The following is a 42,699-nucleotide window of genomic DNA, read 5'->3' on the forward strand; positions in this document are numbered from 1 at the left end:
AAAGTCCTTATTCGGTACGACGCTTTTCCATATCAACGATTTGGTATTTACTCAGGTGCAGTTGCCAATATTGGAAAAACAATATTACTTCCTTCAGAAGTATCGACACCGGTTAACCAGACAGAAGCATTTTATAAAGTTAAGGTTAAACTCGATAAGCAGTTTGTCACAGCTTATGCCAAAGAACTTAATTTGCAAAGTGGCATGTTACTCGATGCAGCGATTATCCTCGAAAATAGAAGCTTTATTGAGTGGTTGCTAGAGCCCATATTTAGTCTTAAGGGGCACCTATGAACGCATTCAATCGGGTGACACAAAAACTAAAATTTGTTGGCTCAACGACACTTTCAATGGTCTATCAATCTGAAGCAGCAGAGTGTGGATTGGCTTGTTTGGTGATGGTCGCAAATTATCAAGGGCATGATATCGACTTACATCATTTGAGACAAAAGTACTCAATTTCATTAAAGGGTGTCAACTTAAACCAATTAATACGAATATCTGAATCATTGGGATTTTCCACCAGAGCCTTAAGACTCGATCTAGACGAACTCAAAGACTTAAATACACCTTGCATTTTACACTGGGATCTCAATCACTTTGTCGTACTTAAAAGTGTTAAAGGTCATGATATATACATTCATGACCCTGCATGTGGAGAAAGAAAATATAAGCTTAGTGAAGTATCAGACAGATTTACCGGTATTGCATTAGAGCTCATTAAAACGAAAGACTTTAGCCAACTCAAAGAAAAATCAAACTTAAAACTGAGTGAGTTCTGGACATGCATCTCCAATTTAAAAAGTGTTCTAGTACAAATTTTTATCTTGTCATTGGTCATTCAGCTATTTTCAATCGCCTCTCCTTTTTATATGCAAATTGCAATTGATAAAGTGACGATAAATAGCGACAGTCAGTTGTTAATGATATTAGCTATTGGATTTTTTGGGCTACTCCTTCTCAATGTGGCCACCAATACGCTACGCAGTTTCATTTTAATACGAATGGGGAATCAACTCAATTTGCAAATAGGTAGTGGCTTGTTTAAGCACTTAACCAGCCTGCCAATTGATTTTTTCGAAAAACGACACCTGGGAGATATTGTTTCTAGATACGCTTCTAGCAATACAATTTATAGTTTTTTAACTGGAGGCGTCATTGAAGTTATTCTTGATGGCATATTAATGGTTTGTATGTTGGCGTTAATGCTGATTTACAGTCCTAAATTAACATTTATTGTAATAACATTCTTGATAGTTTATGGCTTGGTTCGGTTGGTTTCATACAACTTACTCAAGCAAAAAATCGAAGATTCAATTGTAAAAGGCGCCGAAGAATCTTCTCTATTTATGGAAAGCATTCGAGGCGTACAAGCCATCAAGTTATTTGGTAAAGAAGAACAAAGACAAAGATTTTGGCAAAACAAATTTGTTAGCGCACTCAACAGTGACATTGCTGTGAGCAGGTTAAACATCTGGTTCTCCTCTATTAACACGTTAATCTTTGGTCTAGAAAATATTCTTGTTGTTTACTTTGCAATCACGCTAAATATTCAAGGCCTTATTTCGATAGGGATGATATTCGCTTTTATGGCCTACAAAGTAAACTTCACCAGTCGTGTGGGCAGTTTGATTGAAAAATTTATCGAGTATAAATTACTTAACATTCACATTAATCGTTTATCCGACATTATTTTGACTCAGCCTGAATTAAATGAAAGTCAACAAATCAAAAAGAAAGTCAAGGGTGAGGTTGAACTGGTTAATGTGGGATTTAAATATTCTGAAACAGATGACTTTGTATTCCGTAATATCAGCCTAAAAATAGAACAAGGAGAGTCTGTTGCCATCGTGGGTGATTCAGGTTGTGGTAAAACAACCTTGTTAAAAATTATATTAGGCTTAATTAAGCCCACAGAGGGAGAAATCTTTATCGACGGCATCAATATAAAAAAATGGGATAAAAAATCACTCAGAAAGCAATTTGGCACGGTCATGCAGGAAGACTGCTTATTTGCCGGTTCAATAAAGGAAAACATTTCTTTCTTTGATGAAAAAGTTAATTTCAGAAATGTTCAGATAGCGGCGTTTAAGGCTTGCATTTTAAAAGATATTAATGAAATGCCTATGGGGTTTGAGTCGCTTGTTGGAGAAATGGGTAGCACGCTATCTGGCGGACAAAAGCAAAGAATCTATCTTGCCCGCGCACTCTATAAAAAGCCCTCAATGCTTATTATGGATGAAGCGACTTCCCATTTAGATAGTAAAAATGAAAGACTCATTAACAAACAACTAAAAAATCTAAACTTAACCAAAATATTTATTGCGCACCGTAGTGAAACGATTAATAGCGCCAATAAAATTTATTGTATGAACACAAAAAAACAAAGCGTTCTAATTTAAGAACATTAACATAAACCTAAATAAGGAGTTAACTATGAGAACTTTAAACTTAAATGAACTAAATCATGTTGCAGGTGGTAGTATTGGTTCAAACGATGTAACCAACTTAAGTATTAACGGTAACATTGATACGTTTGCGGAATCAGTTTGCGACTCTGGCAGAGTCGACCAGTACAGTCTTTCGGTAGAAGCTAAACTTGATACCAAGTTTTTAAAAGGAGAAATTAAAGGCGAAGTACAAATCAAGTGTAATACCAGTAACACTAAGGATACAAATACAAATACAAACCCAACCTCAACAGACGGCGGGAAGAAAACGGATCAAAAGAAAGGTTAATCGTTTTCGACGTATCGCTTATAAAAAGAGTGACTAGCTCACTCTTTTTCCCCCATTTAAAAAGAGAAATAAAATGAAAATACTTAATAGCAGTGAATGCCAGCTTATTAGTGGCGGCAGTATTAACAGTAAAGATATTACCGATCTAAGCATCGATCAAGAAAGACTCGATTACGCCGAAAAGGTTTGCGACTCGGGGTTAGTTGAATCATACTCTGCGACAATGACTGAAACAACCAGTATATTAGGCTGGGAATTCAAAAGTGGAGATACCTTAAAAGTTGATTGCAATACTAAAAAGGTCTCCAAAGAATCTAAAAAAGAATCTAAACCTCAAGAAGGTAAATAGGTGCTGAGTTATCAGCACCCACTTAAAGATATACTACAATGAAAAAAATACACAATGAAAAAAATACGATGATGATTAGAAATATCATGATCAAATCGCTTAAGCTTGGATTGTTAATCAATTTTTTAAATCAACCAATTCTCGCTGATGGTGCAAAACATGACGCTTCATGCCAACAGGCCATCAAAACTTTTCAGAAAACACTAGACAACCAGTTTATTCAGGCCAACAAAGCAACAGGTCATACTCACTTTAAATCGGGTATTTACTTAAAATACTATATCGAGAATGAAAAGAAAGCCTTTATTTGCTCCAATTTTTCAATAACAGAAAGTGGTAACTATCAATTAAAGCATAATAAAGATTTTGTTATCCTTTACCTAAATGGTGACCAAATTACGCTGACTAGATGATAAAAACACAACCTCTCCTGTTTATACTTCGCAGCTTCGAGTCTATCAATCAATTCAAATTGGCAAAATTTTAACTTTCTTTTCTCACGTTATTAATGTTAGAGTAATATTTATATCTCTAACATTAATAAAAAATTAAAACGATTTAATTGATTTAGGTAATTTAGCTAATAATTATGAAACTTTATCCTTATAGAAATATAAAAACTGAAAATTTAAAAACACTACTTATCGTTACGAGAGCACTAGGAATCTTGGGATATCTTTTAGTGCTAATTTCGGTTGGATTACTTCTCGCCAGTTTTTTTATGGGAGAAGAAACTATCACAAAAGATATTGGTAGCGGTATAAGATTTACTACTAAAACGACTGATTACTCGGGACTTGCAATTATTAGTAGTATTTGGAGTATTGCCAGCGCACTTGGAATCATAGCTATCAGTGGACTATGTGCAGCCGTAGTATCTTGTGAATATCAATATACAAGCACAAATAAAATTTAATACCTAATACTAAGAAACGTAAGTAACATTAGCTTGTCCCATAACCTAACGTAGTGGCTGCATAAAAGTTTAGGTTTTTTCTGCTGTTCCTATGTTTTATTTATTTCTTAAAGCATTCTTTAAAATACTAAGAACGTTAATTGCAGGAAATAATAGCGCTTTCAATTTGTCTTTTTTATCAAGCTTACCAACAGGTACGACCGACATTTTGGCTTTAGTACGTAATCTGTTATTCACCGACATTGCGTCAAGCCAAACTTTGCTTTGTTTAGTCCTAAAAATAATTGACATCGAAATAGAGACATCTTCAGGACCATTTTTAATATAATGTCCCGCTATAAATGGGATATGAAGCGCCTCCCCGGGGCTGAATTGGAATTTATGAGCGCGGTTATCGATACTTTCACTCCAACCAGGTCTTAGCGGACCATAGTCTGCAAAACTTTCTCTAGTTTCAGCAGGAACAACCCCGTCATCAAATTGATCAAACACCGCGACTTGTTTACTTCCTCTAATTTGAAAAAGAAATGTTGAGTATCTATCGATATGAAAGGGAGTAAATGCATTAGGTGAAGCAATAAATAAAAATAACATGGGTTCTATGGCTTTATTGCCTACACCTTTTTCATTCATCACAATTTCAACATCGTGAATAAGATCCTGATAGAGTTCTTTAAATGACGGGTCAACTTCAGGACTTCTCACCATAATGTAGGAATCCGACGTGCGTATATTTTCTATAGTTTCCTCAATTGTCAGGCCATTTTTTTGGTCGATATGAGCACGGTCAAAGTTTGCATTTAAATCATCTAGGCCTTTAGAGTACATCACTTGGCCTTTGGGTAAATTAACCAGCACTTTTGATAAGTTTTCTAATGATAGTGCTGGATGATTTCTCAGCTTGTGGGAAAATTTGAAAGGCTTTTTATCTAGATTTTGAGGGTCTAGATCAGACTCAATAAACTTGTACACAGCTACTCTTCTTGCTCTTTTTATTCGTTATTGTATTCAGATTATATATTATATTGTAATTCCAAACTAGCGATAGAAAATACATTATTAAACTCCCCCAATAGGAGAGAAGCTAGATTATTTGCTATTGATTTTCATAGTTTTTCTTCCATTTGCATGTGAGTTGAGCATATAAATGTGACAATTTGCCACATTCTTTACTCGTGATCGATTCATTAGAATTGCCACCATCCTCATACTACATAGTATGTAATGAACTTATCATCCACAAAATAGATTTATTTCCGTTACCTTAAAATAGTTAACTATTGGAGATTGTATGTATTTACGATGTTTATATACACTGTGTATTTCTTTATTTGTTCTGCAAGGCTGTGGTGGCAATAGCAGTAGTAGCAGCGATAATAATTCAATAGACGATCTAATTGACACGCCCGTAACATTGTCATTTGCTGCTCGAAGCAATCATTTAGATATTAATTGTAATGATGTTTACACGGGTTTTGGACCTGATGAAGAAGCATTTATAGGTATTGGAGATTTACGTTTTTTTGTCAGTAATATTCGTGCATACAATGCCAGCGACGATCTGGTTGCCGTAACTTGGGATAATAATGAATTTCAATATAACCACGAGTCTGGCTCAGTTGCTTTAATCGACTTTTTAGGTGCTGGTTCAAATTTTTGTGAAACTGTTGCTGAAGCAACAGGCAGAACAAATACCGTTATTACCGGTATCAGCAATGGAGAAGTTATTTCTAAAGTGACGTTTGATATTGGTGTACCTCAAGCTTTAATGAAGGCTGTGATTGCTGCTGGCCCGGTTGAAGATGCTCCCTCTCCATTAAATGAATTGAATTGGTCCTGGGCTGGTGGTTATCGTCATTTTGTTATTAATTTTACAATGATGAATAGCAGTAATTCCGCAATTATAAATAACAGCTCAATACATATTGGAAGTACTGATTGTGGTGGTGATTTTTCTGCGGGTATTAATGCACTAACCGATCGCGACGAATGTGGATACTTAAATACCGCACAGGTATCGCTAGAACAGTTTAACCCAGAATCAAATATCATCGTGTTTGATGTGGCGTCAGCGTTGAGTAATATTCGAGCAACTGATCTGGTTAGCGATGTATGGCAAGCACATAACGGTGATGAGACTCTTTGTATCGATGAACGGCGCGATGGAGAGTGGTGTGTTACCGGTCAGAACTTTGGTTTACAGTGCCATTCAGGATTAGCAACCGAAGCCTGTCAGTCCATATTCCCTAACTTTGGCATCGAACTCACTACCGGCGAGTCATCTAGTCAGACAAACTCGGTTTTCTATGCTGAATAATTACTTTTTGACAGTATCAATGTTGGAAAAATACCAGAAAAAATTTTGCTTAAACCAAATGCAAAATATTCTTAGTATTATAGTACTTTGCTCGGTGAGCTACTTAACGGCATGTGATAGCTCATCGGAAACAACGGTTGTCACAAGCAATGAAGAAATCGATTTACGACAGTTGCTAAAAGTACCAGAGCACTTTGCCATTCCACCTATACCTGATTTCAATGTTCCAACACGTGAAAAAATTGAATTAGGTCGACGATTATTTTATGACACGAAACTGTCCGCCAATCAAACACAATCTTGCGCATCCTGTCATAAACAATCGCTAGCTTTTAGTGATGGCAAGGTGACGCCAAAAGGTTCAACAGGTGAGCAGCTCGTGCGCAATAGTCAAGGATTAGCCAATTCAGCTTATCACCCAACACTAACCTGGGCCAATAAAGTTTTTCTTGAAATAGAAGATCAATTACAAGTACCGATAAGAGCAGATGATCCGGTTGAACTTGGTGTGACACCCATTTATGTCGATGAGGTACTAGCAAGATTTAATAACGATAATGTGTATATTGGACTGTTTGCGAATGCCTTTCCTGAAAGTTCAACTGGTGCAACACTTAATAAAATTATTCAGGCACTAGCCACATTTTGTCGCACATTAATCTCTGGTGATAGTCCTTATGATCGTTATTACCAAGGCGATAAAACCGCACTGACCCAGCAGCAGTTACTAGGCTTTCAGCTTTTCAATGGTGAAAAATTTGAATGTTTTCATTGTCACGGTGGCATTAACTTTAGTACTTCCTATCGCGATAATAATAGTAATCTAGGTACGCAAACTTATCCCTTTTTTAACAATGGTTTATACAATCTAAATGGTGACGGTAGTTACCCAACAGACGATCAAGGTCTTTTTGATCAAACATTTAACCCTAACCACCGTGGTTTTTTTCGACCACCTAGCTTGCGTAATGTCGCACTCACTGCACCATATATGCACGATGGCAGCATAGCAACATTGCGCGAAGTGATAGATCATTATTTGCGTGGAGGACGATTGATTGAAAACGGTCCTAATGCTGGTGATGGACGACTTAATCCATTGAAGTCTGGTTTAGTTAGGGGCTTTTCTGCATCTGAAGAAGAGATCGCTGCGGTCATTGCGTTTTTAGAGTCATTGACTGATGAGAATTTTGTTAATAACCCCGATTTTTCCAATCCTTTTTCTGAAAAATAAAATGATTAAAATATTGATATTACTAATTTTGTACAGTTCTTTATTTAGTACTGTTGCATTAGCACATTCCAACATAGAGACACAAAAAGCGAACTATCTAATCGCGAGTACCGCTTTAAGCTATCGATCTGATGAGGTTGCTCTGGAAAATCAAGCTTATCTCATTCCTGGTGCTCTGCTTGGTGGAGAGGCGTTACCATTTAATCAAGGCGCGGGGCTTGATGAGGGACAACTGGCAATGGGGTATGCGACAGCCGATAATTATTATGTTTCTGCTGTGGTAAACGCACATGAGCATAATGGTAGCCATGAAATTGAACTAGAGAAGTTTTGGCTTACCACTCGCTATTTACAAACGGATGTTGCAGATTTTTGGTTGGATATTGGTAAGTTATCTACCCAAACAACTAAAAGTGCAAGCTGGCATACTTCACAAGATCGTTTTGCTGATCCTTCACTGATTAGTGATGTGTTCTGGGGACGCCACTTTAATGATAGCGGAATTCGTTCAGAGTTAAAGTCTGATTATGCTCAACTGGGAATTGAACTCTGGAATGGTGATGCATGGCCAGCATCAAAAAACGAAGGCGCTTATAGTATTTATATAAAAACCCAACCTACTTGGCTTGGAAAAAATGGTGAATTAGGCATATGGGGGATAAAATCTGAAGCAAGTAATCGTTCCGATTTGCGTTACAATCAAGGACATAATCATGGTACGAATATTACTAATATAGCGAGCGAATATACTTTTACTGGTAATACCGAAATGATTGGCTCTTATATTTTTGCTTCGCTGACTCTTGCAGATATTCTATTTCTAAGTGAGTTAGAATGGATTCAGTCGGATAGCACTGGTGTGCTGAGTATTAATAGCCAATCGGCTGTTTATAATAATCAGTATTCTGGTATTCGCTTTTTAATGGGGGCGCAATATAAGTCACATCAGTTTTTTATACAACATGAAGAGTTAACACTTAAAAACCACTTTTATGGCGATATTACAGATAATTTCATTATTGGTGCAAGTTTACTAAATAATGGATTTGAACCCAATAGAACAATTTATGCTTGGCAATGGAAAATAACTTCAGACTTAAATATTAAAACAGAATTTATAAATTTACAGCATGAAAAAAATGATCAAGAAAATAAATATGTCGTAGTTAGTTTAGTTTGGAATCATGCCTTCGAAGTTTTTTAATACGTATACTTCTTCATTGTACATAATTAAACAATACCAACTAATTGATAATTTTTTTAAAGTCCATAAATGGCTGTAGTTGGTTTTCACTTGCCCAAAAGTCAAAAAAAACCTGCTGAAAGCAGGTTTAATAAATTTAATAAAAAAATCTTATTTGGCTGATAAATTATTGGATAGTTGGAAATGACCACAGGTTAGTTTTAGAACCCGATATATGCTCAGTACTGATTAGTAATAGTCTGGTTCCATCACCTGAAATAATCATACCTTTATCACCGCGTAATAATGAACGGTAAGTGCCAATTGAATAGTTTTTCAAAAACACACCGTTAGCATCGTAAACATAGACCGTTTCTTCACCATAATAATTGTCTCTGCCACCGTAAAGTACACCATTGTCGTCAACTTCAACCGATGAAGGATAGGCCCCTCCGGGCAGATCTGTTTCAAATGCCAAACCATTCACTGCGTCATAGGAATACTTGGCAAACTGATAGTGTCCACCTGAAGCGGTATAAATAGAAGAACCATCTTGATTGCTCGCAATATCCTGACCATTTGAAATTGGCGCACTAATTTTATCAGTTTGCTCAATTTGAATAGCTGAATCTGAGTAGTCATAATCAAGCTCAAATCGATACAGGCTACTGCCCGATAAGCCAAACTCGGCGCCATATAATACTTTTTGATTACGGTTTACTGCCATGCCAGGAGAATATGTCAGACCACCAAATGACTGCTCATTAGTCAAAGTTTCTCCAGAAGACAAATCAATAATCATGCCTCCCTCTTCTATTAATAAAAGCGATTTACCATTTGGATAGATCGATTTAAGTCGACTTGGATTTATGAAGTTGGAAGAAAAGTCAACTTTGTTATAGCTAAAGTCAGTTAAATCAAATTGATAAATTGATCGAACTTGATCACTATGAGCAATAAGTTTTTCACCGCGAGCATCAACAACTAACCCAGAAAAAGATTCATTTAAAACCGTCGGGAATGGATTATCCACAACGCCAGTGTGAATATTAATTCGATTTAACTTCTCAGTCGTTTTATCATACACGTAAAGATATGGTCGAATAATATCTTTTGCCATGGCCACATGGGTACCATAATTATCGTTTTCGTTATTAATTAACGCGATATTTCCCTCTTGAGAAGGTTCATCAGACACATAAAGCCCAACATTGATGTAGTCACTGTAAGATTTCTCATCAACTTTAGAATTAATTGTTAATTGGCCAACATAAATACCACTAGCAAGTCCTTGATCGCTAGCGGTAATCTGTATTTGATTAGCAGCAATAAAACTGGCAGTTAGCCAGTCGCTATCGGAATTGATACTGTTAACTGCGGTAGAAACATTAGCATTATCATAAATTTCAACTTGTGAGGTCAGCTTTTTAATGGTTGGATTGGCAATTAGGGCAATACCACGTCGACTTGCGTATATTTTTCTCGGACGAATCTTTAAAGAAATCGGAATAGAAATATTACTTGCGGTATTGATGCCATTAATGATTATCTCTCCAGTATTAATGCCACTTAACTCAGAAAAGTTGGTTATTGAAACTTGCAACTCACTGTTACCATTACCTTCAGTTTGAGAAATTGTTATCCAGTCTTGATTACTTTCAGCGGTCCAGCGAGTACTTTGGTCATACATATTTAATTGAATCACTTGTGGTTCAATTGCCATTTGCTGGTATTCTTTTACTGCAAAATTCAGTGACTCAGTATTCGTAATTAATTGATCTTTTATCACCAAACTAACAGATAAATCTTTGGTGACATAATCACTAGCGTCTGCTTTACCAGTAATGAAACGTAATACGGTTTGATAGTTGCCAGGCGCTAGAAAAGAGGCATCAACATCTATTCTAAATTCGGCAGAAGTGGTTGTTTGTTTCATTGTGGCGACTGACAGCCAGTTGGGTAAAGTCGTATCAGGTGGCGTACCAACAATCACGCCATCGCCGACAAATTTTACAGTGACCGATTGACTTAAGTATTCTTGCGACAGATAGACCGTTTCAAATTTCAATGCAGTTTTGTCGAGTGTCAATGAATAAGAAGACCCGCCTCCACCGCCTCCACCGCCGCAGGCAAGCAAAAGGCTTAAAGCACTACAAACCAGTACGTATGTAACAAATAATTTTAATTGAGAACCCAAATTCATATTAAACCCATAATTTAAAATAAAAGCGAAGACTTTCAGCCCCTCTGCCCTTTTGCAGTTTTTGCTAAATAGCGTTTGTTATATCTATTGTTTTTTATAAATAATTGTTTTTTGTCAATAATTGCTGTCTAAAAATTCGACGGCATATCGTATAACATATTTGAGATATTTCCAATAGTCTATTAGTACGAACCATTACTTTCAGCTAACCTCGCAAAGTTCAATCCCTTTATGTATGTCCACGTCTGTTATTTCATTTAGTTCAATTATTAAATCATATTTGCTATTTTTTTATTCAAATAAATTACGGTTCATCGTCTAAAATCCCCCTAAACATTGGAACAATATTGTTACTTTCGAGGTTTACTAAAATTTAACATTGTAAATAAGCGGTTAAAAATCAACTGCACGGATAAAATTATTTATAGCTTAATTAAACGTTTTTAAAATCAAGCTCATTAAAGTCTAATCCTTTGAAAACTCTAACAGCTCCGTCATGATTAAATTGCTCAATATGTTTTCTAAGAATTGATTCGCCAAAACCTCTTGAACCACTATAAACCAGTAAAATTAAAGCATTGCGATTGATTGCAAGATTATTAAAAGCAATTTCATCCAACACTTTATCCACTTGTTGTAATTCTGCAAAATGATTTCCGCCACCAATGGTACCCAATGCTTGTTCAAACCCAGATTTTTGTAGCCGCTTAGCGGCTAATTGGGCATTGACATAGCCACACCATTTATCATCTATCGCACCATCAATATTAATCAATCGTTTTTCAAACTTATCCAGGTTGATTTTTCTCAGTGCAAGATCGGTACTCCATAAAGACATACCACAGCCAATATCATTACCCACTAATGCCGGATAAATTTTATTTTTTGATAAAAATGCAGCGCCGATCGGATAACCCCGTCCCGGATGAAGATCGGGCATACCAACGGCTTTAATGATACCTTGTAAGTTTGCAGTTTTTTCTAATTGTTGGATCGCTTTACCTTCGATCCAAGTATCTAAATCTGTAACTAAACTGACAGATTCAGACAAATTTTGAATATAATTACCCATTATCCAATTCCCTAAGAATCAGTTTTAAAATAAAGTTATTTGAATTGGCGGGTTTTAATCTACAGACAGTCAACTATCTAAATTAAGCTACTCTAACTTGGCGTTTACGCAAAGCAAAATAAGGAAAAATAATTGAATAGAAATGTTTCGTCACATTTATCGATTGATTCTAAATGTAACAATTACAGAGAATATAACCCGCAAAAGATATTAATTGTATTCATGAAAACCTCCTTTGCAGTTAAATGATGGGTGACAATAAGACAAGAGAGGCGCAGTTTAATGTGAAATAAAAATAAAGACAACCATTTTTTAATTTTTTATACTCTTTTAATCTCGACCTTAAAAAGCTTAATTTCTATTTTTTCAGACCAACGCTTATTTCAACACTTACTCATACTAATTAACTTAAGGTACTTCTTTTTATGTTGTCATTATTTTGTCATAAAATTTTTTGTTGTCAGTTGATTGAAATAACACTTACCCATTTATCTACCGGCTGTGACAATAAAAACTTCACCTTTTCATTATTCAAAGCATCTTGCTTAACAATCGCTGCGCGATTTCTCCCACATTCTTTAGCAAAATATAACGCTTTATCTGCCAGTTCAACAATCATATCAATTTGTACATTTGAACGATCTGTATCGAAGTAAACAATTCCGATCGACATAGTAATTGATAATTCACCTGCATCGGTGGTGAAAGTAGTTTCAGCTATTGCTGACAATAACTTTTTAGCAACTTGTTCATCACTTATTTCATTAGTGTTTTCCAATACGATAAGAAACTCTTCACCCCCCATTCGAATGAGTTTATCAGAATCACGCATTGACGATTGCAGACGGAGAGTAAATTCTATTAAAACCTGATCCCCTACATGATGGCCATATCTATCATTAACTTGTTTAAAATGGTCAATATCTAGCAGAAAAAATGAATAACGACGACAAGTTTTATTTTTGATTTGAGTAATAATTTGTACATCAAAATAACGCCTATTATAAACGTTAGTTAATTGATCTTGGTATCGTTGTAAATCAAGTTGGATATTACGATTTTGCAAGCTCGAATTTTTTGCAAGCATCCGGCGATACATTAAAAACAGCAATAAAATTAATAGTACGGCCACTGCACCACTTAACCAAAAAACTTCTCGTTGTAATTGTGCATTGGTAATTTCAATTGATTTAATGCGATTACTTTCACGGAGTCTTTCAATTTCTCTATCTTTTTCAACAGATTCATAGAGTGATTTGAAGCGTTGCATTCGCCCCTCACGTTCAGAATCATAAATTTTATTCGACAAATTAATATATTCAACATGGGCTTCATAAGCGATTTGATATTGTCTCTTTTCAGCAAAAGCTTTAGACCACCCTGCATAACTATCAGCAAGATAAGTAATTAGGTCATACTGAATAAAATGTTCATTGGCTTTATTAAAAACAAGCTCTGCTCTTTTAAAATCATCTAAATAAACCAGATTGAGTGCAATAATGGCGTTTGCATGTGCACTGATATCTGGATTATTATTTTCTTCACCATAATTTAGTGCTTGCTCTGCATATTCATTTGATTTTTGATAGTTCTCCTTTTTTTGCTCAATAGCAGCAAGATTGGTATACATACTATAAATTGAGTTTTTTGCATCTATTTTCCTAGCCAATTTAATCGCTTTTTCAAATACCTCACTGGCGGCATCGAGCGAGCCTTGTCTAATCAGCATATAACCCCGGTTTTGATAGAGCATCAGCAAGGTTCTATTTAGTTGCTTTTTTTCATACCATTCAATGGCGATTAAATTATTCTTTAACGCTTCATCAAAAAAACCCAGCTCTGCTTCAGCCAATGCTAAAAAACTGCGAGTTGTCACTTCTCGATAATCATCATTATTGGTCAGAGCAACCTCCAATGCGATCTGGCTCGCTTCAATCGAATCGTTATATCGACCAATTTTATTTGCAATGTCAGCAAATGTGATACTTATCCAATATCTCAGTACTGGCGAATGGCTTTCAGTGACTTGCTGATAGGCTTTTTCAACTTGTATTTCATAGGTTTTATAATCTTTTTCCTGATAAATTTTCCAGGCCAGACAAAATTCATAACTTGCTAATATTGAGCGATTCGTAGGATTGCGATGCTTTAACCGAGTCAATTCTTCAAGAGTCTCAACCAAGTCATCATTTAGTTGGGTAAATACCTGCAAGTAACAGCGGTAGCTTTGATAATAAGCAATTTCATCATAACCAAGGCCATATATTTGATCTTCAATATGCTTAAGTTGTGCTAAAGTTTTTGTAAAATTCTGTCCATATTCATCAGCAATTTTGTCAATCAGCTTATCACCTGGAGAAAATTCTGAGCGAAATACTTGTGTTGTCGCGCTGACAAGATTAAATGGCAACACAAACAGCAAAATCCATAAGCAGCATTGTGTCAACTTTCGCATTGTTAAGCTGTTATTATTCATTTCCTGTTTCAACTGGCTTTTCCTGAATTAACAAGGTAGCAAATCCAATATTACCCAAAACAACTCCGCCTAGCATGTTTGTTTTGGTATTGAGACTATGCTTAAGCCTAGTTGAGTTCTTAATAAAATGCGATAAAAATCAATAACTTCATTACCAATAATCCGAAGGTTTATAATTTTTTCTTAAATATACTAAGCGGATAGAAAAGCTGACCTAAATAAGTAGATGGTAATTTTTTTGTAGTCCCATATTCTGCTGGCCAGTGCTGTTTGGGCATATGATAAGTACCAAATAACCAATCAAATAATACTAAATGAGCAGAATAGTTCGTATCGATTGCAGGCTTTTCTGAACTGTGATGCCAATGATGAAACTGTGGAGTAACAAAAATATACTTTAGCGGACCAAAGGGTAAACGGGTATTACAATGAATCAAAACAGCTTGTAAGGCGGCAAAAGCCACATAGATATCAAGAGCAGCTTTATCTGGCCCTAAAAGATACAATGGAACCATTACCATTGCTCTCTCAGAAAAAACCTGTAAAAAGTGCCCCCGAGATCCCGCCAACCAGTCCATATTTTCAACTGAATGATGAACGGCATGTATCGGCCAAATTATTTTAATTTCGTGATACAAGCGATGTTCCCAATACAACACGAAATCTACACAAACAATAATTGCTAGAACTTGTACCCAGACAGGTAGTGCTTGCAGCCAGTTTTGCAACGAATCACTAACCGCCCAGTCAAAATGACTAACATGGTAATTGGCATATAACAATATGGCAGAAATAGCCAAGTGATTAAAACAAAAGTAAAACAGATCAAGCCCCCACTCTTTGCGCAAGATAATCTGATCTTTATACTTAGGCAGCAATTTTTCCAAAGTCATAAAAATAAATGCTGATCCGAGAAACGCCAGTATTAGCCAGTCAACCCCCAAAGAAAGCGGTTGAGGCTGCACACCTCTAATTGGAATCGTATATCCGCCAAGCGCAAAGCTAACCCCAGTAAGTAAAATACCAATAATACCCAAGCGTCGATATTGACCAAGAACAAAAGTCAGTACGCCAAAGAATAGGGAAAAATACATGGCATATTTTAGTAACTGTTGTAACTGTCCGGCATCATATGTTTGACGCAACTCAGTGGTAGTTAAATAAGCGGGGAACAGGTAAGCCAAAACTGCTAATAAGCTTAAAACACCTAAACATACCGAAGTATAACCACTGATTTTGCCATCACCCAGTCGAAAAGCTCGAGCTGCATCTAATTCGACTTGTCTTTGCCGATATTGATAACCACTCGGCTCGTTTGCAGTAGATTGGTTTGCAGAATGCTGATTGTTGTTGTTTTGCTCGGTCTTCATGTCACGAATTCTGTTGGCTTGATTATTTCTGCCCAAGCTTAGGTAGTTGGTTGAAAAATGTCTACTATTTTTCTCAAATCGTGATAAGTCGCAAATGATGATGCGCTGAGTAGAAACTCGGCGCATCTATAGATGAGCACATTAGCCGTTCAGTGGCAGCTAATGGCAAGACTGGTTTTTCTAGTTAGCTTTTTTAGTTAGCCTTAGTCTTTGTTATAGATTGACTAAGGTAAGGTTCCATTTCCCAGTACTCCCAACTTTCAAGCTGTTGTTTTTTAGCCAAAGATAATGCTTTTTGATGATATTTTTGCATCTTTTGAGGTTTCTCCAAACCTTTTTGCGCCACGCTCATTAAATAGTGCCATTTAGCATTGTTGCGATTCTCACCGGCAACACTATTTAATAGGACCTCAGCTTGTTGAAATTGCTGTTTGCGGTTATGCCCCAAGACCAAATCTAACAAAATCAAATTGGCTGATTCGGGGAATTGTTTTTTGGCAGATTCAATAATTTGTGGGATCTTGTCTTGTTGTTTTGAGTAAAATACATATTTAGAAAAGGTATAGCTTTGTAACCAGGTAATAGGCGCTCCCCCCCAACCAGCTTTTTTTTCTGCCAATAACTCAAAGACTTTTAAGTAATCCTCATGCGCCATCATACTTTCAACATCAATGAAAAAGTTTGGCCATAAAAACTGAAAACCATCATAAAGCGCCGGTAGTGCTGTTGAGAAGTGAGACTCATCTGGATACTCTTTGAAAGTCCATTGCAGTTTTTCAGGTGCATCCTGTTTAAATACCTCGACCAGCTTTTTAACGCCCATGCCTTTTTCGCTGGCAACTGATAGAAATATAGGTGCATAAACTTTACTCTCTGCCGACTTGAAATGTGTGGCATAGTCTTCAATAAGGCGGTAGTCATCAAACCATAAACTTGGACTCATTGCGATGAAGCGATCGAAAGGCGTGTCTGGCGTTAGATATTCATAATTAACAAATAATCCGCCTAGAGAATAGCCAGCTAATGCGCGTGACTGATTTGTTCGATATTGGCGATCAATCAAGGGGATCAGCTCTTGTCTGATATAGTTAGAAAATTGTTTTATTCCGCCATACTCAGGACTTTCCTCAATTGACCATGTATTGCTTTTTAAATAATCTTGTGGGCCTTGATTAGCGACTCCCACAACAATAACTGGTGGAATTTTTCCCATTCTGGCCAAATGCCTTGCTGTATTTGCCACATGATGAAATTGAAAATCACCATCGATTACATACAGTGTGGGATATTTTAGTTGAGATATTTGATAGCGCTCTGGCAGCGAAACCATGTAGCGGCGCTGTTGCTGCATGACTTTTGAATGGTGCTGATATTCACTACCATAATTTAAAGGTGTCGCAGCAAACCCAACCGACAAGTAAAAAGCGCTGATTAATACAATGAGTAGTCTGAACATATTTTCTCCTAATCAATATCTTTTAATTCTTTTCAAACATTATGCTGCCATATTTGAGCAATGGTAAAAGTGAAAAATCGGTTAATCTTGTAAAGTATTGATGAATGCTCTTTATTTTGGTTAACAAACATGCATATTGTGACAATCTGCAACTTCTGCTTTAATAGCTAGGAGCTCTATGAATCTCAAAGCAAAATAACAATTTAATTATCCTCCCAAAAAACACGCACGACATGATGAGAAATCTGACTATATTTAAATCTGAATTTTCAAAATAAGCCGAAAGATTGATGCAAATTAACATTGAGTCTCAATCGTTCAGTAAAAAACATTGTTATTTTTATGCGGAGAAAGCCATGTCTAACCAACTTTTAAAAGAAGTACTTACTCGAACAATCAGTCAACTCGAAGAGAACCCAAGCCATTCACTAGTTGCCTTTTCAGCAAATACCCGTCTGGAAGAAGGTGTCAGATGTAGCGCTAATGTCAGAGATTTTCCAACGATGTATATTGACGAGCCAGAAGACTTAGGAGGACAAAATTCTGCGATGAATCCTGTTGAGTTGCTGTTAGTTTCATTAGGTACTTGCCAGGAGATCATGTATGCCGCCTATGCTGCTGTGCTTGGTATTCAGTTAGACAGCGTTAAAGTTGAACTAAAAGGGAAATTAGATTTAAGAGGCTTATTTGGACTTGCAGAGGGAGTGCCCGCCGGCTATCGAGAAATCCATTATGTAACAAAAGTCAAAGCCCGGATTCAACCGAAGCTATTAAAAAATTAGCTGAAATGGCCGAATCTCACTGTCCAGTTTTAGACACGTTAACTCGAGCCATCACAATCAGTGGAAAAATGTATCATAATGGTGAAGCAATAGAATAAATCAATCAAGAGATTTCTCAATCGATCAACCAGGACCTTATTCCCCTTAAACTCCTGGTTTACGGTGTAAATTAGTTGTTCTAACCAACAGCTGAAATAGCTGAATCAGATTTAAGACCGGCTATATGCGATAAAAACAGTCGAATGGGCGCTTCGACTTTATCGACATGATCAAATGACACATAAGTTGCATCAGATATTTCATCAAGCTCTTGCAAAAAGGCAGTTTGAATAGGATTATTTTGCTTCACCAGAAACAACATCGGTGCCATTTTACCCGAAAAAATATTATAACCCACTTCAAATGAAGTCCCTTCACTTATTCCTGTGTTTACAATAATCATCGCATCACAGTTATCTATTTGTGCTTGTCGGGTGAGCCGGAACTCGGTGGGGTTAAATGGTTTTCCGCTTTGTTGTTCATATGCTACTTTATAACTGTCTTGATCATAAGCCTGATGGCCGGTTAACACATTAATTCGATAAGGATTTTGGTTTTGTGCCATTACCGTGTCTAAAACAGACTGTACAATTGCCAGCTCAGCCTCCTCTACCTTGGTATAGGGTTGTCGTATAAATAGATTTAATGCTGTCATAATCTCTCCATGGATAATAAGTCTTTAATAGATATAAGCAATTTCTATTTATTTTGCCAATCACGATTGAGATAATTGATGCAAATAATCAATCAACATTAAAAGATGGTGTATTTAAAATCACCTTATTAAAAATACGACAATCATGTTGAACCATCTTGACTGGCAAGATCAGCAAAATTGAACTATAATGAAGAGAGAGTCTATAAAAATCATCAGGCTTAACAATAAAAACCAAGCAAACTATTTATGTTGACTTATTATATTTAGTAATTAAAGAAGCTCACACTAAACGCTTATCATGATTGCTGCGCTTTTAAACGTTTTAAATGTGCCAAACTATTTTTAGCAAACTGAATAATCCGAGGGTTCGGCTTTTTAGTAAATTGTAAAGTTTCCAAATAAAATTCGAGGCTTCCAATAATATCGGCATAAACCAGAATGATTTCTTCACTAATTGTGCGCGGATTTTTAATAATATAATAATTTAAATAGTTAACGCACTCATTACTGATAGTCGCTAATTCTGTTTCATTCAGGTCAGTAAAACTTTGTGTAACAACGTCGAGTAATTTAGCGGATTCTTTTATCAGTACAACCTTGCGATTACTTTCAATAAAGTCAGAAAAATCGGTAATAAACTGTTTGACTTTTTCATGTGCATTTTTACATATTTTATACTGAGCACTCGACAATATCTCTCGCTGAGTAGACAAAATACCAGCATACTTTTCAAAACCCGAATCAATAACGGATTGCTTTAAACCTTTTAATGCAATCATTAAAATATTAATCTCTTTGGGTGTTATTTTTCTTTTTTCTTCGATTACTTGATTAGTTAGTTCAACCACTACAGTAATCCTTACCACCTGATCATCAATATGCAAGATTTTCAAAAAATTATTTAAACCAATCATTTTTTGTTTAATCGATTCGATTTCTTCAGTCGTGTAAGATAGCACTTTTGTTTGCAACAATAGCGTTTCCAGATTTTCAACCTCATCGACCAAAGACTCAACAATGGAGTGATAATCCTGATTAGTCAAACCATGTAAAATTCTTAACTCTTCATTAAGCAACTCATCATTAACAATTTGGTTATTTATTGAAAAATGCTGACACACTTGCTGGGTTAACTTCGTTCGGCAACCAGAAATGCTCACCAAATACAATAGTTCATTGGTTAATAAATTAATTTCAGATTTTGAGTCTACCAATAAAAATTCAGGCTTATTTTCAGCTTGTCGAATTTGTCGATCAAGCATAGAAAAAAGCTTTAATCGACTTTTAGTTAACCTGAGTTTCTTTTCGACAAATCCATCGATGGAGGCTTGTGCAATCCACCATAGGTTGGGGCTTTTGGGTAAAACACAGTCCTTATCGAGCTTATGCAGCGACTTTTTCATCATAGTCAGTCCCCCGTCAAGATTGGTTTGACGAATGACTTCGATTAATCCAATCTGATACATTTGTCGATAATGACGCGACTTACTCGCACTTTCCTCAGTTATCATCAAAGTCTTAACTTTGCCAAGCCTTGATTTATTAAAACCCTTTTTAAAAAAATACGACTCTCTCAGCTCACTATTGCCGTAGCAAACTCTCAGTTGATTAATCGTCGGTAATAAAAGTTGTGGAATATCAAATGCTTTTTGACTGATATGCTCTAAATAACGTAAAAATTTGATAATAGCCGTTGATACCGTTTCTAAATATTTTTGACGCTCATTTTTCTCACCCTTAGCCAAGCGTTCCAGCAGTGCTAAAGTTTCACTGAAAAACACTATTGCACCATTGAATTCGAGTAGCGTAAAAATACCTTTCAACTTATTAATTTGCTTAATAGGCCCTTTAAGCAATGTTTTATTATCCGGATCAACTGCAAAGCTTTCAATATCTTGTGTTAGCTGATTAATCTCGGCAGTAATTTCATCAACAAGCAGGTGTAAAGATTGCAAGCTACTGGCTTGTGTCATAAGAGCAGATACCTCCCTTGGAGTACCCAATAATTAGCACGTAATTAAAAGAAGTAATTAAAATTATTATATTTATAATCGTTACTCTTATTTTAATTTTATAATGCGATTAATTATTATTTTAATGTTTATTAAATAATTTTGAGTCTAATTTACCACCCTATGATTAACTTAATCAACTAAAAATATTTTGAACCATTTGTTTTCTATAAACCACTTTTAACAACAGTTTGTTGAGATTAGTTAGGTATTAATTTAAATTATAAAGATATGTTATTTATACTAATTAGTTAAAATATAGAAGATAAACCGCATTAGATAAATTACTATTTTAAGATATGCCTCTGACTAGAAAAATAATCAAATAAATAAGTGCAAGATGATAACTGAGAGATAAATGGGGAATAGACATTGGAAAAAGATTTACGGAGTGAAGCTAGACGTTACCTAAATGGTTAGATAACGCCAATTAAATTAATGCGCCAACGATTATTGAAACCCAATGAGTCTATCTAAGCGCTCCAAGTCGTTTACAACGCGCCAGTGCCCTCCACCTTGCTCAATTCTTTGCTGCCAATCAGTCAAACGCTTTTTATAATCACGTGGATCAATATTATCCTGACGTAACTTGGTTACATTTAACGCGACAACATGAATATTTTGCATATCCAGTTGAAAATTTCGAATATGGCTTTTCGGTAAATCTTCTTCCAGATCTGAAAAAATAAGCACATATTTTTCCTTTGCTTGGGTCTCGTTGACATAATCTGATGCCTGAATAACACCACCTGTAATATCCGTGTTGCGGCTACCTGATTTTAAGGTGTTAACGAATTGTTCCAATTTGTGCTTAAACAAGCGCTTTTGATCATTGGCCGTACTTGGTCGAATATCAAAAGTAACTTGTGCAATAATATCCTTTTCACTGAAACTTCCACTATCAATTCGTGCAACAGCAATAGAATCGCCACTGTTTAAAGTCGCCAGTAAATAATGAACAATCGCTTGCGCTTTAGTCAGCTCTTGTGTGTAGGTACCGGAAGTATCAATTAGTAGATAAACCGCCCGCTGACCTTGCTGAGTCTGTTGACATGCCGGTAAAAATAAAAGCATTACCAGCAACACACCTTTGTGTAAGACTTGACAAGGTCTGATTGAATATCGTCGTGACCATTGAACAATAAATGGTGGCACTAATCGAAGGATTAAATCAGCCAAATGGGTAATAGTTATTTGCCAGTTTCTCATAAGTGCCTCCTATATTTCATGGGTGCCGGTTTTAATGGTTTTAGTTTGAGACATTGATTGATTTTGCACTTGCAGCCCTGTTCGACGCTGCTTAATCAGTTGTTCAAGACTAACGGGCAACATAATAGTCAAGTCAAATAAACTCACCATAATATCACTTAAATGTCGGCATAAACTGCCAAACATACGTACTATCACGCGTAGTAATCGCAAAACGCCAATGATGCATAACCCAAGAATAATTCTTAGTGAATGAATAAAAGACTCAAGCGGGATAGCGATAAATGCCAGAGCAAAAGGCAAAATAAATCCCATGATCATTTGTCCAAGCGATGGAATCCAGCGAAAACGCGCTTCAACAATGCCTGTTTCAGCGCCAATATTGACTAGCGACTGTTGCAGCGCTTCTCTATCTAAAGCCAGTAAGTCGCGCATATAGGCTAAAGAGGCTTCAATTGAAGCAAGAATCGTCAAAATCACAAAGGTGACTATCATCATCTTTTTACGCATTTGATCATCCATTGAACTGATTACTGGAAACAAATGAGTAATTCTAAGCGACTCCAATAGAAATAATCCCATGGCAATTTCAATTAATATAATCACCAGAGCAGCAATGTCGGAAGTTTTCATACTACCAATATAACTTGCACCGCCCACCATTTCAGACATAGGCATTGCTATTAACTGGAAATTAATTAAACCACCAAGGATAGCAATAAACAAAACCAATCCCGAAATAAAAAATTGGGTTAACGCAGAAGACTCCAAGCGATTCAGTGCGCTATTTTTGGCAGCAAGAATTTCAACATAATGGGAAACTTGTTGATCGATAGTTTTGGAACATTTATCTAAACCACTAATTTTATCTTTTACTGCATTTAAGCATCCATGAATACTGCGCCACTGCGGTTGCATCTGAGCCAATAAGCGATGACTTTCAGCTGATGCTTTTTTATAAGTTTTTAATGTTTGCTCATGAGATTGCTCTACCGCTTTTTTAATGTTCGTGAGTATTTTTATTACCGTCGGATCACCATTGCTTGGCAAATTTGAAATAGTTTCAACAACCTCACTCCATGCCGGTGGTAGCGGTGCAGCCCCGACTGATTTTTGATAATCACTTTCAATTTTTTCAACTGCTTCCATAATTTGGCGATGTAAACCTGGATATTGCGCCAGATCACGCTGTACAATATGATTAATCCGAGTAAACTCCCGCTCAATTGATTTTTCTGCCGCTTTTGTACCGTTGGCAACTAAAATTTCATGATTACGCTGGGTCATCCGTAATTCAAGTTTTAGTAAACTTAACGCCCATTGACGCATTAAGGTGTAAATTGCGCTACCGGTTGACTGAAATACTTTATGCGCTTGAACGCGACCAAGATAAAAAACAATTACAACCAGTAAAGCCCAGATAATTAGCGACACCGCCAAACTATCGGACCATAAAGTCATCGTTTCATTTGCCATAAAGCCCTCCTTAATTAACAATAAATAAACCAAAATGAATAATAAGCCATACTACAGCCCAATCAGTATGGCCGAGCGCTGTGAAAAATCGGTGAGAATATAACGTTGAAAAGCACACTATTTAGAAAACTAAAGATAAATGAATGCTTGATTACATGTTACTGAATAAAAATCTTCAAAATTTGCTAAAAATTGCCACAAATTAAAAGCCAATAGCTGTTAAAGTGTGCAATTATGCATCCTTGTGAGACAGCCTCGGCAACCAATTATGACCAGTGAGTCTCGTTTAATATGGATTTTATGTAGTTTGGGTGTAGGTTCTATTGTCATCATTATAAACTTTATCACCATTATTATAATGAGGTGTCCATGGCTAAAATTTTCTGGGTTGAAGACCAATTACACTGGGTCAATAAATTCAAGGCAATACTGGAAAACGCTGATTTCGCAGATGGTGCCACAAGCAATGAAGTGGCTGTTTATCGATTTGTCGAAACGGCACGTCAGGCAATAAATCATCACACATCGACACCAGATATCATCATTTTAGATGCCAACATGAATGGCAATGATGATGCTGGTATTTGTTTATCCCATTTAATTGCTAAAAAGTGGCGAGATATACCCGTTATTTATCTATCTGAGCATAGCGGCACGCATATTGAAGAAAAGGCTTTTGAACTAAGTCAGGCACAAGATTTTATCGCCAAACACCAACAAAATGTTGAGCAGGTTGTCTGTTGGCGAATCAAAGCATTAATTCGGCAGGCTAAATTAAATGCGCCAAATAATTTGTCAATCAGTCACCCAGATAACATCATTCAAAGTGGCCAACTGTTGATTGATTTAACCAGTTGGAATGTTTATTGGCATGGTATTAAATTAATGAATCCAGCGAATTCTCAGCGCCCGCTCACGCCTATTCCCAGAAAAATTTTACGCCAACTCGTCAACGCATCACCACATCCACTGACGACTGACCAAATGGCTGAAAAACTAGATTTAGAAAAATTGACTTATGCAAATTATCGACAGCATATTAAGACACTGCGACACGCATTTGAACAGGCAGCCCGGCAAGCAAGTCAATCGAGCTTTTTAACCTTATGTAAAAATGGTCGAGGAATTGTCACATTTGGCGACGAAGGCGCCTATTGTTGGAAAAAATAATCAATGAACAAAAGTGAACAACAGCAAGCCCTACCCAAGCTTCCGCCAATTCGACTAATCTTTCCCTGGTTTAGTCTGCTGTTTTCGGTGCTAGTTATTACACTGTTGATACTCAGTCAAGAAACGGAGCTACTGTACCAATATCCAATTTTACAAAATCAATTTACTTTAAATACAAAATTAGCCGCACTACTTTTTTTAGGAACGATTTACTTAGTTGAAATTAGCTTGTTTTTCTCGAGCCAAAAAAAAGCAAAAAAACTGGTTAGTCACTTAAAAAGCCAATTAGCATTTTTATTTAAAAGCAAAAAGCAAGAACAGCAAAAAGTTCACTTATATTCAAACCACACCGAAAAACTAAAGCTCTTTATCAGCGACAAATTACTTGAATATATTGAATATGACGAAAAATTTATTCACTTCAAAGGCATTGCAGCAGAAATTCGTCACAATGGCATTATCAGTTTTGACAAAGTAATTACCGCGTTACAGCATGCGATTGAGCAACAACACTTTCTCAACTTATATGAATCACCTGACTATACGGCAAAGAGTCTGCGATCAGAGAGCGGTAAGACATCGTTAGACTCAGCGATCAATGTTCACCAAACGCATTCAAACGAAGAAAGGTCAATTTATCCACATAACTTACAAGAAAAAACAATGGCAATACTGCCTCAAAATGAACGCGCGATACAAAGCATAGTAGATTATCGTTCTGCGATTGATGCCATGCGCTACCTGTGGGATTTGCTTGATTTATCAACGGCAGAAAATTTGGCACTACATATAGGCAATCAATTGATTGAATGTGAAGAACTCTATTTTCAGCAGCATTTAAGTAATAGCTTAAATAGCACTATTCCCCAAAGGTTAAGCGATAACATTGACATGCCAACCACTCCGGTGTTTTTTCCTCAATTAGCGATACTCACGAGCATCACAGGATTTTGTGATGAGCCAATCATCAGCGAAAAAATAGCCCTTGGAAAAATTAATGAAGCCGAGTTTTCTCAAGCTTTTTATTTTAGTAATTCACAGTTTATTCTTGATTTAGCACCTACCGAAGTATTGCTTGGCAATGTTAATCATATACGTTTATTACTTGAAAACTTAGTTAAGAATGCCCTATTTTTCTCACAGAGAAAAACCACAAAAAAACATCAAAAGCCTATCTTTATTTCACTAAAATCTGCAGAGAATCATATCCGGATCAACATTTATAATCATGGCCCACATATTGCCGACGAAAATTTGCAGGATATTTTTAAATTAGGCTATTCAACTCGCAGAAAAAAAGCACACCACGGCAAGGGACTAGGGCTCTTTTTTTGCAAGGAAATTATTAATGGTTATCAAGGGCATATTCAACCACTCAATTTATATAATCAACCGCAGCAATATCAGCTCGACATACTATTGGCTAACGATGAACTTCACACTTACAATATCGCTATACAACTTGACGAAAACAAGTTGCTTGGCAAAACCCAGTTATTTTGTCAGTTAATTCTTGCTGAACAAAATCCTGACTCAGATAGTCTCACAGATGATGATGACGAAAAGCCAACACTAAAAAAATCAATTGTGCTTGAGTTTGATATACCAATAATTTCACTTTGCATTGCCCATGCAGATAAACAGGATGAAAAATATCAAAGTCTAGTGGCGTCATATCAGCCGTTTAAATGGTTAGCGCCCAGCAGCTATTCGCTAAGCCAATGGCAAATTACAATTGCACCTTTTAAAAAACAACATCAGTTAATTTTTGAACCGCTTGATATTAATGGTGTGATGTTTGATATTAAAATACCAACCGCAGAATCTCGCCTGCAAGAGCAGGAATTTGAACTTGGTGAATCTAATTTGGACAGCGAACTAGAGAAATGGTCTCACTCCTTTCAGACATTAACTTAATCGATTTAATCTCAAATAAATATAATTAAGTCTTTTGTATATTGAATCTTTTATTTTAGGTACAGGTGATTTAATTATTTTTTACTTTAATCGCACTTTTTTTTGCTTTTATTTTTATGGAGATCAGTTATTATATTAGAGGTTTGTAATAACAGCCAATTTTTAAGTAATTGTCTGGAATTAAGTGGTATGGGACAATTCAACTGAATTTAAACCTAAATTTCAATCTGAATTTAAAAAGTAATCAACTGGAGTGATTAAAATGAAAAACACAAAGCTATCTTTAGTTTTGGGAGTCGCCTCTTTATCTTTGACCGCCCTGAGTGCAAATGCATCAACTTTATCTGTCAATGAAATTATGCAACCAGCCAAAATGGAACTAACCAGTTATCAAGCTGATTCACTCAACAAAAGCAAAAAAACCTTAAGCAAAAGCAAGAAAACCCTCGAAAAAAGCAAAAGAAAACTCGAAAAAAGTAAGCGCATATAATTTGCTCAGCATTTAAATCGACTGGCAAGAATTTCACATAAGCCATTGATTCACTTTAATGGCTTATGTTTATAAACATACTCTCTTTTAAATTGACGAATTATTTTAATAGATAATCTTATAATTCAGCCCTTTTTATCAAAAATATTACTTTCACCCACACCAATTTCATTTAAATCAAATTTATTTCATCCGCTATTTTTTAATTTGTACAAATTTTTATCTAACCTAGATTCGCTGTTAGCTGCATAATTGCGCGATCTTTAGATGGTCACACGATATTCAAAGATAGTTTGCTGAATATTATTGGCTAAGGAATTAAAAAGCACGCAAAACAAGTATTACTCTATCAAATTCAATCCTTGTTTGCGTGCAGACCTGCTCAGACTGGAGAGCAATTTACAGGGAAGAAATCATTAGTTCATACAACCACTGAATATAGAAACCCAGCGCTTACACTTAATTTAACTTCGATTCAAATACTTGCGGTTCAAATCAAGTGCTGTATAACAATCAAACAATATATCGACAGATTAACAACAACCTTAACTGATTAAATATTGGTCAAACCATTAACTGCCTTCTAATAATAAAAATGTGAGCGTTTAGCTAAAATGCAAACATGAAATAGCCTCATTGATATATTGCCAGGGTAAGCTTGAGCTGCTCAATGACTTTATCTTTTAATAAAGCTGGCGATAAGACGCTAACTTGACTACCCAATCTTAAAATGTCTTGAATCAATTCTTGCGGATTAGTTTTATTAAAGGGAAAAGTCAGGTGATAACTGCCGTCATCCATTAATTCTCCTTGTTGCTGCGGATGCCAGCTTTCCTCCATCACCCTCAGGGCAATCGATGTATCAAATTGAAGAGTCACCCAATCGACTTCTCCTCCTGCATAAATGCCATAATTTTCACCAAAATAATCATCAAGCAATTTAGCATCAATTAATCGGTAGTCGTCGCTTGAAGGAGCAATCTGATCAATATTCTCCAATGCAAAAGTCCGATAATCCTCTCGCACATGGCACCAAGCATCAACATACCAGTTGTTTCGGTAGTTTATAATTCTTTGTGGAGATATTTCACGATGCGTCAGGATTCCTTCATCTTGAGAACGATAGCGCATTTTGATTCGATACCCTCTTAACGTCGCTTCTACCATTTTGCTGAGCGAAGTATTATTCACATTCCGAACCGCGACCCCCAACAACTTAACTTTACTAGAGATCGATTCAATTGGTAGCGCATTCTTACCCAATAACTGGCTAATTTTTTGACTGATTGGATACAACTCTTCGGCAAGTAACCCGACGCCGGTTTGCCCAATGAGCGCCTGAATCATCAGCAGAGCTTGAAGTTCTGCCTGACTGAACCACAAGCCTGGTAGCTCATAGCCGGATGCACTGCTTTGCTCATATTGATAGCCGCCGAGCTCACGGTTATAGATGATTGGAGCCCCCAAAAACTCAGTCATGTGCTTTTTAACCCGGTTAAAAGTTGCCCGTGAGCACTCCATTTTGCTCAAGATTTCCTGCAAAGCAATGGCAGTTTTTCGCCCGCTTAGAATTCGGTGTAAATCATAAATTCGATCAAAACCATCCATTTCAAAAAACCTTTTATTTTTTTACTGACTGTCTCACCTTTTGAGACATGTGTCGCTGATAATAGCATCCAGTGAGCGATGATTCACGGCAACGATACCCCATCAAGGTATCTATATATAAAACCATAAAAATCAATAAGTTAGGCAATTCATAACGACTATCAATAGCCTCACGGAAAGATACGGCAACAAGATAGTTCGGGGTAGACCACAAGGCGGTGCTTCGCAATGGAGCAAAACATAAGGAATGAAATACCCAAAAAATGAAGCTTAACATAGTCTTACAAGCTTAAGGAAAGCAAATTGATTTGCAGAACAACAAACAAAAGGATTACGGATAGAATCAGTTGATTGAATGTAACCTTATATAATGTGACCTCATAAAATGGACACACGGATATAAAAAAGATAAGGGAATACCCCACTCGAGCAAGGCCGCAAAATTGAAGGAGTGAATAGGAAAATCGGTCACAAGGAAACTCAACTATAGGGAATTTTCAGTCGTAAAGGCTTTTTACAAGGACTGGGACTATGAATAGGCAAATGACTCAAATTGGTAATAAAAATTGGTAATATTAATGGATTGTATTTTAACCAAGGAAGGTGCATTATTTGCTCAGAAAACAGGCAAAAAAATAAGATTTCGATGAGAAACGTACTAATTTAGCGAAAGTAGATGATAAAAATTAAATTTGCAAATCGTACACTCAGTGAATATTAACGTCATATAAAGACATAAAATCCACTGATAGAAATAAATTTGTCATGGAAGGTTGGTATATTATTCAACCAAAGCAGGAAGCAAATCTAACAAACAAATTGGTTTATTAGGATTTTTAAGTTTATTGCTAAATATTATTTTATAACTAAAAGTCAGCATTACTTTAAGTTAACAAGAAAAAATAAAAGAAAAAGACAATAAAATAAAAAACGGAACAAAATAACAAAAATAGAGTAGTTAAACGAATTTCTGGTAATCAGAAACCGAATCAAATGGATGTCATTGTCTTAGCCAGTGGATGGTTAGCCTTAAGGACAGAAAATTGCCATAGGATGGCACTACTCAACCTGCCACAAAAGGGAAGCACAAGGAAGATAAAGTATATACTGGAAAATACTTAAGCGATTGGAAAGCTAAACCCATATATAAAGGATAAAGGTGAGGCCAGGGACGGCTGATTGTTTTAGTTTACACGGCTTTCATTGAACTATAAATGACCCTGTAAATAAATTGAATAACCCGTTAAGTTTCAGTAACAACCCGATGCTACCCTACCAGCCAACATATTTAATCGATATTCTTAATCTATATTATTGTTCAATAACTCTTAATGAATATCTCTCACAAGCACGCCAATAAATATTATTCTTAACTTTTTTATCTCAATTTAAAATATTAGCTTCTGTGTAAATAAACTATCAAAAAGTTATGATTGAAATAAAAAACCACTGACACTTTATTATCTGAGAAAACCGCTTATAAAATAGCTTAAATCATCAAATAAATTGGTGAAATAAGCAATCAAAGCGAGTAAAGTGTGGTGACGTAAATTGTGAAAAAATTACATATAAATCAAATTCATACTATAATTTTTAATAAATTTGAGAAAACTGCATCCATCTATGAAGTATTGCAAAAGACTGTTCATAATCTTTAATTTGCTCTTATTAACTGCATTTCAGTTGCAGGCCGAAAGTCCGGAAGTTAAAGCATTTTTAAATAGTCTTGAATATGACCCCGTAAAATCCAGTAAAAAGATCGAAGAGTTTTTGGCCTCTCGCACGCTCAACGAAGAAGATCAATTAACCATTCTCTATACTCAGGGAGAGTATCAAGCTGCACTTGGTTTTTTAGCAAAATATGAAGCTATTGCCCAAGAAGGCTATGAAAGATCTAAAAAGCTCAAAGATTTTAAGCTCATCACTAAATTCCGCATCAGCTTGGCATCGGCTTTTGCTCAAATGTCACGTTGGCCCGAGGCAAAAAGTTTATATGATGAAACTTTACGTTCATTAAAAGATAGCGATTACCAAGAACTTTATGGTTATGCCAATATGAACTATGGATTATCTTGCTATTACAACAATGAACTCAAAAGTGGATTAACCTATTTAACAACCGCATATAATATTTTTGCAGAGACAGAAAGCACTTACTTACCGGCAATATTACAAAATATTGGGCTAATTTATGATGCGACAGGCGATCAAATAAAAGCGATTCAATATTTTAAGAAAGCACTCAGCCATATGGATGAAGAAAAATACCCACTGGCGGCCTCCCCGACCTATTATAATATTGGTTATACCTCTATAAAAATTAACAAACTGGAAGAAGGTGAATACTATTTAAATAAATCATTAGAAATTGCTAAAAAATTTAATGCCGTTGATGGTATTGCATTTGCTTTAAGTCAGCTTGGTCAGCTTGAGCTTAAGAAAAAAGAATACGCTGTTGCACGCGGATATGTTGAAGAAACCTATAAACTTTCACTCGAATTAGGTAACAAGCGGTTAGAAAACCTTTCATTATTTCAATTACTCGAAATTTACATCAAACAAAAGGACTTTGATAAGGCCCGTGAAACGCTAAAAAAATTAGACTGGTTTTTAAAGCATGGCGATAAGCAATCACAAATCGGATTACTTAAGCTCAAAGCCGAAATGCACATGGAGCAAGAGCAGTTTAAGGACGCTGCCGAAGATGCCAAAAAGGTTTTTGAACTGTTCGATTTAATCTACAACGAAAACAGTAGGCAAGAAGTTCATGAAGTACAAAATGAGTTTGAGAATCAAGTGGAAGAACAAAAACGTCAGCTACTTGAGCAAAAAAATGAACTGCAAGCACTAAAGATTTCTGAACAAAAAAAACAAAACTTTATCTATTTATTAGGTACTGCCGCGCTGAGCGTCATTGTCATTTTTTTAATCATATTTATTTTTCGTGAAATAAAAGTCAGAAGAAAAATTGCAAAAATGGCAATGACTGATGAATTAACCAAAGTCTCTAACCGACGCCATATTACACAAAAAGCGACAGAAGAATTTAATCGGTTTAAGCGCTACAATGCACCTTGCCTATACTGTATTTTAGATCTCGACTTTTTCAAAAAAATCAATGACTCATTCGGACATGATATTGGTGACTATGTATTGATTAAATTTGCCAAAGCGGTAACCAGCGTTATTCGCGAAGTTGATTACTTTGGCCGAATTGGTGGTGAAGAATGGTTATTGATTTTACCCCAAGCATCCATTGAAGAAGCCGCACAAATTTACACAAAAATTGTTAATCAATGCTTGGAAATTGATGTTCCCGATGATTGCCCTAAAGTGACATTTAGTATGGGTATTTCAATTCTTCAGCCCTACGACGAAACAGCCGAAGATGCTATCAAACGTGCCGACACAGCACTTTACGAAGCGAAACGTAAAGGTAGAAATTGCTATGTAGTACTGTCTTAAAATTTTAATCTGTAAAACGGCTAATGCTATTTTGATATTTTTATATTTTTATATTTTTATATTTTTAAAAGTGATTTTACTTCGGTTTTAAGTAATAAGGTCTTTCATTATGAGCAAGAGCTATCCTTTAATATATAAATAGCTTAACAAAACCAGCAACACTGACAACTTTACATTGTTGTGGTCTACATGATAATCCTTGAGGAGCTGAATACTAATGCGCAAGTTGATTTTGCTGCTTTATTGTAATGCTATTGCTTTTTTATTACTAACTTCATGTACATCAGTACCTATCCGTATTGAAGAACCCCAACAAATGTTTACCGATGCAGTTCCATCAAACATCTGTTACTTGAGGACTGTACGCTCAGTTCGATTTTTGGGATTTCGTTTAGGCTTCAATTCAACTGGCACTCTTATTGAGGGACAATATCTTATTACCGCAGCTCATAATCTGTATGACTCATGGCAAACCAAGCTAGTCAGTGTTCAGGTTTCGTGCATGGGAAGCAATGGTAATGTCGTCACAACAGTTGTCGGCCAAAGCGGAATCGAAAAAACTCGTAAAGTAAGTCACTACAATCTGGACTTCTCTACCGATTATGCCTTTCTAAAATTAGATGTTCCCGTTTCAGTTGTTGATTCTGTAACATTCAACGGTTCCGTAAATATTAGTGATATACCAACTGTAGAGGTGGCAGGTTATCCTGGAGGACAATTAAAATATGGCGCAGGAAAAATAGTTCAGCCAATCCCAAATGATTCGACTTTTTACTATGAGATTGACACAATCAAGGGAATGAGCGGAGGTCCTGTTTGGGCAACTTTTCAAAATGCAGAATACCTTGTAGGCGTCCATGTATCCGAAGGGCGTGCTCGAACTGTCAACAAAGAGTTAATCAATGATTTTGAAAGCTGGAAAGCTAGTTTTCAGTAACAAGACAATTATCGGTTTAGAGATGCATAATAATGAATAATAAAATTGCAAGACACTCTGACTATCTCGTATCTGGCACTCAAAAACTATCAAGAAAATCTGTAAAAAAGAAAACAGGTAATTGACTATATCTGGCGAAGACCACATCGCTATAACAAGATGAAACCTCCTACGATTACTGAAGAAAAACTTAAACTACTATCCCGGATTAGCTCGCCTTCATGGATGCTGATTAAAATATACTCAATTAATAAATCGAGAGTACATGCGACAACTACATCATCACTTTCACAATATGAGCATATATTGTCGGATTGGTGTTCTTCAATAAACTGTTTTAGACCATATTCCTCAAAGCAATTAGTGCATACAGTTTTGTCATCATTTGAGCTATATCCTCTTTCTTGCTCTTTGAGCGTATTGTTAAGCTCCTATTCTGGTATAAAACCCAGAGAATTTAAAAGCACCAGAAAAGCGCCTGATAAGCCTGACAACATCATTGTCCAATAAAACACTGAACCCAAAATTCGATCTATTCTGGTCGTATTTTCACGAAGTATTTTTGCATTTGCATATAAAAATGAAATCCGAGATTTTTCTAACTTATTGATCCATGAAGCGGGAAAGGCTAAGGCTTGAGCCACAATAAGATAATTTCACCAGATTTCACAATAGGCTCTAGCCATCCTATATAAGACACAAGACAAACAATATAAGCCACATTCAGTAAAACCCATTTCTGCCTAATCTGAGCGATTACTGCATCAGTACTTACTGGTGTTTTTTTCGTTATCTCTTTCAGGTGAATGGCGATCCACCCTATTGATAAGAGTAGGCTCAGCGATAACAGCTCAGCAGATCTAATTGCGTTGTGAATAAAATATCCTGACAAGGCAATAAACACCCACACCACGAACGCCAAAAAGAAACCTGCCCAACGATAACCACTTGTGCCTTGATTTTCTTCGCTGAAATGATGATGATCATCAATCATCATCTTAATTTTAAAGAACAGCACAAAAACCGCTAGTATCGAAATATCGAGATTGGCAGAAAAATATTTAAGCACCGAATTGCTATCGGCATATCCCTTTAGCCCATCAACAATCCCCTTTACCAATGCAGCCACTATTAGGAATGTTGCTGCTACGTTTATTCGCTGAAAAAAATTTGTATTTTTAAATAATTCCATGGACTTTCTCGATGATTGACAAGGATTGTTTAAAGCTAACGCTTGTAACACTTGACCGGAAAAGCGTAGCTTTTTTTGGGTCAAGTGCTTACCATTGTTAGCAGTAGCTATTCAATTTTATATAATTCAACGCTACCAACTTTTTTGCCTTCAGCACTTCCGCCATGATGACAATATGGGCGACGAAAGAAAAACTCAACTTCAGTATTTTTTGTGATATATGCGCATTCAATCTTAGCACGCTTAAAAGTAGATACAGCGGCTTTTATTGCTGATTCATAAGATGAAAATATTTGATCATCCTTTTGTAAGTTCCCTCTTTGACGTAAAACACGCAGAAGGTATTTACCACTTGGCTGCAATTTACAAACGTCTATTAATTGATAAAAGTAAACAACGCTATCATCACTTGGGTCATCAAGTTGTCGCTGTCTTGAATAAATTGTTACCCAAGAAACAATAGCCATAGCTACCGCAATAATTAAGCCTACGATAGTATTGGTTTGTTGATTCATGTTTCCCTGCTAACGCTTATTGAATGCACCAAAGCAATATAATCTGCAATAGACATTCACTTCATTTTGAAATTCATTAATTATTTCAAAAATTTACCTTAAATTAACCGATTAGCAAAGTGCGGAAAGGTTGCTTTATTTCTTATAAACAACAATCGCATTTAAGAATATAACTTTATTTTCAATCAGTTAAAAAATAATTAAGCAATGTATCATGCAATCGCTTGAACGTAACGACTTATTCAAGTGGTATAAAATAATCTAAAACAAGGATGTTTCACCATGAATAGTCAGCAAAAAACCAAGCGACTTACCCAAGTTAGAAATAAAATTCGTGCTTTAAATTACTCACTCCAAACAGAAAAAACTGATGCTTACTGGATTAGAAAGTTCCTCTACCCAATCAATGTATTTCAAGTCTCAATTTTCAAATAGACTTTGTTAAACAACTACACCAAAAAGATAGACAAGAAAAAACGGTTCAAGAATTACTAGGGCATTCAGATGTGAGGACGACTCAAATTTACACCCATGTACTTAATCAAAATTCCACGGGCACTTTAAGCCCATTAGATAATCTTTAATTCATTTTATCCATAATTTAATTAAGGTATTTAAGTTTAAAAAAAGAAAAAAGTCATTTAAAAAGTTTGGACATCCATTTAACATTACTTTTAATTGGTTGTAGCGATTGGTTAAGTTTGAATATCATTTGGTTGTTTTGTGTGAAGATTGCGCGAACGTTAAAGTTCTTATTATTTTAACAGTAGATAAGAATTCCTTTATTTCGCAAAGCTACTTAAAGGCTACCTCGCTTACTTAACTTCATAACCTTGTCAACTCCGTATTTAGTAAGATTTACTGCAATTAAATACAAAAATATTTTTTATTCAATCCCCTTACACGAATCCAAAGAGATTTTTTTTAGTGTATTATTTGAACCACTAAAAACATCAATTTCGGCGACACTTAAACCTTTTATAATTCTCACTGCTTTAATTAATGAATAATCTGCAATACATTCATTGCCCGAAGATAGCTGTTGAAAACATATTGGTCCCTCCCAAATATCAGGTTTAACTGAATCATTAGGATTAAATATCTTAATATCGTATCCTTCAACATGCATTAGTGTATAATGCGAAGCTATACCACATGATTCTGTTTCTTTTTTTTTCAGAGCTCACGCATGAAACCTGTAAAACTGAAATCAGTAAAAAATAAATCACGAGTTGTTTTTTTATTTCAATGGATTCCTACAAGCATAAATAACATTATCTCTATCTTTTTTATTCCACGACCAATTTATCGTCGTATTCTTTTTAGGAACTCCGCCCAGACTACCCCAATATGCTGTTGGATATTTTCCATGAGCCAAAGGACCTGGTACAACTATCGCAACATGCCCATGTGGTTGAGCCTTTAGCCCAACAATAACCAACATACCTAGCTCTGCTTTTTGTTGAGCTTGTATACCCGACTCTAGAATAATCTATGGTTTTTCTTGTATTTGATCAACAATATTATTAGCTTGACCAGCTAGAGTAATACCAAGATTTTTTGCAATATCTTTGACATAGCCACTACAATTTTTCTTGTGCTCTTCCCAATATTTTTCACACAAGTTCACAATCCTATCTGATTTTTTAATGACTTTCACACTAAACTCCCTTAGTCAAAATTTTTATGAGTCTACATTAAAATAGACACACCGTATAGAGAGGGTTGATGACCTCACGGCATTTAAATAATTATCTCAAATTAAATCTATCTTCTTATTTCTCTTACTTTTAGTTTCTATAACTTACATCAAAAATAGTCTGTTTTTATTTTTTTAATAAAAGTTAATTACCCCTACCTACTAACAGAACAAATCACTCCAAAAAAGCATAAGAAATTGCACGTTAATATCCAAAATAATAACGTTGATTTTTCCAATTTTTTCTTAGGTTTTTTACTGCTTTTTTATGATAATATTTCTCCCGCAATTGACTGCTTTTTCAGTCGGTCATTTTGCAAGAGTTGGGTATTTGAATTGAGTTTTTTCTGTTGTAAAAAACAGAGGCCAAAAAATAAAATTTGAACAACTCACAAGTTGCCAACTAAAACCATTAACTTAAAAGTTAGATGGCCGTCAGACGCTCCAGGAGAGAGTTCGCACCTCCCCCCAGAGCTAGGCCACAGTTAACCCAGTAAAGGAAACTAACTATGACTTGTCTTTATTATAAAGCTTTGTCGCTAACAGCGTGAGCCCAGTTTCTCGAACACCTCAGGTGTGTTTTTGTTATTACTGGCTTCCATGCCTTGCATTTAACCTACTTTTTCTTAAAGAAAAAAATACCCACTTAACACCCATTAACCTGTTTCAGACGAATTGTTTGATATTTGAGATATTCAAATAAGGCTCGCTGGTGCCCTAATAAAAGCACCAATCAGCCCAAAATAATCCGTCATAACCCAGTTTGAGAAACTGGGCAAACGCATGGTTAATGGGGCCGACTGAGTTCGAGAGCAAAAAAAGAGTCCTCTCTTTCTGGTCAGTTGAAAAGCTTGTTTTTTGGAAAGCAGTTATTTCCTTAAGCTAACTCATAAGCAGTATGACCAGTTTTTAAAATCAAAACATAAAACTGAATTTGAAAACTGTAAACAAGAAACTTCAAAAGAAACACAAAAGGAATTCAAACATGCCATTACCCCCCAATGACTTTTTAAAATCATTCATCAAACCAAACGCATTAACACAACCTAATCCACAAAAAGAAAAACTCGAACAACTCCTCATAGACGCCAGAAACTTATTAGGGCTTTCCGGTGAATTACTCGGCACCTACCTCACAAAACTCAACAGCAGTAAAGAGCAATATCAAATCTACTCACTTTGTTGTAACTACTTTCAAATGGAAAACCGTTTCAATTTACAACTGAATCAAATGAATACTGAATCAAATGAATACCGAATCAAATGAATATTGATATCTTCAACTACCACTACAATACCGACATGCTTTTTAACACCCCTTTAGTCAAATGTGATTTTATCAGTTTCGTAAATCAATTTATTCAAGACGTTCAAACCGGCAAACAAACACTGATTACACCTTCACCCAACCGAGGGCGTTACTCATAAACAATAAAATCTTTTTTAAATAACAAGAAATTGAAAGTGTTTTATTAGAAGCCAGTCAAGTCATGGACATTACCGCCGGTTTTTATGTTCGCTACTCAAACACCCAAGTAGTCATGAACAACACAACCTGATTTATTCACTGTCACTCAGTTACAACCAGATGGAGCAACGGATTAATGACAGCTTAAAAACAAACTTTGACCATGATGTATTTCAACAAAAACACCCAACAACAAAAGAGAGTATTGCGGCTGAGTTAAAAGAAAAACTCAACTAGCTCGGTGAGAGTATCCATAAACATTAGCTAGTTCTCAATTTATAAAAATAATTTTGATTTGACTAGCTGCTTATTTTAACAGTGTTAAAGTTAATGAGATTTTATTTTATAGTGCTGACAGCTTTGGACATTTTTTGGTGATGTGTATATTGGTGAATATTCAACTAAAAGTAGTTGAATATTCACGTAGTATTTGTTTGCTTTTTTTGTTTAAAATATTTTTATGGTGCGCAATAACAAAAATAGAGTTGTAAGAGAAATACTTTAATTCTCTATTTTTCTATGCACATCACTGACTTAATTGATGGTTTAAAACAGTGTAAAAAACAAAAATAGCAAGTGAAGACGATAAAAAAAAACTGAAAATAATCATTAAGAATAGGCGATTACTCGTATTTGAATTCTATCAAAAAACAGGCCGAGACTGATGTATAAAATAATTACTGCAACAATAATGTTATTCACTGTAGGTAGTGCGCAGGCTATTTTGCCAGATAACTTAACGGTTAATATTGGTGATGTGACTAACGATGGAAAGAGAGATCGCCTAATTTTGAAAAAGCGTTCTGTTAGAGCTGCTAACTTTCGATTACAAGTTTGGGAACAAAATAGTTATCAAGAAATTACACCACCGGAAGTACGTACTTATCGCGGTTATGTTGAATCGGATCCGAGTTTAACAGTCACAGCTAATATTGAGCCGGGTAATAAATTGAATGCCATATTTAGCGATGGCAGACACAGCAATGTCGATATTGAAATAAATAATAAAAAAATAAATGTGTCTGGTGATTCCGGTACTGCAGAGCCAGGAACTGGCAATCAAGTGATTAGTCGTTCAGTTGATCGAACGTCTCCAACTAACAGCGGTTATATCATTCCTAAATACACAATGCGTCGAATCCGCCTTGGCGCTGAAATTCAATATTCTATTTACAACCATTTTAAAAGTATCGACAAAGCGCTTGCAAGAATAGAGCAGCGAATCAATGATAATGATTTTTTCTATGCCAGAGATATGGGAATTGCCTGGGAGTTAGGAGAGGTTGTTATTCGTAAAGATGACTTTACCGGAAACTATATGACAGAATGGAAAAATAAAGTTAACCAAAATAACCAGAATAATTTAAACCTGGTTTACCAGTTTAAAAAGTCTGGTGGAGGTTCGGCTGGAGGTCGGATCTTTCAGGCGAACAATGCTAATCATGTTGTCTTCGGGAATATTGGTTCATTAAAAATTCAATCAGCTTCTCTTGGTCATGAAGCGGCTCATCAATTCGGTGCAGGTCATAAAAGTTCCTGGGGCGATACCATGACTTCAGCCGAGTCGGCAATTGGTACATCGACCGTGCAACGTATGATTGATCATAGTCATGTTGCTCATGAAGCCGCTGCACCGGCAATTATTTACGGCGCTAAACTACCACCTCATGCAATGGAAGATTTTGCAAATACCAATCAAGATCAATCAGTTGATATTAATCTGCTTGAAAATGATTATGACGGTAATGGTGATTCTATTTCAATTGCACGTATTGATAACTCAAGTGAAAAGGGTGGTGTCATTACAAATTTAGGTAATGGTAACGTGCGCTACACACCGCCGTCAGGTTATTTAGGAATGGATACTTTTAAATATCATGTAAAAGATAATTCAGGTTTAACTAATCGTCATGGAAGCGTAAAAGTTTATGTTCGCAATAATGGATTGGCTTCGCATTTTAAATTGGATGAAACGAGTGGTTCTATTGCCTATGATTCTGGTGTTTATCAAGCGGATTGTCAGCTAGAAAAAGGAATTCGTTTTTCCAATAGTACGTCCGGCGCAATTGGCAGAGCATTAAGAAACAATAAAACAAAAACGAATGCTCGTGTCAGTTGTGCCGGGGTAGGGGATCCATTAGATGGTAGCTTAAGTGCTTCTTTATGGGTGAAGTATGATCAAGTGCCTAGTGATAGAGGTGTATTGATTTCCAAAGGTGGTGCAGTAATCAGTAACAGGGTTGAGACACCTCGCGGCGGTTGGTCTATTTCGCATTTAAAAAATGGCGCTGGCTGGACATTTAACGGAAACTTGCAGCGTGATCGGATTGATAATTCAACAGAAATGTTTGATCGCACCTCGAAAAATAATATTCAGGCAAACACCTGGTATCATCTGGTCATGGTAATGGATCGCTCAAGTGGTAAAGTGCGTGCTTGGGTTAACAACCAGGAAGTGAGCAATTCAAAAAATGGTAGTAATATTGCTGACGGTCTAATTGAAAATTATTATCCATTACGCCTGTTTAATGCAGCAGATGATGATGCTTCGTCACCTTCTATTTTAGATGATGTCAGAATTTATAATAAAGCGCTGACAGCCGCTGATGTTAATGCGTTATACAATAAGCAAGAAATTCCAGGTGATAACACGCCCGCTCCAATACCAACTGATGGACAGTTAGAAAATGGTAAAGCAATTGATATTGCTACCCCAGCAGATGGTAGTAACCTTGAATTTTACATTGATGTACCTGCGAATGCCGCGGACCTTAAGTTTACTATGTCTGGTGGCCAAAATACTTCTGGTGATGCAGATATAATGGTTGCCCATGACCGTAAGCCGACCCCAAATAATAATGATTGTCGTCCCTATAAAAGTGGTAACAATGAAGAGTGTGTCTTTAATGAACCTCAGTCAGGTCGTTGGCATGTGGTGGTGGAAAATTATAATACTTATAAAAATGTATCCTTAGTAGCTAGTTATCAATCGGCCGGAACCAATACGAGTGGTGATTTTGATGCCTGTAATGGAGCCTCTGCTACAACGAATAGCGGCGAACTTAAAAATAATCAAGCGGTGTGTGTGGGCGCGGCTAGCAATACTTCTTCTTTTTACACTTATGTCGAAAAAGGAACATCGAGTGTCAAAATTGAATTAGCAGGTGGTACAGGTAATGCTGACATTTATGCACTTACAGGCACATGGCCAACTGATAGCATCTATGATGCATCATCAATTCAGTCAGGTAATAATGAGTCAATGACTATTAGCAACCCACCTGAAGGTTGGCTATATATTACGGTGGTTAGTAATCCTAATCATGGAGATACTAGCTTACGTGTTAGTCATCACTAAAATCTCTCGTGTTTAGTGGAGTAAGTTGAGCGGAACTTTGGTTCCGCTTTTTTTATTTTTTAAATTTCTTTGTGTGAAATTATTTTAGTTGGAAATTAGTGTATTAAGTGGGATTTTAAATAATTCTGCTAGAAAAACATTGATGATATTTAACTCAATTATTTGAATTGCGGATGGCTTTGTTTGCAAAGTGTTATCGAACTGATAAATTAACTGTGTAGCTGGAAAATTAATATATTAAGAAAACTTCATTTTTTAGTAAAAAATTCTGACGGTTAAGTTAATTGTGATTTAAGTGGTTGGTTAATTGCGATGTTGCAATAATTTTAATTTAGGCAGTGTGTGTAAACAAGTTAACAGTTTTAATTTTTAGAAACAGTTATTTAAAACAAGTCTCTTAATTTTTTAGATTTGACTGTTTATCGGTTTTACTGGTTTCTTTTTTGAGATTTATTTGATGCTTATGTGTACAACGCACGAAACGGGACACCCATAGCTATCGTTCAATACTCTCAAATATCAACTAGACAAACAAGCACCAGTCAGTTAAATTAATTCATAGGATAAAGTATTAATAAGGATATTAATCATGACTCGCGCCCGTAAAACTATTATCGATTTAGAAACCACTCCCTACTACCATTGTATTTCCCGTTGCGTTCGTTGGGCTTTTCTCTGTGGCGAAGACGATTGTCAGATATTTCCTGGTTGATGCGTTGTCTCAATGAATACTTAGCGCATAAAGCGAATAAGGAAGATAACTGTAAAGGCAGGTTTTATGAATGCCTTCCTTGGCATTCACCCTTCGGGCCATCGTCGTTCCTCCGATGTTCAAATTTGTTTCCAGAACAATTTGTGGGAAGGTAGATTTAAATCTCAACCACTACTGGATGAAGCAGCAGTACTGACAGCTATGAGCTATGTCGACCTCAACCCAATTCGAGCTAGGATAGCCAAGAATTTTGAGCAATCTGATTACACCAGCATTCAGCAGCGAATTACCCAACTTAAGAAAAACAATAAACCAGTTATTCCCTTAATGAAATTATCAAACCATCAAAGCCATCAAAACAGTTTTTCTTTTACGACACAAGATTACTTACAACTCACTGATTGGGTTGGTCGAGCTATTCGCAATGATAAGCGAGGTTATATTGAACAGCATGAACCTTTTTACAAAAATTAAATATTGATGGTGAAGGATTCATTCAATTGATGAAACAGAAAGATGATTTATCGCAACTGACTGCGATTGGTTCGTCAAGTACCTTAACTCACTACTTAGTCGCCCCTGAAAAAAGAAACCCCCATTGATTTTTTATCAGCCAATCATGCGCAGAAGCATTTTAAATGGTGAGTTCCGGCTGCGCAATCTCATTTCGCGATCAA

35 protein-coding genes (1 of these 35 only partly in view) are annotated in these 42,699 nt (G+C 36.0%); 19 read left to right on the top strand and 16 right to left on the bottom strand.

Features of this window, described 5'->3' with window-relative positions; translation table 11 throughout:
* The 6 genes from ABVT42_RS08955 to ABVT42_RS08980 form a co-directional block, all read left to right on the top strand.
* A protein-coding gene (locus tag ABVT42_RS08955) for a hypothetical protein (RefSeq protein ID WP_465251058.1) crosses the window boundary here: on the top strand, positions 1 to 294 show its 3' portion. It extends 84 nt beyond the left edge of the window; the window shows 294 of its 378 coding nt (coding positions 85-378); its start codon lies beyond the left edge, outside the window; it ends in the stop codon at positions 292 to 294.
* On the top strand, positions 291 to 2,402 hold the full coding sequence (locus tag ABVT42_RS08960) for a peptidase domain-containing ABC transporter (RefSeq protein ID WP_353874434.1): 2,112 nt from the start codon (positions 291 to 293) through the stop codon (positions 2,400 to 2,402). Before ABVT42_RS08955 ends, ABVT42_RS08960 begins: the two co-directional genes overlap by 4 nt.
* A 34-nt stretch (positions 2,403 to 2,436) precedes the next feature.
* Positions 2,437 to 2,739 (top strand): hypothetical protein, encoded by a 303-nt coding sequence (locus ABVT42_RS08965; protein WP_353874435.1) that lies wholly within the window; start codon positions 2,437 to 2,439, stop codon positions 2,737 to 2,739.
* A 73-nt stretch (positions 2,740 to 2,812) separates the two neighbouring features.
* A complete protein-coding gene (locus ABVT42_RS08970; RefSeq protein WP_353874436.1) occupies positions 2,813 to 3,088 on the top strand; it encodes a hypothetical protein in 276 nt (91 codons plus the stop codon).
* Positions 3,089 to 3,126: 38 nt separating this feature from the next.
* Entirely contained in the window at positions 3,127 to 3,501 is a 375-nt protein-coding gene (locus ABVT42_RS08975; protein ID WP_353874437.1) for a hypothetical protein, read from the top strand.
* Between the two features lie 176 nt (positions 3,502 to 3,677).
* Positions 3,678 to 4,004, top strand: a complete 327-nt coding sequence (locus tag ABVT42_RS08980) for a hypothetical protein (RefSeq protein WP_353874438.1) — start codon at positions 3,678 to 3,680, stop codon at positions 4,002 to 4,004.
* A 96-nt stretch (positions 4,005 to 4,100) separates the two neighbouring features.
* On the opposite strand, the gene ABVT42_RS08985 is transcribed toward ABVT42_RS08980, so the two are convergent.
* The gene (locus ABVT42_RS08985) at positions 4,101 to 4,976 is read right to left on the bottom strand and encodes a cupin-like domain-containing protein (protein ID WP_367023680.1); all 876 of its coding nucleotides are present in this window, start codon (positions 4,974 to 4,976) and stop codon (positions 4,101 to 4,103) included.
* Positions 4,977 to 5,295: 319 nt separating this feature from the next.
* On the opposite strand from ABVT42_RS08985, the gene ABVT42_RS08990 reads away from it, so the two are divergent.
* Genes ABVT42_RS08990 through ABVT42_RS09000 form a run of 3 tightly spaced genes read left to right on the top strand, consistent with a single transcriptional unit; the run spans position 5,296 to position 8,759 of the window.
* Positions 5,296 to 6,321: an MbnP family copper-binding protein gene (locus tag ABVT42_RS08990; protein WP_367023682.1), complete on the top strand. Its 1,026-nt coding sequence runs from the start codon at positions 5,296 to 5,298 to the stop codon at positions 6,319 to 6,321.
* A 58-nt stretch (positions 6,322 to 6,379) separates the two neighbouring features.
* Positions 6,380 to 7,555, top strand: coding sequence for an MbnH family di-heme enzyme (locus tag ABVT42_RS08995; protein WP_367023684.1), 1,176 nt, complete (start codon positions 6,380 to 6,382; stop codon positions 7,553 to 7,555).
* Between the two features lies 1 nt (position 7,556).
* On the top strand, positions 7,557 to 8,759 hold the full coding sequence (locus tag ABVT42_RS09000; protein ID WP_353897753.1) for a hypothetical protein: 1,203 nt from the start codon (positions 7,557 to 7,559) through the stop codon (positions 8,757 to 8,759).
* Positions 8,760 to 8,925: 166 nt separating this feature from the next.
* Here ABVT42_RS09000 and ABVT42_RS09005 read toward each other — a convergent pair whose 3' ends face one another.
* The 5 genes from ABVT42_RS09005 to ABVT42_RS09025 all read right to left on the bottom strand — a co-directional run bounded on the left by ABVT42_RS09005 (position 8,926) and on the right by ABVT42_RS09025 (position 17,315).
* Positions 8,926 to 10,941: a BACON domain-containing protein gene (locus tag ABVT42_RS09005; protein WP_353897754.1), complete on the bottom strand. Its 2,016-nt coding sequence runs from the start codon at positions 10,939 to 10,941 to the stop codon at positions 8,926 to 8,928.
* A 433-nt stretch (positions 10,942 to 11,374) separates the two neighbouring features.
* On the bottom strand, positions 11,375 to 12,013 hold the full coding sequence (locus ABVT42_RS09010; RefSeq protein ID WP_353897755.1) for an RtcB family protein: 639 nt from the start codon (positions 12,011 to 12,013) through the stop codon (positions 11,375 to 11,377).
* A gap of 460 nt (positions 12,014 to 12,473) precedes the next feature.
* Positions 12,474 to 14,468, bottom strand: a complete 1,995-nt coding sequence (locus ABVT42_RS09015) for a GGDEF domain-containing protein (RefSeq protein ID WP_367023686.1) — start codon at positions 14,466 to 14,468, stop codon at positions 12,474 to 12,476.
* A 191-nt stretch (positions 14,469 to 14,659) separates the two neighbouring features.
* Complete coding sequence (locus tag ABVT42_RS09020; RefSeq protein ID WP_353897757.1) at positions 14,660 to 15,985, bottom strand: sterol desaturase family protein; 1,326 nt, start codon at positions 15,983 to 15,985, stop codon at positions 14,660 to 14,662.
* A 67-nt stretch (positions 15,986 to 16,052) separates the two neighbouring features.
* Entirely contained in the window at positions 16,053 to 17,315 is a 1,263-nt protein-coding gene (locus tag ABVT42_RS09025) for an alpha/beta hydrolase (protein WP_353897758.1), read from the bottom strand.
* A gap of 356 nt (positions 17,316 to 17,671) precedes the next feature.
* Here ABVT42_RS09025 and ABVT42_RS09030 point away from each other — a divergent pair, with 356 nt between their 5' ends.
* Positions 17,672 to 18,097 (top strand): OsmC family protein, encoded by a 426-nt coding sequence (locus ABVT42_RS09030; protein WP_353897759.1) that lies wholly within the window; start codon positions 17,672 to 17,674, stop codon positions 18,095 to 18,097.
* Positions 18,098 to 18,275: 178 nt separating this feature from the next.
* Here ABVT42_RS09030 and ABVT42_RS09035 read toward each other — a convergent pair whose 3' ends face one another.
* The 4 genes from ABVT42_RS09035 to ABVT42_RS09050 form a co-directional block, all read right to left on the bottom strand.
* Positions 18,276 to 18,791 (bottom strand): hypothetical protein, encoded by a 516-nt coding sequence (locus tag ABVT42_RS09035; RefSeq protein ID WP_353897760.1) that lies wholly within the window; start codon positions 18,789 to 18,791, stop codon positions 18,276 to 18,278.
* A 299-nt stretch (positions 18,792 to 19,090) separates the two neighbouring features.
* Positions 19,091 to 20,767, bottom strand: coding sequence for a hypothetical protein (locus ABVT42_RS09040; protein ID WP_353897761.1), 1,677 nt, complete (start codon positions 20,765 to 20,767; stop codon positions 19,091 to 19,093).
* A 489-nt stretch (positions 20,768 to 21,256) separates the two neighbouring features.
* Positions 21,257 to 22,015, bottom strand: a complete 759-nt coding sequence (locus tag ABVT42_RS09045; RefSeq protein WP_353897762.1) for a VWA domain-containing protein — start codon at positions 22,013 to 22,015, stop codon at positions 21,257 to 21,259.
* Positions 22,016 to 22,024: 9 nt separating this feature from the next.
* Positions 22,025 to 23,491, bottom strand: coding sequence for a hypothetical protein (locus ABVT42_RS09050; protein WP_353897763.1), 1,467 nt, complete (start codon positions 23,489 to 23,491; stop codon positions 22,025 to 22,027).
* A gap of 369 nt (positions 23,492 to 23,860) precedes the next feature.
* Between ABVT42_RS09050 and ABVT42_RS09055 the strand changes: the two genes are divergently transcribed.
* The 3 genes from ABVT42_RS09055 (at position 23,861) to ABVT42_RS09065 (ending at position 27,068) form a co-directional block, all read left to right on the top strand.
* On the top strand, positions 23,861 to 24,661 hold the full coding sequence (locus ABVT42_RS09055; protein ID WP_353897764.1) for a response regulator transcription factor: 801 nt from the start codon (positions 23,861 to 23,863) through the stop codon (positions 24,659 to 24,661).
* A 3-nt stretch (positions 24,662 to 24,664) separates the two neighbouring features.
* Positions 24,665 to 26,578 carry an ATP-binding protein gene (locus ABVT42_RS09060; protein WP_353897765.1) on the top strand — a complete coding sequence of 638 codons (1,914 nt, stop codon included), beginning with the start codon at positions 24,665 to 24,667 and terminating at the stop codon, positions 26,576 to 26,578.
* A gap of 262 nt (positions 26,579 to 26,840) precedes the next feature.
* On the top strand, positions 26,841 to 27,068 hold the full coding sequence (locus ABVT42_RS09065) for a hypothetical protein (RefSeq protein WP_353897766.1): 228 nt from the start codon (positions 26,841 to 26,843) through the stop codon (positions 27,066 to 27,068).
* Positions 27,069 to 27,701: 633 nt separating this feature from the next.
* Here ABVT42_RS09065 and ABVT42_RS09070 read toward each other — a convergent pair.
* A complete protein-coding gene (locus tag ABVT42_RS09070) occupies positions 27,702 to 28,676 on the bottom strand; it encodes a helix-turn-helix transcriptional regulator (protein ID WP_353897767.1) in 975 nt (324 codons plus the stop codon).
* 1,659 nt (positions 28,677 to 30,335) lie between these two features.
* On the opposite strand from ABVT42_RS09070, the gene ABVT42_RS09075 reads away from it, so the two are divergent.
* Together ABVT42_RS09075 and ABVT42_RS09080 are read left to right on the top strand one after the other, a co-directional pair.
* Complete coding sequence (locus tag ABVT42_RS09075; protein WP_353897768.1) at positions 30,336 to 32,141, top strand: diguanylate cyclase; 1,806 nt, start codon at positions 30,336 to 30,338, stop codon at positions 32,139 to 32,141.
* A gap of 217 nt (positions 32,142 to 32,358) precedes the next feature.
* Positions 32,359 to 33,078: a trypsin-like serine peptidase gene (locus tag ABVT42_RS09080; protein WP_353897769.1), complete on the top strand. Its 720-nt coding sequence runs from the start codon at positions 32,359 to 32,361 to the stop codon at positions 33,076 to 33,078.
* Positions 33,079 to 33,706: 628 nt separating this feature from the next.
* On the opposite strand, the gene ABVT42_RS09085 is transcribed toward ABVT42_RS09080, so the two are convergent.
* Positions 33,707 to 34,354, bottom strand: a complete 648-nt coding sequence (locus ABVT42_RS09085) for a hypothetical protein (RefSeq protein ID WP_353897770.1) — start codon at positions 34,352 to 34,354, stop codon at positions 33,707 to 33,709.
* 23 nt (positions 34,355 to 34,377) lie between these two features.
* Complete coding sequence (locus ABVT42_RS09090) at positions 34,378 to 34,785, bottom strand: hypothetical protein (RefSeq protein WP_353897771.1); 408 nt, start codon at positions 34,783 to 34,785, stop codon at positions 34,378 to 34,380.
* 431 nt (positions 34,786 to 35,216) lie between these two features.
* Here ABVT42_RS09090 and ABVT42_RS09095 point away from each other — a divergent pair, with 431 nt between their 5' ends.
* Complete coding sequence (locus ABVT42_RS09095) at positions 35,217 to 35,369, top strand: tyrosine-type recombinase/integrase (protein WP_417281479.1); 153 nt, start codon at positions 35,217 to 35,219, stop codon at positions 35,367 to 35,369.
* A gap of 302 nt (positions 35,370 to 35,671) precedes the next feature.
* Here the strand turns inward: ABVT42_RS09095 and ABVT42_RS09100 are convergent, their stop codons facing one another.
* From ABVT42_RS09100 to ABVT42_RS09110, 3 genes are all read right to left on the bottom strand, one after another.
* Positions 35,672 to 35,914 (bottom strand): hypothetical protein, encoded by a 243-nt coding sequence (locus ABVT42_RS09100; RefSeq protein ID WP_353897960.1) that lies wholly within the window; start codon positions 35,912 to 35,914, stop codon positions 35,672 to 35,674.
* Between the two features lie 111 nt (positions 35,915 to 36,025).
* A complete protein-coding gene (locus tag ABVT42_RS09105; protein ID WP_353897959.1) occupies positions 36,026 to 36,229 on the bottom strand; it encodes a hypothetical protein in 204 nt (67 codons plus the stop codon).
* 48 nt (positions 36,230 to 36,277) lie between these two features.
* Positions 36,278 to 36,445, bottom strand: coding sequence for a hypothetical protein (locus tag ABVT42_RS09110; RefSeq protein ID WP_353897958.1), 168 nt, complete (start codon positions 36,443 to 36,445; stop codon positions 36,278 to 36,280).
* A 1,024-nt stretch (positions 36,446 to 37,469) separates the two neighbouring features.
* Here ABVT42_RS09110 and ABVT42_RS09115 point away from each other — a divergent pair.
* The 3 genes from ABVT42_RS09115 to ABVT42_RS09125 all read left to right on the top strand — a co-directional run bounded on the left by ABVT42_RS09115 (position 37,470) and on the right by ABVT42_RS09125 (position 42,496).
* Complete coding sequence (locus tag ABVT42_RS09115) at positions 37,470 to 37,751, top strand: hypothetical protein (RefSeq protein WP_353897957.1); 282 nt, start codon at positions 37,470 to 37,472, stop codon at positions 37,749 to 37,751.
* An 865-nt stretch (positions 37,752 to 38,616) separates the two neighbouring features.
* On the top strand, positions 38,617 to 41,310 hold the full coding sequence (locus ABVT42_RS09120; protein ID WP_353897956.1) for a pre-peptidase C-terminal domain-containing protein: 2,694 nt from the start codon (positions 38,617 to 38,619) through the stop codon (positions 41,308 to 41,310).
* 778 nt (positions 41,311 to 42,088) lie between these two features.
* On the top strand, positions 42,089 to 42,496 hold the full coding sequence (locus ABVT42_RS09125) for a hypothetical protein (protein ID WP_367023692.1): 408 nt from the start codon (positions 42,089 to 42,091) through the stop codon (positions 42,494 to 42,496).
* Positions 42,497 to 42,699 lie beyond the last annotated feature (203 nt).

The sequence above is a fragment of the Aliikangiella maris genome, from assembly GCF_040719265.1.
Classification (GTDB): domain Bacteria; phylum Pseudomonadota; class Gammaproteobacteria; order Enterobacterales; family Kangiellaceae; genus Aliikangiella; species Aliikangiella maris.

Excerpts from the sequence above, each read along its gene's own strand:
- ABVT42_RS09090 (WP_353897771.1), bottom strand. The coding sequence starts at position 34,785 with ATGAATCAACAAACCAATACTATCGTAGGCTTAATTATTGCGGTAGCT.
- ABVT42_RS09115 (WP_353897957.1), top strand. The coding sequence starts at position 37,470 with ATGCCATTACCCCCCAATGACTTTTTAAAATCATTCATCAAACCAAAC.
- ABVT42_RS09015 (WP_367023686.1), bottom strand. The coding sequence starts at position 14,468 with ATGCGAAAGTTGACACAATGCTGCTTATGGATTTTGCTGTTTGTGTTG.
- ABVT42_RS09060 (WP_353897765.1), top strand. The coding sequence starts at position 24,665 with ATGAACAAAAGTGAACAACAGCAAGCCCTACCCAAGCTTCCGCCAATT.
- ABVT42_RS09045 (WP_353897762.1), bottom strand. The coding sequence starts at position 22,015 with ATGAGAAACTGGCAAATAACTATTACCCATTTGGCTGATTTAATCCTT.
- ABVT42_RS09070 (WP_353897767.1), bottom strand. The coding sequence starts at position 28,676 with ATGGATGGTTTTGATCGAATTTATGATTTACACCGAATTCTAAGCGGG.
- ABVT42_RS08965 (WP_353874435.1), top strand. The coding sequence starts at position 2,437 with ATGAGAACTTTAAACTTAAATGAACTAAATCATGTTGCAGGTGGTAGT.
- ABVT42_RS08975 (WP_353874437.1), top strand. The coding sequence starts at position 3,127 with ATGAAAAAAATACACAATGAAAAAAATACGATGATGATTAGAAATATC.
- ABVT42_RS09065 (WP_353897766.1), top strand. The coding sequence starts at position 26,841 with ATGAAAAACACAAAGCTATCTTTAGTTTTGGGAGTCGCCTCTTTATCT.
- ABVT42_RS09035 (WP_353897760.1), bottom strand. The coding sequence starts at position 18,791 with ATGACAGCATTAAATCTATTTATACGACAACCCTATACCAAGGTAGAG.
- ABVT42_RS09000 (WP_353897753.1), top strand. The coding sequence starts at position 7,557 with ATGATTAAAATATTGATATTACTAATTTTGTACAGTTCTTTATTTAGT.
- ABVT42_RS09120 (WP_353897956.1), top strand. The coding sequence starts at position 38,617 with ATGTATAAAATAATTACTGCAACAATAATGTTATTCACTGTAGGTAGT.
- ABVT42_RS09125 (WP_367023692.1), top strand. The coding sequence starts at position 42,089 with ATGAATGCCTTCCTTGGCATTCACCCTTCGGGCCATCGTCGTTCCTCC.
- ABVT42_RS09050 (WP_353897763.1), bottom strand. The coding sequence starts at position 23,491 with ATGGCAAATGAAACGATGACTTTATGGTCCGATAGTTTGGCGGTGTCG.
- ABVT42_RS09005 (WP_353897754.1), bottom strand. The coding sequence starts at position 10,941 with ATGAATTTGGGTTCTCAATTAAAATTATTTGTTACATACGTACTGGTT.
- ABVT42_RS09105 (WP_353897959.1), bottom strand. The coding sequence starts at position 36,229 with ATGTTGGTTATTGTTGGGCTAAAGGCTCAACCACATGGGCATGTTGCG.
- ABVT42_RS08970 (WP_353874436.1), top strand. The coding sequence starts at position 2,813 with ATGAAAATACTTAATAGCAGTGAATGCCAGCTTATTAGTGGCGGCAGT.
- ABVT42_RS09100 (WP_353897960.1), bottom strand. The coding sequence starts at position 35,914 with ATGCATGTTGAAGGATACGATATTAAGATATTTAATCCTAATGATTCA.
- ABVT42_RS09010 (WP_353897755.1), bottom strand. The coding sequence starts at position 12,013 with ATGGGTAATTATATTCAAAATTTGTCTGAATCTGTCAGTTTAGTTACA.
- ABVT42_RS08980 (WP_353874438.1), top strand. The coding sequence starts at position 3,678 with ATGAAACTTTATCCTTATAGAAATATAAAAACTGAAAATTTAAAAACA.
- ABVT42_RS08990 (WP_367023682.1), top strand. The coding sequence starts at position 5,296 with ATGTATTTACGATGTTTATATACACTGTGTATTTCTTTATTTGTTCTG.
- ABVT42_RS09020 (WP_353897757.1), bottom strand. The coding sequence starts at position 15,985 with ATGCGCCGAGTTTCTACTCAGCGCATCATCATTTGCGACTTATCACGA.
- ABVT42_RS08995 (WP_367023684.1), top strand. The coding sequence starts at position 6,380 with ATGCAAAATATTCTTAGTATTATAGTACTTTGCTCGGTGAGCTACTTA.
- ABVT42_RS09080 (WP_353897769.1), top strand. The coding sequence starts at position 32,359 with ATGCGCAAGTTGATTTTGCTGCTTTATTGTAATGCTATTGCTTTTTTA.
- ABVT42_RS08960 (WP_353874434.1), top strand. The coding sequence starts at position 291 with ATGAACGCATTCAATCGGGTGACACAAAAACTAAAATTTGTTGGCTCA.
- ABVT42_RS09025 (WP_353897758.1), bottom strand. The coding sequence starts at position 17,315 with ATGTTCAGACTACTCATTGTATTAATCAGCGCTTTTTACTTGTCGGTT.
- ABVT42_RS09030 (WP_353897759.1), top strand. The coding sequence starts at position 17,672 with ATGTCTAACCAACTTTTAAAAGAAGTACTTACTCGAACAATCAGTCAA.
- ABVT42_RS09055 (WP_353897764.1), top strand. The coding sequence starts at position 23,861 with ATGGCTAAAATTTTCTGGGTTGAAGACCAATTACACTGGGTCAATAAA.
- ABVT42_RS09040 (WP_353897761.1), bottom strand. The coding sequence starts at position 20,767 with ATGACACAAGCCAGTAGCTTGCAATCTTTACACCTGCTTGTTGATGAA.